This is a genomic window from Mariniflexile gromovii, from assembly GCF_017814435.1.
In the GTDB taxonomy this organism is placed as follows: domain Bacteria; phylum Bacteroidota; class Bacteroidia; order Flavobacteriales; family Flavobacteriaceae; genus Mariniflexile; species Mariniflexile gromovii.
Genome location: NZ_JAGJCB010000005.1, coordinates 173,015 through 230,685 on the forward strand (window position 1 = coordinate 173,015; position 57,671 = coordinate 230,685).

The 57,671-nt window shown below is 34.5% G+C and carries 59 protein-coding genes (2 of these 59 running past the window's edge); 33 read left to right on the plus strand and 26 right to left on the minus strand.

Features of this window, described 5'->3' with window-relative positions; translation table 11 throughout:
• Positions 1-479, plus strand: partial view of a hybrid sensor histidine kinase/response regulator gene (locus J8H85_RS07810; RefSeq protein WP_209654252.1) — the 3' portion only. The gene continues 1,948 nt to the left of window position 1, outside the view; only the last 479 of its 2,427 coding nucleotides appear in the window; its start codon lies off the left edge, out of view; its stop codon occupies positions 477-479.
• Here J8H85_RS07810 and J8H85_RS07815 read toward each other — a convergent pair.
• From J8H85_RS07815 to J8H85_RS07830, 4 genes are all read right to left on the minus strand, one after another.
• Entirely contained in the window at positions 472-1,812 is a 1,341-nt protein-coding gene (locus J8H85_RS07815) for a sigma-54-dependent transcriptional regulator (RefSeq protein WP_209654255.1), read from the minus strand. The genes J8H85_RS07810 and J8H85_RS07815 overlap by 8 nt on opposite strands.
• A gap of 134 nt (positions 1,813-1,946) precedes the next feature.
• A complete protein-coding gene (locus J8H85_RS07820) occupies positions 1,947-2,273 on the minus strand; it encodes a hypothetical protein (protein ID WP_209654258.1) in 327 nt (108 codons plus the stop codon).
• 36 nt (positions 2,274-2,309) lie between these two features.
• On the minus strand, positions 2,310-2,639 hold the full coding sequence (locus tag J8H85_RS07825) for a hypothetical protein (protein ID WP_209654259.1): 330 nt from the start codon (positions 2,637-2,639) through the stop codon (positions 2,310-2,312).
• 226 nt (positions 2,640-2,865) lie between these two features.
• A complete protein-coding gene (locus J8H85_RS07830; RefSeq protein WP_209654261.1) occupies positions 2,866-3,837 on the minus strand; it encodes a GlxA family transcriptional regulator in 972 nt (323 codons plus the stop codon).
• 215 nt (positions 3,838-4,052) lie between these two features.
• Here J8H85_RS07830 and J8H85_RS07835 point away from each other — a divergent pair, with 215 nt between their 5' ends.
• The 4 genes from J8H85_RS07835 (at position 4,053) to J8H85_RS07850 (ending at position 5,862) form a co-directional block, all read left to right on the plus strand.
• Positions 4,053-4,463: an SRPBCC family protein gene (locus tag J8H85_RS07835; RefSeq protein ID WP_209654263.1), complete on the plus strand. Its 411-nt coding sequence runs from the start codon at positions 4,053-4,055 to the stop codon at positions 4,461-4,463.
• An 18-nt stretch (positions 4,464-4,481) separates the two neighbouring features.
• A complete protein-coding gene (locus J8H85_RS07840) occupies positions 4,482-4,931 on the plus strand; it encodes an SRPBCC family protein (protein ID WP_209654265.1) in 450 nt (149 codons plus the stop codon).
• Positions 4,932-5,014: 83 nt separating this feature from the next.
• Entirely contained in the window at positions 5,015-5,434 is a 420-nt protein-coding gene (locus tag J8H85_RS07845) for a VOC family protein (protein WP_209654267.1), read from the plus strand.
• Between the two features lie 38 nt (positions 5,435-5,472).
• A complete protein-coding gene (locus J8H85_RS07850; RefSeq protein WP_209654269.1) occupies positions 5,473-5,862 on the plus strand; it encodes a DoxX family protein in 390 nt (129 codons plus the stop codon).
• Between the two features lie 81 nt (positions 5,863-5,943).
• Here J8H85_RS07850 and J8H85_RS07855 read toward each other — a convergent pair whose 3' ends face one another.
• Entirely contained in the window at positions 5,944-6,906 is a 963-nt protein-coding gene (locus J8H85_RS07855; RefSeq protein WP_209654397.1) for a helix-turn-helix transcriptional regulator, read from the minus strand.
• A gap of 321 nt (positions 6,907-7,227) precedes the next feature.
• Here J8H85_RS07855 and J8H85_RS07860 point away from each other — a divergent pair, with 321 nt between their 5' ends.
• Positions 7,228-7,725 (plus strand): DinB family protein, encoded by a 498-nt coding sequence (locus J8H85_RS07860; RefSeq protein WP_209654271.1) that lies wholly within the window; start codon positions 7,228-7,230, stop codon positions 7,723-7,725.
• A gap of 309 nt (positions 7,726-8,034) precedes the next feature.
• Here the strand turns inward: J8H85_RS07860 and J8H85_RS07865 are convergent, their stop codons facing one another.
• The 4 genes from J8H85_RS07865 to J8H85_RS07880 form a co-directional block, all read right to left on the minus strand.
• Positions 8,035-8,304: a hypothetical protein gene (locus J8H85_RS07865; protein ID WP_209654273.1), complete on the minus strand. Its 270-nt coding sequence runs from the start codon at positions 8,302-8,304 to the stop codon at positions 8,035-8,037.
• Between the two features lie 184 nt (positions 8,305-8,488).
• Positions 8,489-8,803 carry a rhodanese-like domain-containing protein gene (locus J8H85_RS07870; RefSeq protein ID WP_209654275.1) on the minus strand — a complete coding sequence of 105 codons (315 nt, stop codon included), beginning with the start codon at positions 8,801-8,803 and terminating at the stop codon, positions 8,489-8,491.
• Between the two features lie 108 nt (positions 8,804-8,911).
• Positions 8,912-9,532 carry a thioredoxin family protein gene (locus tag J8H85_RS07875; RefSeq protein WP_209654277.1) on the minus strand — a complete coding sequence of 207 codons (621 nt, stop codon included), beginning with the start codon at positions 9,530-9,532 and terminating at the stop codon, positions 8,912-8,914.
• 12 nt (positions 9,533-9,544) lie between these two features.
• Positions 9,545-10,075 carry a TlpA disulfide reductase family protein gene (locus tag J8H85_RS07880; RefSeq protein ID WP_209654279.1) on the minus strand — a complete coding sequence of 177 codons (531 nt, stop codon included), beginning with the start codon at positions 10,073-10,075 and terminating at the stop codon, positions 9,545-9,547.
• A 323-nt stretch (positions 10,076-10,398) separates the two neighbouring features.
• Here J8H85_RS07880 and J8H85_RS07885 point away from each other — a divergent pair, with 323 nt between their 5' ends.
• The 13 genes from J8H85_RS07885 (at position 10,399) to J8H85_RS07945 (ending at position 26,241) form a co-directional block, all read left to right on the plus strand.
• Complete coding sequence (locus J8H85_RS07885) at positions 10,399-11,802, plus strand: anthranilate synthase component I family protein (protein WP_209654280.1); 1,404 nt, start codon at positions 10,399-10,401, stop codon at positions 11,800-11,802.
• Between the two features lie 135 nt (positions 11,803-11,937).
• Complete coding sequence (locus tag J8H85_RS07890; protein WP_209654282.1) at positions 11,938-12,519, plus strand: anthranilate synthase component II; 582 nt, start codon at positions 11,938-11,940, stop codon at positions 12,517-12,519.
• 54 nt (positions 12,520-12,573) lie between these two features.
• Entirely contained in the window at positions 12,574-13,566 is a 993-nt protein-coding gene (gene trpD, locus J8H85_RS07895) for an anthranilate phosphoribosyltransferase (RefSeq protein WP_209654284.1), read from the plus strand.
• Positions 13,563-14,345 carry an indole-3-glycerol phosphate synthase TrpC gene (gene trpC, locus J8H85_RS07900; protein WP_209654286.1) on the plus strand — a complete coding sequence of 261 codons (783 nt, stop codon included), beginning with the start codon at positions 13,563-13,565 and terminating at the stop codon, positions 14,343-14,345. The genes trpD and trpC overlap by 4 nt, the downstream gene beginning before the upstream one ends.
• 137 nt (positions 14,346-14,482) lie before the next feature.
• Positions 14,483-15,166, plus strand: coding sequence for a phosphoribosylanthranilate isomerase (locus J8H85_RS07905; RefSeq protein ID WP_209654288.1), 684 nt, complete (start codon positions 14,483-14,485; stop codon positions 15,164-15,166).
• A gap of 42 nt (positions 15,167-15,208) precedes the next feature.
• Positions 15,209-16,390 carry a tryptophan synthase subunit beta gene (trpB, locus tag J8H85_RS07910; RefSeq protein ID WP_209654290.1) on the plus strand — a complete coding sequence of 394 codons (1,182 nt, stop codon included), beginning with the start codon at positions 15,209-15,211 and terminating at the stop codon, positions 16,388-16,390.
• Positions 16,391-16,534: 144 nt separating this feature from the next.
• The gene (gene trpA, locus J8H85_RS07915) at positions 16,535-17,299 is read left to right on the plus strand and encodes a tryptophan synthase subunit alpha (protein WP_209654292.1); all 765 of its coding nucleotides are present in this window, start codon (positions 16,535-16,537) and stop codon (positions 17,297-17,299) included.
• Between the two features lie 4 nt (positions 17,300-17,303).
• Complete coding sequence (locus tag J8H85_RS07920; protein WP_209654294.1) at positions 17,304-18,584, plus strand: NAD(P)/FAD-dependent oxidoreductase; 1,281 nt, start codon at positions 17,304-17,306, stop codon at positions 18,582-18,584.
• Positions 18,585-18,709: 125 nt separating this feature from the next.
• Positions 18,710-19,783, plus strand: coding sequence for a T9SS type A sorting domain-containing protein (locus J8H85_RS07925; RefSeq protein ID WP_209654296.1), 1,074 nt, complete (start codon positions 18,710-18,712; stop codon positions 19,781-19,783).
• Positions 19,784-20,025: 242 nt separating this feature from the next.
• Positions 20,026-22,566 carry a chondroitinase-B domain-containing protein gene (locus tag J8H85_RS07930; protein ID WP_245243757.1) on the plus strand — a complete coding sequence of 847 codons (2,541 nt, stop codon included), beginning with the start codon at positions 20,026-20,028 and terminating at the stop codon, positions 22,564-22,566.
• 224 nt (positions 22,567-22,790) lie between these two features.
• Complete coding sequence (locus J8H85_RS07935) at positions 22,791-25,310, plus strand: chondroitinase-B domain-containing protein (RefSeq protein WP_209654300.1); 2,520 nt, start codon at positions 22,791-22,793, stop codon at positions 25,308-25,310.
• Positions 25,311-25,384: 74 nt separating this feature from the next.
• Positions 25,385-25,834, plus strand: coding sequence for a tRNA (cytidine(34)-2'-O)-methyltransferase (locus J8H85_RS07940; RefSeq protein ID WP_209654302.1), 450 nt, complete (start codon positions 25,385-25,387; stop codon positions 25,832-25,834).
• An 89-nt stretch (positions 25,835-25,923) separates the two neighbouring features.
• On the plus strand, positions 25,924-26,241 hold the full coding sequence (locus J8H85_RS07945; RefSeq protein ID WP_209654308.1) for an EF-hand domain-containing protein: 318 nt from the start codon (positions 25,924-25,926) through the stop codon (positions 26,239-26,241).
• A 37-nt stretch (positions 26,242-26,278) separates the two neighbouring features.
• Here J8H85_RS07945 and J8H85_RS07950 read toward each other — a convergent pair whose 3' ends face one another.
• From J8H85_RS07950 to J8H85_RS19045, 7 genes are all read right to left on the minus strand, one after another.
• On the minus strand, positions 26,279-26,521 hold the full coding sequence (locus J8H85_RS07950; protein WP_209654310.1) for a VF530 family protein: 243 nt from the start codon (positions 26,519-26,521) through the stop codon (positions 26,279-26,281).
• Between the two features lie 150 nt (positions 26,522-26,671).
• The gene (locus J8H85_RS07955) at positions 26,672-26,890 is read right to left on the minus strand and encodes a DUF6500 family protein (RefSeq protein ID WP_209654312.1); all 219 of its coding nucleotides are present in this window, start codon (positions 26,888-26,890) and stop codon (positions 26,672-26,674) included.
• Positions 26,891-26,895: 5 nt separating this feature from the next.
• Positions 26,896-28,185, minus strand: a complete 1,290-nt coding sequence (locus J8H85_RS07960; protein ID WP_209654314.1) for a DEAD/DEAH box helicase — start codon at positions 28,183-28,185, stop codon at positions 26,896-26,898.
• 402 nt (positions 28,186-28,587) lie between these two features.
• Complete coding sequence (locus tag J8H85_RS07965) at positions 28,588-30,813, minus strand: TonB-dependent receptor (protein ID WP_209654316.1); 2,226 nt, start codon at positions 30,811-30,813, stop codon at positions 28,588-28,590.
• 9 nt (positions 30,814-30,822) lie between these two features.
• Positions 30,823-32,112, minus strand: a complete 1,290-nt coding sequence (locus J8H85_RS07970) for a tetratricopeptide repeat protein (RefSeq protein WP_245243758.1) — start codon at positions 32,110-32,112, stop codon at positions 30,823-30,825.
• 183 nt (positions 32,113-32,295) lie between these two features.
• Complete coding sequence (locus J8H85_RS19040) at positions 32,296-32,859, minus strand: DUF4331 family protein (RefSeq protein WP_209654318.1); 564 nt, start codon at positions 32,857-32,859, stop codon at positions 32,296-32,298.
• A 26-nt stretch (positions 32,860-32,885) separates the two neighbouring features.
• A complete protein-coding gene (locus J8H85_RS19045; protein ID WP_209654320.1) occupies positions 32,886-33,536 on the minus strand; it encodes a DUF4331 family protein in 651 nt (216 codons plus the stop codon).
• 153 nt (positions 33,537-33,689) lie between these two features.
• Here J8H85_RS19045 and J8H85_RS07985 point away from each other — a divergent pair, with 153 nt between their 5' ends.
• Complete coding sequence (locus tag J8H85_RS07985) at positions 33,690-34,862, plus strand: LETM1-related biofilm-associated protein (RefSeq protein ID WP_209654322.1); 1,173 nt, start codon at positions 33,690-33,692, stop codon at positions 34,860-34,862.
• Here J8H85_RS07985 and J8H85_RS07990 read toward each other — a convergent pair whose 3' ends face one another.
• Entirely contained in the window at positions 34,863-35,816 is a 954-nt protein-coding gene (locus tag J8H85_RS07990) for a Fic family protein (RefSeq protein WP_209654324.1), read from the minus strand.
• Positions 35,817-35,949: 133 nt separating this feature from the next.
• Between J8H85_RS07990 and lpxD the strand changes: the two genes are divergently transcribed.
• The 10 genes from lpxD to J8H85_RS08040 all read left to right on the plus strand — a co-directional run bounded on the left by lpxD (position 35,950) and on the right by J8H85_RS08040 (position 45,195).
• A complete protein-coding gene (gene lpxD / locus J8H85_RS07995) occupies positions 35,950-36,945 on the plus strand; it encodes a UDP-3-O-(3-hydroxymyristoyl)glucosamine N-acyltransferase (protein ID WP_209654326.1) in 996 nt (331 codons plus the stop codon).
• A gap of 182 nt (positions 36,946-37,127) precedes the next feature.
• Positions 37,128-38,651, plus strand: a complete 1,524-nt coding sequence (locus J8H85_RS08000; protein WP_209654328.1) for a carbon-nitrogen hydrolase family protein — start codon at positions 37,128-37,130, stop codon at positions 38,649-38,651.
• 185 nt (positions 38,652-38,836) lie between these two features.
• Positions 38,837-39,655, plus strand: coding sequence for a hypothetical protein (locus tag J8H85_RS08005; protein ID WP_209654330.1), 819 nt, complete (start codon positions 38,837-38,839; stop codon positions 39,653-39,655).
• A 183-nt stretch (positions 39,656-39,838) separates the two neighbouring features.
• Entirely contained in the window at positions 39,839-40,204 is a 366-nt protein-coding gene (locus J8H85_RS08010; protein ID WP_209654332.1) for a DUF2200 domain-containing protein, read from the plus strand.
• Positions 40,205-40,300: 96 nt separating this feature from the next.
• Positions 40,301-40,864, plus strand: coding sequence for a TetR/AcrR family transcriptional regulator (locus tag J8H85_RS08015; RefSeq protein ID WP_209654334.1), 564 nt, complete (start codon positions 40,301-40,303; stop codon positions 40,862-40,864).
• Positions 40,865-40,931: 67 nt separating this feature from the next.
• Positions 40,932-41,480 carry a carboxymuconolactone decarboxylase family protein gene (locus tag J8H85_RS08020; RefSeq protein WP_209654336.1) on the plus strand — a complete coding sequence of 183 codons (549 nt, stop codon included), beginning with the start codon at positions 40,932-40,934 and terminating at the stop codon, positions 41,478-41,480.
• Between the two features lie 223 nt (positions 41,481-41,703).
• A complete protein-coding gene (locus tag J8H85_RS08025) occupies positions 41,704-42,492 on the plus strand; it encodes a haloacid dehalogenase type II (RefSeq protein WP_245243760.1) in 789 nt (262 codons plus the stop codon).
• Between the two features lie 45 nt (positions 42,493-42,537).
• Positions 42,538-43,182, plus strand: a complete 645-nt coding sequence (locus J8H85_RS08030) for a DsbA family oxidoreductase (RefSeq protein WP_209654338.1) — start codon at positions 42,538-42,540, stop codon at positions 43,180-43,182.
• A 43-nt stretch (positions 43,183-43,225) separates the two neighbouring features.
• On the plus strand, positions 43,226-43,945 hold the full coding sequence (locus J8H85_RS08035) for a 3-ketoacyl-ACP reductase (RefSeq protein ID WP_209654340.1): 720 nt from the start codon (positions 43,226-43,228) through the stop codon (positions 43,943-43,945).
• Positions 43,946-44,193: 248 nt separating this feature from the next.
• Complete coding sequence (locus J8H85_RS08040; protein WP_209654342.1) at positions 44,194-45,195, plus strand: alpha/beta fold hydrolase; 1,002 nt, start codon at positions 44,194-44,196, stop codon at positions 45,193-45,195.
• A 22-nt stretch (positions 45,196-45,217) separates the two neighbouring features.
• On the opposite strand, the gene J8H85_RS08045 is transcribed toward J8H85_RS08040, so the two are convergent.
• The 5 genes from J8H85_RS08045 to J8H85_RS08065 all read right to left on the minus strand — a co-directional run bounded on the left by J8H85_RS08045 (position 45,218) and on the right by J8H85_RS08065 (position 49,352).
• Positions 45,218-45,973: a LytR/AlgR family response regulator transcription factor gene (locus tag J8H85_RS08045; RefSeq protein WP_209654343.1), complete on the minus strand. Its 756-nt coding sequence runs from the start codon at positions 45,971-45,973 to the stop codon at positions 45,218-45,220.
• 105 nt (positions 45,974-46,078) lie between these two features.
• Entirely contained in the window at positions 46,079-46,390 is a 312-nt protein-coding gene (locus J8H85_RS08050; RefSeq protein ID WP_209654345.1) for a 2TM domain-containing protein, read from the minus strand.
• A complete protein-coding gene (locus tag J8H85_RS08055) occupies positions 46,390-47,727 on the minus strand; it encodes a 2TM domain-containing protein (RefSeq protein WP_209654347.1) in 1,338 nt (445 codons plus the stop codon). The genes J8H85_RS08050 and J8H85_RS08055 overlap by 1 nt, the downstream gene beginning before the upstream one ends.
• Positions 47,728-47,755: 28 nt before the next feature.
• Positions 47,756-48,379, minus strand: coding sequence for a hypothetical protein (locus J8H85_RS08060; RefSeq protein ID WP_209654349.1), 624 nt, complete (start codon positions 48,377-48,379; stop codon positions 47,756-47,758).
• 238 nt (positions 48,380-48,617) lie between these two features.
• Positions 48,618-49,352, minus strand: coding sequence for an energy transducer TonB (locus J8H85_RS08065; RefSeq protein WP_209654351.1), 735 nt, complete (start codon positions 49,350-49,352; stop codon positions 48,618-48,620).
• Between the two features lie 164 nt (positions 49,353-49,516).
• Between J8H85_RS08065 and bla the strand changes: the two genes are divergently transcribed.
• Entirely contained in the window at positions 49,517-50,329 is an 813-nt protein-coding gene (bla, locus tag J8H85_RS08070) for a subclass B1 metallo-beta-lactamase (protein ID WP_379936936.1), read from the plus strand.
• 17 nt (positions 50,330-50,346) lie between these two features.
• Here bla and J8H85_RS08075 read toward each other — a convergent pair whose 3' ends face one another.
• On the minus strand, positions 50,347-52,500 hold the full coding sequence (locus J8H85_RS08075) for a TonB-dependent receptor (protein ID WP_209654354.1): 2,154 nt from the start codon (positions 52,498-52,500) through the stop codon (positions 50,347-50,349).
• A 220-nt stretch (positions 52,501-52,720) separates the two neighbouring features.
• On the minus strand, positions 52,721-53,803 hold the full coding sequence (locus J8H85_RS08080) for a DUF6340 family protein (RefSeq protein ID WP_209654356.1): 1,083 nt from the start codon (positions 53,801-53,803) through the stop codon (positions 52,721-52,723).
• Between the two features lie 473 nt (positions 53,804-54,276).
• On the opposite strand from J8H85_RS08080, the gene J8H85_RS08085 reads away from it, so the two are divergent.
• A complete protein-coding gene (locus tag J8H85_RS08085; RefSeq protein ID WP_209654358.1) occupies positions 54,277-54,771 on the plus strand; it encodes an RNA polymerase sigma factor in 495 nt (164 codons plus the stop codon).
• Between the two features lie 4 nt (positions 54,772-54,775).
• Positions 54,776-55,417: a hypothetical protein gene (locus tag J8H85_RS08090; RefSeq protein ID WP_209654359.1), complete on the plus strand. Its 642-nt coding sequence runs from the start codon at positions 54,776-54,778 to the stop codon at positions 55,415-55,417.
• A gap of 257 nt (positions 55,418-55,674) precedes the next feature.
• Here J8H85_RS08090 and J8H85_RS08095 read toward each other — a convergent pair whose 3' ends face one another.
• Together J8H85_RS08095 and J8H85_RS08100 are read right to left on the minus strand one after the other, a co-directional pair.
• Complete coding sequence (locus J8H85_RS08095; protein ID WP_209654360.1) at positions 55,675-56,262, minus strand: pseudouridine synthase; 588 nt, start codon at positions 56,260-56,262, stop codon at positions 55,675-55,677.
• Positions 56,263-56,452: 190 nt separating this feature from the next.
• Positions 56,453-57,671: the 3' portion of a type IA DNA topoisomerase gene (locus J8H85_RS08100; RefSeq protein WP_209654361.1), read on the minus strand. It continues 1,091 nt past the right edge of the window; only the last 1,219 of its 2,310 coding nucleotides appear in the window; its start codon lies off the right edge, out of view; its stop codon occupies positions 56,453-56,455.

Genomic DNA, 57,671 nt, shown 5'->3' on the forward strand with positions numbered 1-57,671 from the left:
GATCAAATTTATCTGTAAAAGACTATATGAACAGTGGTTTTTCCGAAGTACTCATCAAACCATTTAACAGTAACAAACTGGATAGCATATTGCAGCGTTTTTTTGAGGCTGATTTGTATAACGGCACCAATAAAACCATAACCAAAGAAGCAACAAAACTGAACGAATTTAGTGTTAACACCCTGAGTTCCTTTTTAAATGACGACCCCGTTGCCATAAAAAAGACGTTGCAAATTTTTTTAGAAGACACCAAAAAGAACCTTTTGGAATTAAAGCAAGCCAAAAAAAATAATGACATTAATGCTTTTAACCATATTAGCCACAGAATGCTGAGCATGTTCAAGCAATTGGAAGTTACCAAAATTGTTCCTTTTCTAGAAATGTTTGAAATAAGTATAAGAATTGATGATTGGCTTTTTATGCATTTTGAAAACAAATTAAGCCACTTTTTAGAAACGTTGGAAACCCATCTTAATTAAGACTGTATTCCTTCATTTTATTGTAAAGTGTTTTTCTAGTGATGTTCAACAATTTAGCAGCTTGCGTTTTATTATTATCAACTTTTTGTAAAACCGTTATAATAAGTTCCTTTTCATTCTCTTTAGTGGAAAATTTGTTGGATGGTATGTTGCTTTTCTTGGAATGTACCAATTCATCCGGCAACACATGAACTTCAATAACATCAGAAGGCGTTAGCAAAGTGGCCCTTTTAATAACATTGGACAGTTCCCTTAAATTCCCTGGCCATTGGTAGTTTTGAAAAAGGGTTAAAACTTCTTTTGAAAATCCAGCAACAGCTTTATTTAATTGCTCATTCGCCTTATTTAAAAAGAAATCGGCATACAGAATCAAATCATCATGTCGGTCTTTTAAATTGGGGACTTTAATGGAGAACTCATTCAATCGATGGTATAAATCTTCTCTAAAATCGCCTTTTTCAACCGCTTTTAATAAATCTTCATTGGTAGCGGTAATCAATCGGATATCTACTGAAATTTCATCACTACTTCCAATGGGTTTTACTTTCCGTTCTTGCAATGCGCGCAGTAACTGAATTTGATTTTCATACGATAAGTTACCTACTTCATCTAAAAAAAGAGTTCCACCATTTGCCGATTCAAAATGTCCAATTTTATCATCGGTAGCCCCAGTGAACGATCCTTTTTTATGCCCAAAAAATTCGCTGGAAGCAATTTCCTTGGGAATAGCACCACAATCTACCGCCACAAATGGTTTATTGCTTCGGGAACTTTTTAAATGAATGTTTTTTGCAACAACTTCTTTACCTGTACCGCTTTCGCCCGTTATTAAAACCGACATATTGGTAGGTGCTACCAAATGGATATACTCGTTTAAAGTTTTTGAAGCAGCACTAATACCTGTAACAAAATCTGAACTGGCTTTAGTACTGGTTTTTATATTTTCAACTTCAGGAATAACATGGTCCGTTTTTTTTACTTCCAAAGCATTGCCAATAACCTCCAAAACTTCGCTGGGGTTAAAAGGTTTTGAAATATAATCGAACGCTCCTTGTTTCATAGCTTGTACAGCGTTAGAAACTTCGGCATAACTAGTCATTAATACCACAGGGATTAGGCTATTGGTTTTCTTTATTTGTTTTAAAAATTCGATACCATCACCATCGGGAAGCCTTAAATCTGTAAAAACCAAATCATAATTTTTCTTTTTTAATAAAGTAGAAGCATTGTTTATGGTATAACTAACGTCAACTGCATAGTCATGGCGTTCCAAAAAATGTTTTAACATTTCAGAAAACGCAACGTCATCTTCTATCAGTAGGATATGTTTCATAATTGAATAGATTCTTACAAAAATATTAAGATAAGCGGAGATATGTATTAAAAAAAAACATAAAAAAAGGGACGTTTTAATAAAAAAACGTCCCTTTTCCAAAAAAATTGAGTTTGGATATATGATTTTATCTGTTACTCCATTTCTTTTTTCGTGCCTATTGCACTTTCCTCTAACCAATTCCCTTCTTTATCGGCATAAACTGTACTTGTACTTTCTTCGATAGTAATTTCTAGTTTATATTGCTCTTTGCTATTTACATAAGCCTTACTTATGGTAGCAGATGCAAAATCTTTCTCTACGGCACTTTTTACTGCTGCTGGTAATTTGTCAACTGCTATTTCCTTGAATTCCTCATTCATTACAACACTAATACCCTCAGTTGGTAAAATGTTATTTGATAATGCAAACGTTGAAATTCCACTTGCTAAAATTGCTACGGTTAAAATTAATTTTTTCATGTTTTTTAGGGTTTTTAATTAATATTTATGTGTTTATTATTCGCTTTTTGGTGTCTCATTAGTTGAAGAAACTTCCTCTAACCAATTTCCATCCTTATCTGCATAAACGGTACTTGTAGCCCCATCAATAGTAAGCTCTAATTTGTATTGCTCGCTACTGTTCACATAAGCTTTGCTAATGGTGGCTGAAGGGAAATCTTTCTCAACAGCTGTTGGAATGGCTGCTGGCAATTTATCTAATGTAATTTCTTTGAACTCATCGTTCAATACATTTTCGATACCATTTGTTGGTGAAATAGGGTTAGACATTGCAAATGTTGACATTCCTCCTGCTAAAATTGCTACTGTTAAAATTAACTTTTTCATAATTTTGATTTTATTTATTATTATTAATATTCAATTACGATTAGTATAAAGAAATAAATATGCCATGGATAATGGCATACTTTAAAAAACACATAACAACCTGTTTTTTAAATAATTACTTAAATTGAAGTTTTAAAACAATAAACTTTAGATGGGTAAATAGTGGGTAATTGAGAAGTAAGTTGGGTAAAAATTACACCATTGGGTTTAATAAAAAGGTTACTTATTAAATTCCTTTACTGTACTTGTTTCTATATTCAATAGGTGTTAAACCTGTTAATTTTTTAAAAACATTTCGAAAAGCTTTGGTATCGGTATAGCCAACATCAAACATCACCTCGGTAATATTCTTTCGGGAACTTTCAAAACTTCGTTTAGCAGCTTCTACTTTTACACGTTGGTGATATTCTATAATAGTGTTATCGGTAGCTTTTTTAAAACGGCGCTCAAAACTTCTGCGGCTCACACCTACCAACTGTGTCATATCTTCAACAGTAATCTTGTCTTGATAATGTTCTTCAATGTATTCCTGTACTTTTTTCACCTCTAAGTCATTATGGTCTTTTTGCCCGGTGAACATCATAAATGCTGCTTGACTTTCCCTATCTATATCAATGGCAAAATATTTTGAGGCTAATATGGCCGTATCTCTATTGGTGTACTTTTCTAATAAATATAGCAACAAATTCCAATAGGAGTTTGCGCCACCACTGGAATAAACGCCATTTTCTTCTGTTAAAATACTTCCATCCATCACTTCAACTTCGGGGAATGTTTCCTTAAATTCGTTGTAAAACGCCCAATGGGTAGAGCATTTTTTTCCATTTAAAATACCCGTAGAAGCTAATAAAAAAGCACCAACACATAAGGAAGCAACCTCTGCCCCATTTTTGTAATGTTTTAAAATCCAAGGAATGGCATTTTTATTTAAATCAACTGCTTTTTTCATATCTCCAAAAAGCGCAGGAATTATAATAAGGTCCGTTTCTTCAACATCATCCAATAATAAATTGGTATGCACCGAAAACATCCCGTTATTAAATTTTACTTCTTTATGTTGCCCAACAAGGTTCACTTCAAATAGAGCCGATTGCCCATTTGCTTGCAAAAACTGGTTCGCAGTCGAAAACATGTATTGAGGGTCTGCTACAGCTTCAATTACAGCAGATTCTGGCACTAAGATGCATACTTTTTTCATGTGTTTATATTTATCCCTTTTTTATGGCCATCCCCTAACTATCAAAAAGTCATTCCGGTTATTATTCCTTTGGGTAGAAACTTGATTATGGATGTTTTATAATTCAAATATAATTAAATAATGCGTCGTATTCAACCCCTTCAATAGCCGTTATTACACCACTTGCATTCAATTTATTTTTTTGAAATTTGTAATATAACTTTAAAGCAAAAATCATGGAACAGATTAAGGTACAAGCCACTGTAAAAGCATCTGCAAAAAAAGTATGGGATGTATGGACCAACCCCAAACACATTATAAAATGGAATACCGCTTCAGATGATTGGCATACCACAAAAGCAGAAAACGATTTAAGGGTTGGCGGAAAGTTTCTTTCTAGAATGGAGGCAAAAGATGGGAGTTTTGGTTTTGATTTTACTGGAACTTATGATGAAATAATTCCACAAAACAGAATTGCCTACACTATGGATGATGGACGAAAAGCCACAACTAACTTCAAGGAAAACAATGGAAATGTAGAAATTATTACCGTTTTTGATGCTGAAAGCCAAAACCCAATTGAAATGCAACGAGATGGTTGGCAAGCTATTATGAATAATTTTAAAAATTATACGGAAACCAATTAATTTCAAAAAACAAAAATCATGGAAAATAACAGTGTATCCCTTCATAGGGTATTGAAAGTTTCACCTGAAAAAGTTTTTCGGGCATTCTCTAATCCTACAGCTTATGCAAGTTGGATTCCTCCTTATGGTTTTTTAGCCACCATTCACGAAATGGATTTTAAAATTGGAGGCTATTACAAAATGTCGTTTACAAATTTCACCACTGGAAACGGGCATTCCTTCGGTGGAAAATTTCTAGACATCAAACCCAACAAGTTTATTAAGCTTACTGATAAATTTGACGATCCTAATTTTCCCGGAGAAATGACAACAACCATATGGTTTGAAAAAGTTTCTTGCGGAACAGATCTTAAAATTTTGCAAGAGAACATCCCTTCTGTAATACCTGCTGAAATGTGTTATTTAGGTTGGCAAGAATCATTGGAAAAACTGATGAAATTGGTTGAACCTGAAATTCCGGATGCCTAATTATTTCATAACAAACCTTAATATCACCATTTCAAAATTAGATGCTTAGCGACTGAAAATTTAAATTTTAAGGCAGAAAGCGAATGAGGACACAAATCAACTCCTATTTAACCTTTAATGGTAACTGTAAAGAAGCCATGACATTTTACAAAGAATGCCTTGGTGGAAAACTTGTTTTACAAACAGTGGGAGATTCTCCGCTATCTGAAAAAATGCCTAAACAAATGAAAAATTCTATACTGCATGCAACACTTACAAAGCATTCGCTTGTGTTAATGGGTACCGACATGGCACCATCAAAAGGTTTAATTAAAGGCAATACCATCTCACTTTCAATACAATGCAATAGTTTGGAACAGATAGAAACTTATTTTGAAAAACTTTCGCAAGGAGGAAAAGTAGAACATCCTTTAGAGCACAATTTTTGGGGTACTTTGGTTGGAAACTTAACCGATAAATTTGGAAACCAATGGTTGCTCAGTTATAATAAAAACACATTTTAAGCATCAATATTCATTAATATTTTTAAAAATTACAAAACATGAAAACGACTAAAAAAAACAAAATCATTTTTTGGATCGCTACCATCATTATTTTTTTATTTGAAGGTGTTATGCCTGCTTTAACTTCACAAACCGAACTAGCAAAAGAAGGCATAAACCACTTGGGCTACCCGCAATATTTTGGTCATGTTTTGGTCATATTTAAAGTTTTAGGCGTGTTGGTGTTGGTTATACCACAAATACCTAAACGTTTAAAAGAATGGGCTTATGCTGGCTTTGTATTCGATTTTTTATTTGCTTGTATAAGCCATTGGGCTGTTGATGGATTTGGGTTTCAAACTATTTTCCCGTTAATCATATTGGCAATTTTAATGGTTTCTTATGTTTACTACCATAAATTAAATTCCGTAAACCTTATGAACAGTTAATTGCACGAAGTATAATCAATTTCTATCTTGAAAATTGGAAGCATAATTTTACGGTAATTAGCTGAATATAAACATTTTATTTTAACCTAAAATTTTAGATTCAGCAGTTTTCAAGATATCTATAACCCGATGTTTTAAACTTTCGGGTTCTATAATTTTTGCATAATCGCAAAACATAAGGTACCATCTAGAAAACCCGTTTTCTATGTCGGTTGTCATAAAAGTCATTTCTACATATTTGCCTTTTGTTGTTTCAGAGATAAAACCGTAATGTTTTCTTCCGCTATTTATGTAACGAGCCACACTTTTATCAACTAAAATTACCACTTTTGTTTTTTGGATAGCTTCATTTTTTTGTCGGTGTTCATCTATAGTTCCGTGTTTTAAAGTAAAAGGAAGCTGCGTTTTATTTATAAGCATCATTCTATCAGTTCTAAATTGTCTATAATCATTTCTTATATGGCAATATCCCAAAACATACCAAAATCCATTTTCATGAAACACACCAACAGGTTCTATATTCCTTTCTGAAGGTATTTCATTATTTAAAGCATGGTATTTTAAAAATACTTGCTTCTTTTCAGCAATACTTTCAAAAAGAATCTGCAAAGCATTTGGTAAATTTTTATTGAAAAGTTCTTGTGAAGGATCTACCATTATTTGCGATTCCAATGCCGAAATCCAATCTTTTTCACGTCCTCGCAACACCGATTTAATCTTAAACATCGCAGATTCATGATAACTCCCCAAAGATTTATCAACAAATTTTTGCATAAACTTTTCAGCAGCTACAAAACTTCCTGCTTCTTCGCGTGTAAACATTACAGGCGGCAATCTGTAGCCCTCCATAATAGAATACCCAACGCCCGCTTCACTAATTATGGGTATACCCGATGCTTCTAAGGTTCTTACATCTCTATATATGGTTCTTAAACTTACCTGAAATCTATCAGCTAATTCCTGTGCTTTAACAATGCGCTTAGATTGTAATTGCACAAAAATGGCAACAATGCGGTCAAAACGTTTTACAGAATCCAAACTCATAATGGCATAACATATTTCCCAAAGATAGGACTTCAAATGAAAGTATAAACCAAAAGGAGACTTCATTTTATCCATAACAATTCAATATTCATATTATAATCTTATGCAAAGTAATGCATGGATTGTGACAACCCTTTGTCAACAACAAATGTGTTTTTAAACAAATTGATTTATTTACAAAAACAAACTAAATTATATGTAACTGATATTCAAATATTTAATATTAAAATTGAAAATTATTTTTTACTACTGACAAAAGGCTGTCACACCTGGTTACTAATTTTGGTTTAGAAATATAAATTAATTTAAAATCAAACAATTATGGAAACTACAATGAAAGAAAACGTAAAATTACACGAGGTTATCACCCCAACAGATTTAATAAACCATTGGCAAGGGCACCGAGGTTTAACCCGCCGAACCATTGAAGCTTTTCCTGATGATGCTTTTTTTAATCATACCATTGGTGGCATGCGTCCTTTCTCTGAAATGGTGATGGAACTTTTAGGTATTGCAGGACCTGGCATTAAAGAAATAGCTACAGGAATATCAGCGCCTCTAAACGAGCATTTTGAACATGGCAACAAAAAAGAAAAAATTCTTGAGCTATGGGATGAAGCAACGAATGAAATAAACACTTATTGGGTTCAAATTAAACCAGAGCAATTTCAAAAAAATATTAAAATTTTTGGTCAATACGAGGGTACAGTATATTCATCTATATTCTATTTTATTGATAATGAAATTCACCACCGCGCACAAGGCTATGTGTATTTACGCTCGTTAGGTATTGAACCACCTGCATTTTATGAACGCTAATTAAAAACAAACCATAATGAAAACGGTTTTAGTATTTAAAACTTCCATTTCTAAAAAAAGCCACATTAAAACGATACGACCTTTTTTAAATAATTTGATTAGTAAAAATGGTTACTGGAATTTTGATTTGGAGGATTGTGACAACATCCTCCGAATTGAAACCCAAACAATAAAAAGTGATTCTGTTTGTAATATTTTAAATAATCAGGGCTTTTTATGTGAAGAGATATATTGATTTAATCACATTGAAAAACAAAAAAGTCCATGTAAACAAATATTTACATGGACTTTTTTTATACAAAATTTAGTTTAGCTCACTTGTTGTCTATTCTTCATTTTATCTAAAAGCATCAACTCACGTTGAATTTCTTCCTTTCGCTCATTAAATTTCCTAACGCGCTCATCAATAAGTTCTTGATTTTTTCTGCGGTTTTCAAGTCTAATTGCTTCTTTTTCAACATCAGCCTCTTTATTTTTTCTAGCTTTTATTTTTTCCATAAAAACAGAAAAATAAGCATAACCATACATGCTTAAAAAAAGTAAAGCTATAATTCCTAATATGATATAACCGTTTTGCATAATAAATTTGGATTAATTAATTCTTGCAGTCTTAAAATTAAGGTAAGGGCCTTAACTTTCCATAAAGTTATAAAAAACAGTTTGATACTTAAAATAAAAAAGATGAAGTACCCAAAAATAAGATAAAAACGTAAATTATAACAATACGGATATTAATTAAACACTAAAACGGTTTCTTTAGATATTATAAATCTACCAAATCGCCTTCCCACTCCAAAATGCCGCCTTCTAAGTTATAAGCGTTTGCAAAACCTAATTGATCCATAATAGCACAAGCTTGACCGCTTCTATTCCCGGAACGACAGTACACATAGTAGTTTTTATCTTTGTCTAAAGCTTCAATTTCATCTATAAATCCTTGACCTTTAAATATATCTATATGGATGGCGTTTGGTATAATGCCATCAGCTACCTCAGCATCTGTTCTTACATCCAAAACTACTGCGTTTGCATCCTCAGCTAGTTGAGATGCCCATTCTTCTTGTGATAAATCTTCCATTTGTTTAATCTATTTGTGTTCTACAAAATTAATGATCTAAACTTTATAGACGAAAAAAAATCTAAAGTATTACACTTTAGATTTTTTAATGTTTTATTTAATTCCTAATTAAACTTTAATGCTACAACCTATTGCTTTTGTTTCAGTTTGTTCCACTTCTTTACCTTGTAATAAGGCATCAACTGCTTTTTCAACATATTTTGTTGTTACAGATTCTGCGCTTTTATAATTATCATCAATAGCACCTATATACTTAACCACATTGCCTTTTTTGGTTTTTTGAAGTACAAACATGTGAGGTGTTTTAGTGGCTCCAAACTTTGGAAATACGGTTTGCTCTTTATCTATTAAATAAGGAAACGTAAAGCCTTTTTCAGTGGCACGTTTTTTCATGGCATCTAAATTATCATCTGGTTTTATAGATACATTATTTGGCATAATGGCAATTACAGGATACCCTTTTGCTGCATATTTTTTATCTAAGGCTATAATTCTGTCTTCATAAGCTACCGCATAGGGGCACGTATTACAAGTGAATGTTACTATAAATCCTTTTGCATTTTTGTAATCGGCCAAGGACACCATTTTACCGTCTATATTTTTAAGCGAAAAATCTTCAGCCACATCGCCTATTTTATAACCATCTATTATATTGGTTTTAGTTAGGGTAAATGCACTTAACCACAATACTATAACAGCAGCCGAAATTAATTTGATTGTTTTGTTCATAATGATTTATTTTTAAAATTGATTTAGTTCGTTTTCAAGTTCTTGGTATGTAAATGATTTTTCAAAAAATTTACGTTCGTTATTTTTATAAATTACAGTGGCCGGTAAAGATCCAGACCATGTTTCATCTACTTTAGGTATCCAGGTATTCATATCAACATCATCTAAAGCAATGACCTTTGATTTTAGCTTTTTATCTTTTATGAAAGGTTTCAACTTCGATTCATATAAATGCGGAAAATCTAAACTTACCAGCAACACGTCTACATTTTTATCAGCATACTCCAAATTCAATTTTTCAAAATAGGGCAATTCCTTCACACAAGGAGCGCACCAAGTTGCCCAAAAATTTATAACATGTATTTTATCATCTTTCTTATTTAAAAACTTTTCAAAACCTGCAAAATCATAAATTTCTAAATCTGTATTAACTATATTTTGTTTTCCAACAACATTATCTTTGGTTGCTATATCTGTTTTTTTTTCTTTATTGTTACAGCTTCCAAAAACAAGTAATATTATAAGTAAGGCTTTAAATTTCATATCTATTTTTAGACTAAAAAATGTTGGATTGGTTTAATAAAATATCATTTTAGTTATAAAAATAATTAATACTTCAAGATTATTACTTCGTTTAACATTATTTTATGCAAAAATTAACTTGAAGTGTTGTGTAATTCTATTTTGATTTCTATATTTGAACCAATTAAAAACAACTATGAATACAATTTTAAATAATACTTGGTGGTGGAGCTTACAAAACTTACGTTTCGTGAAGTAAACCCTAGTATATTTAAAACTTAAAATATCCAAAAGGCTTGTCGTTCACGACAAGCCTTTTTTTTAAATCTATTTTGATAATTATAATGAACAAATTCAATCTATACACCCACTACAAAAAAATTCTGGCAGATACCATCACACCTGTTAGTATTTACCTAAAAATAAGAGACAAATACCCCAACAGTATTTTGTTGGAAAGTAGTGATTACCATGCCAACGATAACAGTTTTTCATACATCTGTTTTAACCCTATTGCAACTATTAAGGTTGAAAACGAAACCATCTTCCAAACGTTTCCAGATGGCAGTGAAACCGTAAATCCTATAACAAAAACTACCGATGTTTCGGAAGAAATCAATCAATTCACAAAACGTTTTAAAGTAAATTCTGATGAAGAATTCAAATTTATAAACAACGGTATTTTTGGCTATATAGCTTATGATGCGGTTAAATATTTTGAAGATGTTGACATTTCCAAAAAAGAAAACTCCATAACCATTCCTGAAGTTAATTATGCGGTTTATCAAAACATCATCGCTATTAACCATCAAAAAAATGAAGCTTATATTTTTGCACATTGTTTTGATAATGAACCGAATATTGAAGAAATAGACCATTTAATTAAAGTTAAAAACTTTGCTTCTTATAACTTTGCATCTCATGGGGAAATCTCATCCAATTTATCTGACGATGAATATAAGCACCATGTAGAATTGGCAAAAAAACATTGTGGTCGTGGTGATGTTTTTCAACTGGTTTTATCAAAAAGTTTTACACAAGAATTTAAAGGTGATGAATTTAATGTGTATCGTGCGTTACGAAGCATCAACCCATCTCCATACTTGTTTTATTTTGATTATGGCAACTTTAAAATATTTGGAAGTTCGCCCGAAGCCCAACTTATTGTAAGCGATGGAAAAGCCGAAATCCACCCCATTGCCGGTACTTTCAAACGTACAGGAAATGATATTCAAGACGCTGAATTAGCACAACAATTAAAGGTAGACGACAAAGAAAACGCCGAACACGTGATGCTTGTGGATTTGGCAAGAAATGATTTAAGCAGACATGGCAGCCATGTTTCGGTAGACACCTACCGCGAAGTTCAGTTTTTCTCGCACGTTATTCATTTGGTAAGCAAGGTAACGGGGCAAAAACACAAAGAAACCTCAACCATACAAGTTGTTGCCGATACCTTTCCTGCTGGGACATTAAGTGGCGCACCAAAACATCGTGCCATGCAACTTATTGAGCAATATGAAAAAACAAACCGCTCGTTTTACGGTGGCGCTATCGGTTTTATGGATTTTGAAGGCAACTTCAATCATGCCATCATGATTAGAACCTTCCTTAGTAAAAACCACGAATTACATTGGCGAGCAGGTGCGGGTATTGTATCAAAATCAATTCCTGAAAACGAGTTACAGGAAGTGTATAATAAATTAGGAGCCCTAACAAAAGCTATTGAATTAGCAGAAACAATTTGATTCCTGTGAAAACAGGAATCTCATGAAGTGAAATTAAAAACATAAATTTTGAACGTTTTCATCCCTACAAAAAAGGGGATATTACCAAAAAAGATTAATTAAATACAGATTCCTGCCTTTGCAGGAATAAAAACTATGAAAGTATTAGTTATAGATAATTACGACAGTTTCACATACAATCTGGTGCATTATTTAGAAGATTTAAACTGTGATGTTACGGTTGTGAGAAACGACAAATTAACCTTGGATGATGTGGAACCTTTTGATAAAATAGTTTTATCACCGGGTCCAGGCATCCCCGATGAAGCCGGTTTATTAAAACCCATTATAGAACGTTTTGCACCAACAAAAAGCATTTTGGGTGTTTGCTTAGGGCAACAAGCCATTGGCGAAGTTTTTGGAGGCTCGCTTATTAATTTAGACGACGTTTACCATGGTGTGGCAACAAAAGTGAACATTACGGTTGATGATGAATCTTTGTTTGCAGGTATGGATAAAGAAATTGAAGTAGGGCGCTACCATTCATGGGTTGTGAATGCAAACCTTCCTGATTGCTTAGAAGCTACCTCTATAGATGCCAATGGCCAAATCATGTCACTACGCCATAAAGTTTATGATGTTAAAGGTGTACAATATCACCCAGAATCGGTTTTAACTCCAAACGGTAAGCAAATACTTAAAAACTGGATAAATTCCCCAAACCCCAAAGGGGCTTAAAAAGAATATAATTAATAAAAATCCCCTCTCTTTAGGAGAGGGTTAGGGAGAGGAATGAAAAACATATTAAACAGACTTATAAACCACGAAAACATCTCTAGTGAAGAAGCTAAAAGGGTTTTGGTAAATATCTCCAAAGGAGAATACAACCAAAGTCAAATTGCAGCTTTTTTAACTGTTTACATGATGCGTAGTATAACACTTAACGAGTTACAAGGGTTTCGTGATGCCCTTTTAGAACTATGCATCCCTATTGATTTGAAAGATTTTAATGCCATTGATTTATGTGGAACGGGTGGTGATGGTAAAGACACTTTTAACATTTCCACATTGGCATCGTTCGTAACTGCAGGAGCTGGTGTTAACGTTGCTAAACATGGAAACTACGGAGTTTCTTCAGCATGCGGTTCTTCAAACGTTATGGAATATTTAGGCATTAAATTTTCTAATGATGAAGATTTTTTAAAACGTTCTATTGATAAAGCAGGCATTTGTGTGTTACACGCCCCATTGTTTCATCCCGCTATGAAGAACGTGGCGCCTATTCGACGGGAGTTAGGGGTCAAAACATTTTTCAACATGTTAGGTCCTATGGTAAATCCGTCGTTTCCTAAAAATCAAATGGTTGGAGTTTTTAATTTAGAATTGCTTCGTCTATACGGATATTTATATCAAAATACGGACAAAAATTATTCCATAGTACATGCGTTGGATGGTTATGATGAAATATCTTTGACAGGAAAAACAAAAGTGATTTCAAACCATGCTGAAAGGATGTTTTCTCCAGAAGATTTAGGTGTTTCAGAAATAACACAAGAATCTATTTTTGGTGGAAATACTGTTGAATCATCTGCCAAAATTTTCATGGATGTCATCCAAGGAAAAGGAACAGATGCCCAGAATAATGTAGTATGTGCCAATGCAGGTTTAGCCATTGCTACCACAAACAACATAGAACACAAACTAGGGTTTGAATTAGCTAAAGAATCATTACTTTCTGGCAAAGGATTAAAAGCATTGCAAACCATTCAAGAATTGAGTAAATGAACATTTTAGATAAAATTGTAGCCGATAAACGCATTGAAGTCGATTTAAGAAAATCGCTTATTCCTGTTAAACAATTGGAGCAATCGGTTTTGTTTGAAAGACAAACCATTTCATTAGCAACCAAATTAAAAAATAGCCAAACAGGCATCATTGCAGAACATAAACGAAGATCCCCTTCTAAATCGGTCATAAATCAAAACTTAAATGTGTTTGATGTGGCAAAAGGCTATGAAGATGCTGGCGTTTGCGGGATGTCCGTTTTAACCGACGGTAAATATTTTGGTGGTTCTTTAGACGATTTGTTAACCGCTCGAGCCAGTTGCAACCTACCACTTTTACGTAAAGAATTCATCATAGACGAATACCAGTTATTAGAAGCCAAAGCCTATGGTGCCGACGTTATTTTACTTATTGCGGCTATTTTGAGCAAAGATGAAATTAAGCAGTTTTCAGAATTTGCAAAAAGCTTAAATTTGGATGTGTTGTTGGAAGTTCATAACGAAGAAGAATTGCATAAATCCATCATGCCAAGTTTAGATATGTTGGGTGTAAATAACCGAAATTTGAAAACCTTCGACGTTAGTTTAGAAACCAGTAAACGTTTAAGTACACTGATACCAAATGATTTTGTTAAAGTATCCGAAAGTGGCATTAGTAACGTGGAGGCCATTAAAGAATTGCAACCTTATGGATACAAAGGTTTTTTAATTGGTGAAAACTTCATGAAGACAGATAATGCTGGTGAAAGTGCTAAAGAATTTATTAAAGGCCTCCTCTAACTCCTCCGAAGGAGGAGAACACTCAAATGGCAAACAGTACGAATAAAAAATAAATGAACAAAGATAAACGAAATACTCCGCAATCCATTCCCTCCCCTTTGGGGAGGGTTAGGGTGGGGCTTCTTAAAGTCTGCGGTATGAAATACCAAGAAAACATAGAACAAGTTGCAGCTTTGCAACCTGACTATCTTGGATTTATATTTTATGAAAAATCTGCACGACATTTTGATTCAAAAAACATTCCTGAAATACCAAAATCCATAAAAAAAACAGGTGTGTTTGTTAATGAGGAATTGGACATTGTTATAGACAAAATAAAATCTCATAATTTACAAGCAGTTCAACTTCATGGTGAAGAATCACCGGAATATTGTAACGCTATAAAATGTCATTTCGAACAGCGTGAGAAATCACATAATGAGAATCTGAAACAAGTTCAGATTGACAAAAAATTAAACTCTGTCATATCGAACGCAGTCGAGATAATCAAAGTATTTTCCATAAAAGACGAATTCAATTTTGATGTATTAAAACCTTATGAAAACGTGTGCAATTATTTTCTTTTTGACACCAAAGGAAAATTACCCGGAGGCAACGGTTATACATTCGATTGGAATGTACTAAACAACTACCCATCAACCAAACCCTTTTTTTTAAGCGGTGGTATTGGTTTGGAAGAAGTAGACAATTTACAAGAATTTATTCAAAGTCCTGCTTCAAAATTCTGTTACGCTATTGATGTGAACAGTAAATTTGAAATAGAACCTGGATTAAAAAATATAGAGTTATTAAAATATTTTAAAGAAAAGCTCAAAAAATAGGTCAACTTGAAACTTTGAACTTTTCAACTTTAAACTTATAAAATGAATTACAACGTAAACGAAAAAGGCTATTACGGCGAATTTGGTGGTGCTTACATCCCCGAAATGCTGTACCCAAATGTAGAAGAATTACGCCAAAACTATTTAAAAATAATGGCTGAACCTAGCTTTAAAAAAGAGTTCGACCAACTTTTAAAAGATTATGTGGGGCGTCCTTCTCCACTCTATTTTGCAAAACGTCTTTCAGAAAAATACAACACCAAAATTTACTTAAAGCGCGAAGATTTAAACCATACCGGAGCACATAAGATAAACAATACCATTGGTCAAATTTTAATGGCAAAGCGTTTGGGTAAAACCCGTATTATTGCCGAAACTGGTGCTGGTCAACACGGTGTTGCAACCGCTACGGTTTGTGCTTTAATGGGATTAGAATGTATAGTGTACATGGGCGAAATTGATATTGCACGCCAGGCACCCAATGTGGCGCGTATGAAAATGTTAGGCGCTACCGTTGTACCTGCGTTATCTGGTAGTCGTACTTTAAAAGATGCCACCAACGAAGCCATTCGCGATTGGATTAACAACCCCGTAAACACACATTACATCATTGGTTCTGCTATTGGTCCACATCCGTATCCAGACATGGTAACACGTTTTCAATCGGTTATTTCCGAAGAAATTAAATGGCAATTAAAAGAACATGAGGGCACAGAAAACCCCAATTATGTAGTAGCGTGCATTGGCGGAGGTAGCAATGCTGCTGGAACCTATTACCATTATTTACATGAACCAGACGTAAAAATTATAGCTGTTGAGGCCGCCGGTTTGGGTGTCGATTCTGGAGAAAGTGCTGCAACTTCGGTATTAGGAAAAGAAGGCATCATTCACGGGTGCAAAACATTGTTAATGCAAACTAAAGACGGACAAATTACCGAGCCTTATTCTATTTCGGCAGGGTTGGATTATCCAGGAGTTGGCCCCATGCACGCACATTTATGCAAAACAGGACGTGCCGAATTTATGGCAATTACCGATGACGAGGCAATGAAAGCCGGTTTGGAACTATGTAAATTAGAAGGCATCATTCCAGCTATTGAAAGCTCCCATGCCTTGGCTATTTTTGAACAGAAAATATTCAAACCAACCGATGTTGTGGTGGTAAGTTTATCTGGGCGTGGCGATAAAGATTTACAGAACTATATAGAGTATTTTAAAATATAAATTTATGGCGTTACCACAAGGGTCGGGCTTTTCGCTATATCTTTTTTGCTTTTAATGGCAAAAAAGGATGCCGCTACAATCCCTAACGCAAAACAAGACCTCACAGGTTTTAAAAACCTGTGAGGTCTTATAAAAGATTTCAAAATGAACAGAATCAACAAAAAACTACAAGAAGATAAAAAGTTATTATCTATATATTTCACAGCTGGTTACCCAAGTTTAACTGACACCGTTACCATCATTCAAAACCTTGAAAAAAGTGGTGTGGATATGATTGAAATTGGCCTACCCTTCAGCGATCCGTTAGCCGACGGACCAACCATTCAAGCAAGTTCTACACAAGCTTTAAAAAACGGTATGACTACCGAAGTACTTTTCAATCAGCTAAAAGACATCAGAAAAACAGTTTCCATCCCCTTAATCATCATGGGCTATTTCAACCCGATGCTTCAATATGGCGTAGAAGCTTTCTGTAAAAAATGTCAAGAAATTGGTATTGATGGTTTAATCATACCCGATTTACCTGTGGATGTATATAACGAAACATACAAAGCTACCTTTGAAAAATACGGACTCATAAACATCTTTTTAATTACACCGCAAACCTCTGTAGAACGCATCCGTTTTATTGATTCTATTTCAAACGGATTTATTTATATGGTAAGTAGTGCCAGTGTTACAGGCTCACAATCTGGATTTGGAGATGAACAAACTTCCTATTTCAAACGTATTGCAGACATGAATTTAAAAAACCCACAAGTTATCGGTTTTGGTATTTCAGACAATACAACCTTTACTCAAGCTACTCAGTATGCTAAAGGTGCTATTATTGGTAGTGCATTCATTAAACATCTATCAACAAAACCTGTGAGTTCTATAAACGATTTTGTAAACTTTATAGTAAAATAAAAACATGGCTCAAGTACAAAAAGTAGTAATTGTAGGTGCTGGATTTGCCGGTTTAAAACTAGCTCAAGAGTTAATAAACCATCCTAATTACGAAGTATATTTAATTGACAAACATAACTTTCATCAGTTTCAACCACTTATGTACCAAGTAGCAACCGCACGTTTAGAACCAGCAAGTATTTCTTTTCCGCTTCGAAAAGTATTTCAAAAAGCTAAAAATGTGCGTATTCGAATAACAAAAGTCAAAAAAATAAACTTTGATAGTAAATTTGTTTCAACGGCTATTGGTAATTTTGAATACGACCATTTAGTTATCGCTATTGGGTGTACCACTAACTATTTTGGAAGCGAAAATTTAAGGAATTATGCCTACCCAATGAAAACCATTCCAGAGGCTATTCAACTAAGAAACCGCATTTTACAAACTTTTGAAGACGCATTAAACACCACTAATTCAGAGAAACTTCAGTCATTATTAAATTTTGTAATTGTTGGTGGTGGTCCTACAGGAGTGGAATTATCAGGTGCTTTAGCTGAAATGAAACGCCATATTTTACCTAAAGATTATCCTGATAAGGATTTTTCTAAACTCACTATTTACTTACTAGAAGGAACGGCACATACACTTAGCCCGATGAGTGAAGGTTCGCAAAAAATGTCTCAAAAATACCTTGAAGATTTAGGAGTTATAGTTAAAACAAACACCATGGTAAAGGACTATGATGGTAGCACGGTTACATTAAATAACGGTGAAAAAATAGCATCTAAAAACGTTATTTGGGCTGCTGGTGTAACTGGTAATATTATAGAAGGATTTCCTAGTGAATGTATTACCCGCGGTAACCGTCTTATTGTAAACCGTTTTAATGAAGTAAAGCATTTAAAGAATGTGTATGCTATAGGTGATATTGCTTATATGGAGACTCCAAAAAATCCTCACGGGCACGCACAAGTGGCAAGCGTAGCACAGCAACAAGCTGTTTTATTAGCAAAAAATCTAAAAAATTCAGTATTAAATAAGCCTAAAAAAGAATTTGAATATACCGACAAAGGTTCGATGGCCACTATTGGAAAACGTAAGGCAGTAGTGGATTTACCTAAATTCAGTTTTCAAGGTCGTTTGGCTTGGTTTACTTGGATGTTTATCCATTTAATGCTTATTTTGAGTGTTAAAAACAAACTCTTAATTTTCATGAACTGGCTAATTAGTTATTTTAATAACGATAGTACACTGCGTATTATAATGAAACCCGTTGCAAAAAAGGTTAAACGTGTATTGGACTAAACACTAAAACAAGCATTTTCTTGTAGTTATTAGATGCATTCTATGTTCAGGACTAAAAATATTTAAAATAATTCGTTATAATTTCATATATTTGGTTAACCAAACTGGTTAACCAAATATATTTTATGAAAAAATCGATATTTATCTGCTCTTTTATTTTACTTTTTCATATAGGAAATGTAACGTCTCAAACGGTTCTAAATGCAAATGGACCAGGGAACACTTACGAGTTAATAAACTCTGTTTTAGCTCCCGGATACGATGTTATTGAAGCACCTGATTGCGCTCATACAGCATTTGGAAGACATATTGATGAGATTTTTGATGCCGATTTAAACACAAATGTATTTCGTTTTAACATACATGTTACGCCAGACAATGATAGATGTACAAGTGCTACCGATCGTCAGCGTAATGAAATTAAAGTTTATGACAAATCACCTAATAATTTAAAAGCAGTTGAAGGCGAAACTTTCGTTTATAAATGGAAATTTAAATTGGATGCTGGTTTTCAATCTTCTTCAAGCTTTACGCATATTCATCAACTAAAATCGGTTGGTGGTCTTTATGAAGATATGCCTATGTACACTTTAACAACCTATAAAGGCACTCCCGATAGACTAGCACTTCGTTATGCAGAAACCAATTCTCAAACAACAATAAAACAAACCGATTTAACGCCATTTAAAGGTGTTTGGGTAGACGTGACAGAAACCATAAAATATGGAACTTCTGGAACCTATTCCATAGAAATAAAAAAAGTAAGTGATGGCACTTCGCTTTTTAACTACTCCAACAATGCTATTATTAACTGGCAAACGGGGGCCGATTTTGTAAGACCTAAATGGGGTATCTACAGAAGTTTATTGAATTCTGTTAATTTACGGGACGAAAGCGTTTTATTTGCAAATTTCAGTATTGAAGAAAACCCTACCTTGTCTACATCCCACAATGAGCTAAATAGGCCTAAAATCAAAATCATTCCAAATCCTACAAACAATAATAAATTAGTTACTATTAATTATAGTCCAAACAGTGTTGATACTATTCATATATATGACAATTTAGGAAGGTTAATTAGTTCCTTAAAACCACACACTAACACTGTAGATGTTACAAATTTTAAAGCAGGTATTTACTTTTTCGTGTTAAAAAAAGATACCATCACTATTTCAACAGAAAAATTGATAATTCAATAAACCTACTTAACGAGTTTAACAAACATTTTATCGAAAATCCTTTATACATTTCGTAATATACTATTTATCAACAGGTAACATTAACTAAATAAAAGTTGTAATGTTTAAAAAAATATTTACATTTGAAAAAACTAAACTGGTAAACCAGTTTGGTTGTCCAATTAAACCAAATATTTTTTATAATGAAAAAAACTACTCAAAATCATCGCACTTTATTTAAAGGGTTTTTATTTAAAACTTGCATGTTCACATTCATACTCTTTTGTAATTATAATGTGTTTTCCCAAACCACTCACAATGTTAATAACCCTTCTCAACTAACCGCAGCATTTTCTGCTACACTTGCCCCAGGAGACACTGTTATTTTTGCAAATGGAACCTATTCTAACAGTGCCACCATGAAAATTAATGGTGTGGGTACTGAAGCAAATCCTATTACATATAAAGCGGTTACACCTGGTGGAGTAATATTCACAAATGGTCAAACAATGGATATTGGTGGAGAGTGGTGTATTATTGAAGGTTTTCACTGGAATGGTGGCAATGGTGCCAGTAATTTTATTGAATTTAGAGATGGTTCTAATTATGCTAACAATAGCGTTCTTAAAAATTGTGTAGTTCAGAATTTAGCTGGTGCTAGTACTTCAACAACAAGTGTAAAACACAATTGGGTAGTAATGTACGGTACTTATAACACTGTAATTAACTGCTCGTTTATGAACAAAACTACTTCGGGAAATATGATTCTTGCAGAGTACCAATTTAATGCTTCCCCTGATGGTACAGGTACCCCAAATACACGTTGTAACGAAGTTGGTCATAAAATTCTAAATAATTATTTTTATAATTATTCGAAAATAGACCCTGCTTTATCCAATTCTGGAGATAGTGAAGCGATTCGTATAGGTACTAGTGAGTATCAAAACGTAAATAGTAATGCCATCGTTCAGAATAATTATTTTGTTGCCGCTGATGGTGAAAATGAAATTATAACCAACAAAAGTAAAGGCAATAGCTATATTAACAACACTTTTAGAAGATGTAGAGGCTCATTAGTACTACGCCATGGTTCGCATACCACAGTGAACGGCAATTACTTTTTAGGTGAAAATGTTGAAGGTACTGGTGGTATTCGAATTGTTGATAGTAATCAAATAATTAGGAACAACTACATTCAAGATTGTATTACAGTTAATGATAATGCCATATGGAATAATGGTATCACCTTTTTAGGAGGAAACGATAGTAGTGCTGTGCTTTGTACTTCTACAAGCATGACTAACGGTTATCAAAAAGTTCAAAATATAGACGTATCCAATAACACGATTGTTAACACGAATGCGCCATTGTTTTTTAATATTAATACAGGGGTAACCAAACCATTGGGAACAGTTTTAGATAACTTAATTTATTTTTCGGGTTCTAACCCAAATACAACACCTGTTATTACTGGCAATACAACATCTCCAATAGCAATGGGTACCTCACTAACTTATGCAGGTAACGAATTTACAGGCACCACTGTAGGCCAAACAACTTATCCTGGTTTTACTGAAAACACTGGAATTACAGCCACTGCTTCGGGTGAAATTTTCACTTTCACAGGTGCATCAAACAAAGGTGCTGATATGGGTGCATATACTCCAGCAACGGATGCCATGGTTGGTTTTGAAATTGGAGCCTGTTTTTTAAATAATACAGGGAGTCCTATATCGGGTGATTGTAATGTTATAATACCTGAATCATTAATTGTTGGTGGCTTAACACCATTTACATATGCTGCGGAAAGCAAAAATGTTTCTGTTACAGCCAATGTAAGCTGGTCTGCTGTGTCTAACGATACTTGGATAACTATTGATACACCTTCTGGTACTGGTGATGCCACAGTTTCTGTAACGGTAACTGAAAACACAGATACGGTTGAAAGAAATGGAACTGTAACATTTACTCAAACTTCAGGAACTAGTAATATTGAAAGAACATTGAATGTTACTCAAGCTGCCCCACCACCACCAGACACAAGAGATGGCAAAACTAAAATAAACCCTAATGCTGCTGATGTACAGGTAGCTGGTTTTTGCCATGAAGAAACCGAAGCCAATGGGCACTCAGGAAAATTTAATGATGCCATTAATAGTTTAGACAAAAACTTGACTTCCCTATGGGCTGGAAGTGCTGCATTAGGTACTTGTGTGGACAACAGGGTATTTATAATTTATGATTTAAAAGGCGCATTTGATTTGGAGTTGGTTGATATTGCAACATCAAATAACAAAACTTACAAATTACAAATTTGGGTATCTTCAACCGGAACTGAAGATGCCGATTTTACAAATCCATTCCCTGAAGGAGACCTTTTAAGTAATGCCGATACGTCGTTTAAAGCCTTTGTTTTACCTAGCCCTGCTTTAGGAACGAAATATGTTAAAATAATTGGTAATGGTCAAGTTGAAAATACCTCTTCTAGATACACTAGTATACATGAAATCGAATTTTATGGAGATGCAAGTACACTTTCAGTAGATAAGAATCTAGTAGAAAATGCTTTTCAGATGTATCCAAACCCAGCAAAAAATGAATTGAATATCATTTCAAAAAATGCATCTATTAAAGCACTATCTATGTACAGTCTTGATGGTAGAAAAGTTTTTGAAACTTCAACAAAAGATAATACCAAAGAGCTAAAAATTGATGTATCATTTTTGGCAAACGGAACGTATTTAATTAATTTATCTGATAAAGCTAATTCAAGTAGTTCAAAAATATTTGTGGTATCACATTAAAACATTAAACCCTTAAATTAATAGCAAAAATGTCTTGTCTGAAACCTTTCGGCAGGACATTTTAATTTTGGATTAAACCCAAGATTATGCTATAAAACCGTAAATGCTAATAATCTAAATATTGAGCAGTTTATCGATTTTTATTAAATAATTGAAAGTGAAAATATTAAATTGGATAACCAAATTGGATAACCAATTATTCAACAACTAAATTTAATAACGACATGAAAAAAATCACTACTTTTCTTCTATTACTGCTTTCCGTTTCGGTAATAGGGCAAACCACGTATTACATTAACGACCCCAAAGATTTAATGGATCAAGTGTATGTACCAGGAGATGAAATTGTACTAGCAAATGGTATTTACGATACCGATGGTCGCGTAAAATTTAATGGCAATGGTACAGCAGACAACCCCATTGTTTTTAGGGCAGAAACTCCAGGAGGTGTTGTTTTTTCAGGAGGATTACAAATGCGAATTGGTGGAGATTACTGTGTGGTTGATGGTTTCTATTGGAAAGGTGGTTATGGATCTAGCAGTGTTATAGAATTTAGGGATAGTTACGATTATGCCAACCATAGCACCATCCAAAATTGTGCAATGGATGGGTTAACCGTTGATCCTGACGATTTTGAAGTAGGTGTTAGCGAAAAACACAATTGGATTACACTGTATGGAACTTACAATACCGTAATAAACTGTTCATTTATGAACAAACCTTCATCTGGGAATATGGTTCTGGCAGAACTTGCTTATAATTTTCAGGACGATCCTTGTGCTGTAGTTGGTCATACCATCAGTAATAATTATTTCTATAAATATGATAAAATTGATGCAGCATTAACAAATTCGGGAGATAGTGAAACGATACGTATAGGTACCAGTTCATTTCAAAATGTAGACAGCAGTTGTACCGTTAACAACAATTATTTTGTTGAAGCTGATGGTGAAAATGAAATCATCACAAATAAAAGTAAAAACAACAGCTATATTAATAATACATTTAGAAGATGTAGAGGTTCTTTAGTACTTCGTCATGGTTCTCATGCAACCGTTGATGGGAATTACTTTTTAGGTGAAGATGTTGACGGAACCGGAGGCGTTAGAATTGTAGATAGCGACCACAATATTACAAACAATTATATTCAAGATTGTATTACGGTTGGCAATAACGCCATATGGAACAATGGCATCACATTTTTAGGCGGTAGCGCTAATAATGCGGTTCCTTGTACTTCCACTAGTGTTTCAAATTCGTATCAAAAGGCTCTGAACAACAACATTTCCAATAACACTATTGTAAACACCAATGCTCCTTTGTTTTTCAATGTTAACACAGGTACAACCAATGTAACTGGTACAGTTTCTAATAACTTAATTTATTTTGCAAATGGTGATGCGAATATAACACCTGTTATATCGGGCAATACAGCTACATCATATAACGATTTTGGTACGGCATTAACTTATACTGGAAATGTTTACACTGGCACTACTTTGGGTGTATCAAATGGTGGTTTTGCTGAAAACAATGGAATTACCGCTACCCCAGAGGGCGAAATTTATACTTTTTCAGGGGCTTCTGGTAAAGGTGCCAATATGGGAGCTTACGCTCCAACAACAGATGTAATGGTTGGTCATGGTATAGGTGCCTGTTTTTTAAATAATTTAGGTGTTAAAATAACCGATGGTAATTGTACCATCATAATTCCTGAATCTTTAACGGTTAGCAGTTTATCAACACTTACCCATGATGCAGCTAGTTACGACGTAACTGTTACTGCTAATGTAAGTTGGACTGCAGCATCAAACGATGCGTGGATATCTATTGATACAAATTCAGGTACGGGAGATGCTACAGTTTCAATTACAGTTACTGAAAACACAGGTACAGAAAGCAGAAGTGGTACTGTAACTTTCACACAAGTTGGAGGTGATGGTGATGGGACTACCAAAACATTAAACGTTACTCAGGATGCGCCTCCTCCACCAGACCCACGCGATGGCTTAAACTTAATAAACAAACTTGCATCAGACGTAGATGTAGCTTATGTTTCCAATGAAGAAGTAACTTCTACAAAAAACAATATCGCCATACATAGCTTAGATAAAAATTTTGGGACACAATGGGCAAGTAATGGTACCCTAGATCCGGGTGGAAGCGGACATTCCATCATCATTTATGATTTAAAAGGTGGTTTTGATTTGGATTTGGTTGATATTGCTACTACCAATGGAAAAACATATTTCTTGGAAATTTTGGTGTCTTCAACAGGTACAGCCAACGAAGATTTTACCAATGCATTTCCAGCTAGCGGAGACCTTATAAGCAACACAGATGCTTCATTCAAAGCTTTTGTTTTACCTACACAGGCCAAAGGCACCAAATACGTTAAATTAATTGGAAAAGGGCAAGCTAGTAGTACGTTTACTACCATTCATGAAATAGAATTTTATGGAAATGCTAGTACACTTTCAATAGATGACAAGCAATTAATAAATCAAATTAAAGCATATCCAAACCCTGTTAGCGATATACTAACAATAAGCCAAATTAAAACCCCAGTAAAAACACTAGAAGTTTTTACTTTAGATGGTAGAAAAGTTTTGGAAAAACCTATTAAATCCTTTGATTCTGAAATTAAAGTAGATGTTTCTTCTTTTTCTAATGGTGCTTATATTTTAAATATTATTGGTAATGATTCTTCAAGAATTTCTAAAATGATTATTGTTTCACATTAATCATAGAGGTTTATAATTAAAAGTTTCTTTTTATTAAATATGTATCTTCGCATAAAATAAAAAGAAACTTTTTTATGCCCTTAAACATCGTACTTATAGAACCCGAAATACCCAACAACACTGGTAATATTGGGCGTTTGGCACTAGCTTCTGGTTCTACTCTACACTTGGTAAAACCTTTTGGTTTTGAAATAGATGATACCCGTTTAAAACGCGCCGGTTTAGACTATTGGAAACACGTATCCATTATTTATTACGATAATATAGACGAATTCTTCAACAAAAATAAAGATGCTAATATGGTTTTTCTTTCCAGTCATGGCACTAAAAATCATTGGGACATTCCTTTTGAAGACAATCAGTTTTTAGTATTCGGAAAAGAATCGGTAGGACTCCCAAAATCGATTATTGAAAAACATGCCGATAGACTTTTTAAAATCCCGCTATATAGCGAACATGTTAGAAGTTTAAACCTTGCAAATGCTGTTGCCATTGTTGTTTATGAAGGCTTAAAACATTTATAATTAAAGTTTTTACAAAAATATTTAACACATTAAACCTTTTTCTAATTTTAGAGTCAAAGTGCATAATAACAATCTAAAACTTTAAAATAATGAAAACAACAATTTTAAAATTCGCTTTATTCTCATTTGCTTTATTAGCTTTTTCTCAAGTAAACGCTCAAGACAGACAAAAACCAGATCCAGAAAAAATGTTTACTGCTTTAGACACAAACAAAGATGGTACGGTTTCTTTAGATGAAATGAAAGCACGCAAAACAAAAAGAGAAGTTACTCCTGAAGCTCAAGAAAAAAGATTTGCTGCTATGGATGCCGATGCGAATGGCGCTATAACTCTAGAAGAGTTTAAAACTGCTATGGCCAAAGTAAAAGGTAGAGGTCAAGGTGAAGGCAAGAAAAAACAGGAATAGTTAGTTGTTTTATCTCATATTTAAAAGGTTCAAGTAATTAACTTGAACCTTTTTTCTTTTCGTTTTGTTTCAACATATTCAAATACATGGCTTCCACCTTTGTTCTTGCCCAAGGGGTCCTTCTTAAAAATTTTAAACTTGACTTAACCGTAGGGTTGCTTGTAAAACAATTAATTTTAACGGTATGCCCCATATACTCCCAACCATAATGCGCTACCAAATCGTTAATAATTTGTTCTAGCTTTATGCCGTGCAAGGGGTTATTTGGTTGTTGTTCCATAATGGGATTCTATTTTAGGTATCTAAAATAAGTGTTATTTTCTATAATAAACAAAAGCATAGACGTGTCAGGTCGAGCGCAGTCGAGACCTTCTTAAACCTCTCGACTGCGCTCGAGGTGACAACGTATTATTTAATCAACAAAAAAGTTCTATGCGACTATTTTTACTAAATCTCTAATTTTTACCGCCTTTTCAAAATGGTCTAACTTATGGATTTTTATCCACCATGTAGCAACTTCCATAAGCAACTCGGGGTTATCATTTTTATTCGCAAAAAATGCATAAAAAGACACGCCTACTTTGTCGCCTTTAGTTTGTATTTTCTCGTCACAAACCTTTATTATTTTAGCTTTTAAACTGGGCGTCATACCTATTAATTACGTCTGTCGTTTCGTCTTCTTTCGTTGTTGCGTTTTGGGCGCCTGCTACTATCATTCTTCTGGGTATTGTTACTTGCAGAACGTTCGTTATTTCTAGAACGGTCTCTTCCCCCACGTTGTTGGCGTTTTTCAGGTTCGGTGGAAGCATTCGGGTCGGGTTCAAAGCCTTCTACTATTTCAACAGGAATTTTTATTCCTACCAATTTTTCAATATCTCTTAAATAAGTAGTTTCATCAGCACTTACCAACGAAAGTGCTTCACCACTGGCTCCTGCTCTACCTGTTCTACCAATTCTGTGTACATAATCTTCAGCAATATTGGGCAATTCAAAATTAATAACATGTGGTAATAAGGGAATATCCAAACCACGTGCTGCAATATCAGTCGCTACCAACACACTCACACTGCCGTTTTTAAAACCACCTAATGCTTTGGTTCGTGCGCCCTGGCTTTTGTTACCATGTATAGCAGCCGCTTTAATGCCTGCTTTCCCCATTTTTTCACACAGCTTATTAGCCCCATGTTTGGTACGGGTAAATACCAATACTTGTTTCCAGTTTCCGTCTGAAATCAACTTAATAATCAAATTGGTTTTTAAACCTTTGGCTACTCTATATACTTTTTGGGTAATGGCATCAACCGTGGTGTTTTCAGGCGTTGCCTCAACTTGCACGGGATGATTTAAAATACCATGTGCCAATTTTTTAATATCAGGTGAAAAGGTTGCTGAAAACATTAAGTTTTGGCGCTTTTCTGGCATTATTTTAATGATACGTTCTATATCGCGTAAAAACCCCATATCTAGCATACGGTCGGCTTCATCCAAAACCAAAATCTCCACACGCTTCAATGATATGTGGTTTTGATTGATTAAATCCAACAAACGCCCTGGGGTGGCTACCAATACATCAATACCTTGGCGCATGGTGGCTACTTGTGGGTTTTGGTTAACGCCGCCAAAAATAACGGCACTTTTCAAGTTTAGAAATTCACTATATTCCCTAACATTCGCATATACTTGAGCCGCCAATTCTCTTGTGGGGGTTAGTATCAACGCTCGAATGGGACGATACTTTTCTTTTGGGTTTTCAGATAAAATATGTAACAACGGTAATGTAAAACCTGCTGTTTTGCCCGTACCCGTTTGGGCACTTGCCAATACATCTTTTCCTTGTAATATGGGTGGAATGGCTTTTTGCTGTATGGGACTTGGGGTAGTGTATCCCTTTTTGCTAATAGCTTTTAGCAAGGCTTGGGATAAGCCTAATGAGTTAAATTGCATATAAATTGTTTGGTAAACCCTTAATGGGCATTTTGAGATGACAATCTATAATATAAACATCACCTCTAATTTTTATTAAGCCTCAAAGGTACTGTTTATTTAGGTATCTGATGGTAGACTTTAAATATAAGATTTTAAAACAGTTAATTCAAAGATATTAGATCTTATTGATTATTTCAGAAAAACCAAAGTTCAGGAACATAAATGTAAGCAGAATAGATACGAATCGCCCTTAAATAAAAAAGCGCCTGATTATATTTCTATAACCAGAACGCTATTCCTAACAAAAAAACCAAAAAACTCAATCAAATTGAATTTTTTAAAAACAACCTTTCTTATTCATATATGTTTAGGTTCTTTAAATGAATCCCTCATTTTAAAAAGTATCCCTCTTTTCGTATTTTAAAATTTATAGGCTATCGTGCCTTTTATAAAAAATGGCGTTCCTGGTGTAAAATGAATTTCTTCAACAGGTTGTGCTTCATTTTGAAGTCTTGATTCGGTGGCGAATTGGGTTTCATTCCATTCAGTATCAAATAAATTTTCAATAACCAAACCTAAAGTGATGTTGTTAAAACTGTAATTAACATTAAAATCGGTAACGAAATAGCCGTGGGCTACAATAATATTATCTTCGTTTGCTGGTCTATCATCTATATATCTGTAACGCATACCTCCAGAAAAACCATTCAAATTATTAACCGAAATACCACCTGCCATGGTAAAATCTGGTGCCAAGGGAATGTAATTTTCACCGTTTGGGTCTTCCGTACTACGTGCATATGTATAGGTTGCATCGGTATCAAAATACAACCAATTGTTTAATTGGTAACGCAAGCCTAAATCTGCTCCATATCTTGCCGTTTTTCCGCTAGGTTCTACAATACCTGCATCACCTACATAAACAAACTCTTGTTCCAAAAACAAATACCATAAGGCTGAATTCACAATAAGTTTAGGCAATGGTTTCCAAATTGACCCTAAATCGACTCCATAAGAACGCGGTAATACCTCCTTCCCTTGTTGGCTCACTACCACACGTGTATCGTTGGAATGAAAACCCATCCCAGATTTTAAATACAACTGTAAATTGGAAGCGGCATCATAATAAAAATTAAGTTTTGGGCTTAACATGGTTTTAGTTTCAGCTTGTGATATATAGTTGGTTTGCAACTTATCATGGTACAGAAACTTAAAATAATCTAAGCGTAATGCAGGTGCAATTTTGAATTTACCAAAATTGAACTGCACATTGGTAAAAGCGCTTAAGTTAGTTTGGTTTAAATCGCCCAACTGAATTTGTTCTAAAGTGTTACTTTTGTTAAGCGTATGCGATAATTCAATATCATTAATAATATCATGTCTTAAACTAATACCTGAGGTTGTTGTAACTTCTGTAGCCCCCAAATTGCTTTCGTTTGTAATGGCTGTATTGAAACCCAAAATATGACGGTTCTCTTTCTGCTTAATTTGGTCGCCATTAGTAGGGTCTTCTAAAAAGAAGGTGAAATTCGAATACAGTTCAAAGCCATAATGCGAGTAGAACGCATTGGTTTTTAATGTTGAATGATCTGAAATATGCTTATTGAATTCTACATTGAAATTAGTACGTTGGGTAGTACCGCCTTCGGTATCATCAATGGCTCCAAAACGGGTGATGTTTCCATTATCAACTTCACGCTGTGGAATTTGACCCGAAGCATCCCAACGACTTGTAAAATGTGATAGGGTTAATGAAAGTTTATCGTTAATAGGCGAAAAGGTAACGTATTTTCCAAATAAATTAAGACGATTAAAATTTTGTGGCGACTCGTAAGGCCCATCATTAGCCAAATATTCAGTAGCTAAATAGGCATTTTGATTTTTTGTGTTTTCCAATAAATTAAACAAACCAAGTGTACGCAAACTATTAAATTGACCAATGGATAACGCTACCGAACTTTCTTTTAAATAATCTTTAGTTGAAAAATCTACATAACCCGCGGTGGCAAAATCACCACGTTCGGCATAATAAGATCCTTTACCAAAATCTATTTTATTAACCGTTTCTGGTATTACAAAATGTAAATCGCTATACCCTTGTCCGTGTGCATGAGACACCATATTGATAGGCATCCCATCAACCGAAAGTGAAATATCGGTACCATGGTCGATATCAAAACCTCTTAAAAATATTTGTTCTGCTTTACCGCCACCTGCATGCTGACCGATGATTAAACCAGGAACTTTACGCAATATTTCTTGAGAAGAATTTACAGGATTCGTATTTAAGTCCAATCTGGTAATGGTGCTAACAGGGTTTAAAGTTTCGGTAATAACCAATTCATCTAACTGAAATGACTTTTCTTCTAAAACAATGTTAAGCTTCTCGTTAAAATTTGATTCATTTAAAGCAATGGTTCTATTTTTAAAACCTAATAACCCGATGCGCAATGAATCGCCCCCCTTATTATCGGCTAATACAAACACACCATTTTCAGACGAATGTGCATGACTTTTTGAATTTAAATTATATATATAAGCTGCTTCCAAAGGTTGGTTTGCACTGTTAGTTACCACACCTTTTATTTGTTGAGCGTTTGAAACGGTTACAAATATGAAAGAAAGAATAAGAAGATACGATTTCATGGTTTGGTTTTAAATTTTATTGATGTCTTGTTCTGCCAATGGACCAAGTTCAAAAGTACTTTCTAACAATTCTTTTTTTAAATGTTCTGCTTGCTTTATCTTACCATTGGCTTTATAAACCTCTGCTAAATGGTATAAAACTTTAGGTTCTGAAGTTTTACCGGACACATGTTGCTCCATAACTTGTAAAGCTTCTTTTTCAAGTCCCATTTTATAATATACCCACGCCAACAAATCGTAAGATAGTGGTGTTGGTCTGTTATTAATTTCGGTTTTTGCTAAAGTCAAAGCTTCATCTAAATTTTCAGAAGCATCGGCATATAATACCACATTGTATGCATTATACATATCGCCATATAATTCATTTTTAACGGCTGTTTTGTACATGCCCAACTGTATTTTATGCGTGGTTTCATCTCCTTTATACTTAGCTATTTCAGCTTTAAGTAAATGATAATCTGGATCATGGTAAATGTTTGTAACGCTATTTAAAATGCGCAAAGCTTCATCTGGATTTTTCTCGTGGGCATACACGATCCAAGCAATACCTTTTTTTGCATAAGCATCGTTAGGATATAACTCTAATGCTTTTAAGAAATGATTGTAAGAGGCTTCAATATTGCCATGATGCCCATAAAAATCGGCTAAATTGGTATATATCCATTGTTTTGATTGTGGTGAGTTTGAAAACTCTGCCTTCTCTTTGGCTTTTTCTAAAAACCTGATGGCAGCATCTAAATTACCGCGATGGTCGCTCCATTTGGCTACACGTATTAGATAATCAAAATCTCTATCATCACTAAATTTATCTAAATAGCTTTTTGCCACGTCGTAATTACTCAATTCCAAATGCACATCAAAAAGCATTTTTTGAGTGCCTTCTAATCGATCTCCATGAAGTTCGGCTTTACTCAAAAGCTCTAAAGCTTGTTTAAATTTATGTTGTGAAATATAATTGGCAGCCAAACCTTTTAGGTAACCAGATGTATTATAATTTGTGATTTTATTCAAATCCAAATAAGCATTTTCTGCATTTTTTAAGTATTCAATGTTACCTGTTATAGCGAATAAATGCCCGTAAGCACTGGCTATTTTTGCTAAATATGGAAATTGATTGGGTTGGTTTTTCAACTTTTGTTGCCAAAAGGTTAATTCGTTATTGGCGCTTTGTAACGCTGAAGTATCTGAAGATTCCAAGTAACCGTTATACTGTTCACTATTCGTTATTTTTTTTGAAGATGTTGTACAACTTAACACGGATGCAAGTACACAAAACATCATTATAAATTGTAATTTCATGAGTATCTATTTATTGATTTTTATTGGTCACATGGTTCATCCATATTATATTTATTTTGATTATCAAATATTAGATATGGATGGTTCATGATCTTTGTTTTTTAGGTTTTTGTTATTGTTAGGTAAAAATTCTGGAACAAGGAGAGGTAGGTTTTTACTTGTTCCAGAATTCCATTTATACTTCTACCAAGGAGAAGCTAAGTAAGGAAATGAGGACAAAAAGGGTTTATCGTTGGCGCTTACGTTATCATCTGTTAGTGTTGGGTTTTCGGTAAAGTCTTCACCACCAAAAATCAATAACAGTTCTACAGTAATAACATCATCACCTAAAGCACGACCAGAAAGTGTGTTGGCAGCAACTCCATCGTAAAAAGTGGTTTTACCATCCAACGAGACATTTAAAACATCGGTAGCCAAAAGACCTGTAAATGCGGCAGCATCTTGACCTAAAGCATTTTTTCCACCATTAGCATAAGCAGGGCTTAAGGCCAATAAATTGGTTTGAAACATACTTTGGAAAGCGGCATTTTGAGCCGAAGGAATGGTTACGTTGAACATGTCTTTTTTATCAGAAGATGTAAATACCGTGTTTACTGCGGGCCTACCCATTTGGTCTTCTTGCATATAGGTTCCAGAAAAATCTGGTTTCATACTCATGTTATCGTCATCTTTATCAGAACAGTTAAACGCTAGTAATGAAACTGCAAACGCTACTGTTAGTACTTGTAATCTTTTTATATTTTTCATAATTCTAATATTTAAAATGGTTATGTTTATTTTCTTTTTGATTCTACCCAAGTGTTAATTTTTCCTGAGCCACCAATCATAGATTTTGGTACTTCCACTACAATTGATAATACATTGGTTCCTGCAAAAGTATCAGCACCTGGATTGTTAAAACCTGTTGCTGTACCCCCTATAATGGCAGAATATTGTGCAAAATCAAAAAAGAATGGGTCATCTCTTGGGCCTGCAAAAAAGGTCATACCGCCATTGCTACTTGTTTTAGCACTACTACCATACGTTGTAATATCTACCACACCGCCAACACTTGCCGAAGAAAGAATGGTACTGTTAAGTCCTGTTTGTGATGGTGCCATAGGGCCGAAGAAATACATTTTACCATTTCTAGGGATGGCTTGTATTACAAGGTCTTCAACATTATCGCCCGTGTTATCGATGTTGAATTCAATTAACACATCTTCTTCAAACATTGCACTACTGGTTGCTGTTGGGCTTAACAAGCCTTGTAAGTTTGCAACAAATACTAAGTTGTTGGTATTTTCACCTTGAAAGGCATAAAAATCGGTGATATCACTGGTACCACCTTTTACTGCAGGCGCGTCAATATGATCGGCTGCAATTACGAAGAAACTAGCTATCGCTATAACTCCAATTCCTAAAACTACTTTTAAATTTTTCATGTTTTTTGAGATTTTAATTATTAGTTATTTATTTGACTCTCACACATACCTACGGAAAAACTTAAAGAGCGGTTTTGTTAAAATTTTGTTAACGAAAATATTTGCTTATAATATTCCTAAAACATTACTTTTGCAATAACAAATAATGGCGCTATGAACCCATCAGCTAACGGCTGGATAAAAAAATTGCTTAAAGAAGTAGCAAAGAATAATTCTTTTTTAAACGTTGAAAGTGAAACATTCTACAACGCTTTAAGAGATTGTGGCTTTATTTATGGAAGTAATTTTGATGTTGTTTGTAATGTTATCAATAACAAAGACTTTACAGACGAAGAGCTCTCTAAAATTAATTTGTGTTTAGCGTTACTTTATACCCATAAAAATACGGGAGCAGAAACACCTTTTATTGAAAGTGCCATTAACTTTTACACCGAAATAAACGAACTTAAAACCTCGTTCTTTTTAGGATTGCTTGGTGAAAAGAAATCTAACGAACAATTAGAAAAAATAATACATAAGCGTATTCAAATTGATGACAACTTCATCACCAAAAATTTTAATTACTTTATTATTAACGCTTTACTATATGTAGATGTATTGGCGTATGAAGAATTTTTAAAGCATAAAACTATATCTATAGATTATATTAAAAATTTGGAATCTTCTATTGAAGCAGTTTCTTTAGGTGCTCTAAATTCAAAAGCATCAAAAAATCAATACGACGATAGTTTAATAAAATTGTTCGAATCCTCTTTACGTTTCCACAACAGCACACCTATTGTTTATGAAGAAGCCATCAAAAACATTAAAAGCATTCTGGAAAAATATTATATTCTAGACTTGGCATGTATGGCAACGTGGAGCGACAAAACCATTGATAAAAAAGAACAACAATTTTTAATTAAATTAAGTACCGATTTACAAGTGGATGCCTTACATATAAAGCAATCTATGAAAACGGTAAACACCTTTTACAATGTTCATAGAGACGAAATTGCTTTATTGAGTTCCAGCAACATGGCGCAGAGTTTTTACAACAACTCCAGTAAAATGGTAAAAAAACTGATTACCAGAAACAGCAAACGCCTGTACCAAGAGTTAAAAGACAGCAAAGAGCTTATGGTATTGTTAACCAAGTCTACCCAACGCGATTTAACGCCTATTGAACAGAAAAAAGTACAAGAACAATTGTTGGATATTTTTAAATCCATACCTAGTTTAGCTATCTTTTTATTACCAGGTGGCGCCTTACTATTGCCTTTGGTTGTTAAGTTTATCCCCAAACTGCTCCCATCAGCTTTTGATGAGAACAGAATTGAGGAATAATTAACGGATGCGCTTTCTGTTTAAAATATAGTCATCAATGGCCTTTTTGGTTGTAAACCAGTTCCTACCTTCTTTGTGGGCGTCAATTTTACCTTGTCTAGCAAGCAAACTCACATATTCTTGCCCATAAAATACATCTGGTTCTTCAACAATATCGGCTATACTTTTATAATCAAGATCACTATTAGGTAAAGTACTTAAATAAATATTCAAAGTACGCTCAACAGCTTGACACATTAATAGCATAAGCTTATCATAGTTGCCATTATTTGCCTGATTTAAAGCTTCATAATATTTTTTTCGATCGTTTTTCAATATGATTGCTGGCGGAAAACCTGCTTTCATTAAAATTAAATTCATGGCTAAACGAACCGTTCTTCCGTTTCCATCAAAAAAAGGATGTATCCAAACCATTTTATGATGAAAAAACGCAGCCAATTCAACAATATTTAATTGTTGTGGATTGGAATTTACATACTCCACCAAATCATCAAATAAATCGGGTACTTTATTAGCATTAGGCGGAATAAAATTAGCCCCAGAAATCCTTACACCACCATTCCGTAGTCTACCTGCAAAATCATCTTCAATAGATCGCAAAACCAAACCATGAAGCGATAAAACATCTTGACCATTAAATACATAATCTGGATTAATTAAAGTGTACAAATAGTTGATGGCATGTTCATGGTTTTTAGCCTCAAAATGTTCCCTTAAAGATTTCCCCTTAATAGTTATCCCTTCTTGCAGTACTAATTGTGTTTCCCTAAGATTTAAAGTATTGCCTTCTATACTATTAGAATTATACGTCCACTCTATGGTGAGTGCTTCTTTAATTTTTTGTAAGGCTACATTAGGCAATGGTCTAGCCGCATTTAAGCTTTTTAGTTTATCAAATAAACGCTCAAATGTTGGGTTTAACGTTTCTCTATATGTTACATCTATATTCCACACCCCACAAATATACAAATTTATCGGATAACTTTTATTTTTACATTATCCGATATTAATATTTTTTTTATTATTAGAAAATTTATCTATTCCAACTTTTTTCCATTAGTTTTACAGAAACTAACCTAGTAGATAAATGGCAACTTACAGCATATCAGAAATCAACTCTATTTTAAAAGGGGAACTTGTTGGTAACACCACGGAAAAGATAATAGGACCCGAACAATTACAAAACGCCAAAAGCAATCAAATCTCGTTTATAGGAAGCCCAAAATATTTAAAATATTGGGCCGATTCAAAGGCCTGTGCTGTTGTGGTAAATGATAATTTAAAAATAGAGCCTATTGATAATCGGGCAATAATTAAGGTTAAAAATGCCGATTTAGCCATGGCTAAAATATTGGAACTTTTCAATCCGCCGCCGCCCGTATTTGATACCGACATCCACCCTACTGCTGTAATACATGACACCGCAAAAATTGGGGCTGGTTGTAAAATTGGTGCCAATTGCTACGTTGGTAAAGATGTTGAATTAGGGGATGCTGTTGTTTTATACCCCAATGTATGCGTGTTTGATGAAACCACCATTGGTAACAATACGGTAGTATGGTCTGGAACGGTTATTCGCGAACGCTGTATTATTGGTAACAACTGTATTTTCCATACCAATGCAAGTATTGGTGCAGATGGTTTTGGTTACAGACCTAGTGATGATGGCCGTGGCTTGGTAAAAATACCGCAAATTGGGAACGTTATCATTGGGCATTATGTTGAAATTGGTGCCAACTCCTGCGTAGATAGGGCCAAATTCAGCTCGACTATTATTGGCGATGGTTGTAAAATTGACAACCTGGTACAAATAGCGCATAACAGCATTATGGGGCGCTCTTGCATTATGGCCGGACATAGCGGGCTTGCAGGTTCGGTAACGTTGGGCGATGGTGTTATTATTGGTGGAAGTGCTTCTATTAAAGACCATACCACCATTCATTCTGGCGCTACGGTTGGAGCTGGTTCTGGTGTTGTAGGCGATGTAGAAGCTGGAAAAACCGTTTTAGGATATCCGGCGCAAGATGCCAGAGATATGCTGAAACAATGGGTGGCCATGCGTCAGTTTATGAAAAAACAGTAAACCTGTTTTTATCCTTGTAATTTTATTAAATTTACTCGGTTTTGCGTTAGGGATTGAAGCGGAAAGCCCACAGTGAGAGCCTGCGCTGAGCGGAGCCGAAGTGAACGAGGACTTGTAGTGCAAAGCCCGACCCTTTTCGGGGAACGCCCAAATTATTAATATTAAAAGTATTTCATTTATACATGATACGTAACATTGAAAACATAGAATTACAGTATTTAACTTTAAAAGATTACCAACAACTTAAAGAGGTCATGATTGAGGCCTATGCGAGCATGCCGGGGTCTTACTGGAGAAAATACCATATAAAGTCTTTGATTGAAAAATTCCCGGAAGGGCAAGTCGTTATTAAAGTAAATGGGCAATTGGCAGGTTGCGCCCTCTCTATTATTTTAGATTACAACCAATTTGACGACCACCATACCTATGAAGATATTACGGGCAATTTCACATTCAGCACACATACCGATAGAGGCGATGTACTATATGGCATAGATGTGTTTATTAAAAAGGAATACAGAGGTTTACGCCTTGGCAGACGTTTATACGATTACCGAAAAGAATTGACCGAAAAATTAAACCTAAGAGGCATTGCGTTTGGTGGAAGAATACCTAACTACCATAAGTACGCTGAACAAATGAGCCCTAAAGAATATATTGATAAGGTTAGAAGAAAGGAAATTCACGATCCGGTTTTGAACTTTCAAATATCGAACGATTTCCACCCATCCAAAATACTAAAAGGCTATTTGGAAGGCGATACGGCATCGGGAGAATTTGCTGTACTTTTAGAATGGGACAACATTTACTACGAAAAGAAAACCAACAAAGCCATTACCAAGAAAAAAGTGGTGCGCCTTGGTTTGATACAGTGGCAAATGCGTTTGTATAAAGACATGGAAGAACTGATGCAGCAAGCGGAGTTTTTTATAGATTCAGTGTCGGCATATCGTTCAGACTTTGCCTTATTCCCAGAGTTTTTTAATGCCCCTTTAATGGCAGACCACAACCACATGCCCGAAAGTCAGGCCATACGGGAATTAGCGGCACACACGCCTACTATTGTACAAAAGTTTTCGGAATTTGCTATTTCGTACAACATCAATATTATTACGGGCAGTATGCCTGAATTAAGAGGCGATTTATTATACAATGTAGGTTATTTATGTAAACGTGATGGATCTACCGAACGCTACGAAAAACTACACGTTACCCCCGATGAAGCTAAAGTTTGGGGCATGCAAGGTGGTAGCGAGTTAAAAACCTTTGATACCGATTGCGGAAAAATTGGTATTTTAATTTGTTACGATGCTGAGTTTCCTGAATTGAGCAGAATACTTGCCGATGAAGGTATGGACATCCTATTTGTACCATTTTTAACCGATACCCAAAACGGCTATTCCAGAGTACGCCACTGCGCCCAAGCACGTGCCATTGAAAACGAATGTTATGTAGCCATTGCGGGCAGTGTTGGCAACTTGCCCAAAGTACATAATATGGATATACAATTTGCGCAATCTATGGTGTTTACTCCTTGCGATTTTGCGTTTCCTGCAAACGGTATTAAAGCAGAGGCGACTACCAATACCGAAATGATTTTAATTGCCGATGTAGATATTGATATGCTTCGCGAATTAAACCAGTTTGGCAGCGTTAGAAACTTGCGTGACAGACGTAAAGATTTGTTTGAGCTGCGGAAGAAATAAACTAACTTTAAAATTATATATTCAAAATCCTGATAAATTTTATTGGGATTTTTTTTATTATTTGAAATTCACTATTGACTTTGTAGAAGATTTCAACTAAATTCGTTTAGCCTAGATATGAAATGTTAAAACCGATTTCATATTATCTAGTTGGCAATAATTAGCGATACTCTTTAAAACAATAAATGAATAAGAAAGAAGACTCTACTTTAAAAACCTTAAAAGACTATTTGCCTTTAATCTATGTTCTTTTGGTTTGTTTTGGCTATTTTAACAAAAGCCTTTACTACGATAAGTTCGGAATTGACATTTTACATCACTTAAATATTCCTGAATTGATTCTAATGTTTATACCAGTAGGTTCAGCCTTGGTTACAGCCTTTCTTTTTCTAATAATTATTATTGCGCCAATGGTTGTATTCGGACCAAGTAATGAAGATTTAGAATTAGAGGCTAAAAAAGACAGATTCAATATTTACTTGAAACTAGATAAAATAAAGAATTCAAAAACCAAAAAAATCTCAAAAAAATTATATTGGGTAATTGCCATAATAACTAGCACCTATCTAAATTTTGTTCCAATTTTATTATTCTTTTATTTCGCAGTTTTTAAGAATTTTGAAAATACATTATACATTTCTAAGATTGCTGTTATCTTAATGATAATATGGGCTTTTATCTTTGTTTTAAAATTTAGATTTCAAAATTCAAAATCCAAATTCAACCCTAGGATTCAAATATTTGTTTATTTTATTATGACAATAATCGGCTTTATTGTTTATTCAGACATCAATTTAAATAAAGCTGATAGTATTTTAAATGGTAAATCAGAATATTATGTGAAGTTTGAAATTAATAATCAACTGATAGAAACAAACAGTAAACTTCTATTTATTGGACAAACCAATAATTACGTTTTTTTAAGAAAAATTGATTCTAGAGAAAACCATATTTATAATAAAAAAGATATTAGTGAATTCATCATTAAAAAGAATGAAAAATAACTATTGCCAACAAATGTATAAAAAATAATTGTTCAATTTTGGCCTTAACCAAAGGTCGTTGCTAGTTTACTACATCTGATTTTACTTCGGAATATTCTCGTACGTAAACCCGGAACTATTCTTATAATAGACCGTTAAACAAACCTACCTCAACCTCTAATAAAAGTTTATCATTTTTAAAACATGAAACCAACACCAGAACACAACAACCGTATGGCGACCATGACATTTACTTCGGTCTACCCACATTACGTGACCAAAATTGAGAAGAAAGGCAGAACAGAAGACGAATTGCAGAAAGTTATAGAATGGCTAACCGGTTTTAATAAAAACCAAGTACAAACATTTATAGACGAAAAAGCAACCTTTAAAACCTTTTTTGAGAAAGCCAATTTAAACCCAAACGCCCATTTAATTAAAGGCGTTATTTGTGGTTACCGTATAGAAGACATTGAAAACACCTTAACCAAACAAGTAAGGTATTTGGATAAATTGGTTGATGAGTTGGCAAAAGGTCGTAAAATGGAAAAAATTTTAAGAGTTGCGTAAATCCACAATGCACCCAGCTAAAAAATACAAACGAAACGTTAAAGTTTTTTTTGTTTCTAACCAATTGTTTAGTTTTGTCCTGTAATTAGTTTTAAAATGCCCAGAACAAAGCAATATAATGAACCCGAAGTCATAGAAAAAGCCATGAATTTATTCTGGCGAAACGGTTATGAAACAACTTCTATGCAAATGCTTGAAAAAGAAATGGGCATTAATAAGTTCTCAATCTATTCTAGCTTTGGAAGCAAGAAAGGTGTGTTTCTTGAAAGCTTAAAATGTTATAAGCAAAAATTAAACAGGCTTTTAAACAAATTAAAAACCGCTGAAAATGGGGCGCTAGGGATTAAGCAATATTTTTACGATTTTATAGACTTCACCAAAGAAACCGAATATGGCAAAGGTTGTTTGGTTACCAACACAGCTAACGAAATTGGAGAAGACGCAGACGAGCAAATAAAAGCTTCTTTAATAGCTTTTACAGAAGAAGTGAAACAACTTTTTATCAAAATTTTAAAACAAGACACAACTAAAGACATAGCAACCATTGAACAACAAGCCGATTTTTTAATTATATCTATGTTCGGTTTATCTTCCGCTACACGCATATTTAATAAAAAACAACTTGATAATTATATTGAAAATATATTCAAAAACACCTAACATTTTTTTTAATCAATAACTAACCAATCGTTTAGTTATTTAACATAAATCAGTAAAATTTAAAATTATGACAACTTTAAAAGTTCACAACATCGAAACGGCACCAGAAGGTAGCAAATCATTATTAGAGCAATCTCTTAAACAAAACGGGATGATTCCTGGTTTACACGGTGTATTAGCGGGAGCCCCTGGCCTATTAGAAGCCTACCAAACCATACACAAACTGTTCACCCAATCATCATTTAACAACGAAGAATTAACGGTGGTTTGGCAAACCATTAACGTAGAACACGAGTGCCACTACTGCGTGCCTGCCCATACAGCTATAGCCAATATGATGAAAGTTGATAACAGCATTACAGAAGCTTTACGTAATGAAACACCGCTGGAGAACCCGAAACTGGAAGCTTTACGCAAAATGACCTTAACTATTGTTCGCAATCGTGGACACGTTACACAAGAGGACTTAAATACATTTTACGCAGCTGGTTATGAAGAAAGACAAGTTTTGGATATCATTTTAGGTGTATCTCAAAAAGTGATAAGTAATTATACCAATCATATTGCAAATACACCTGTAGACGCACCTTTCCAAAAGTTTGCTTGGAAAAAATAAAATAGACTTATGTCCAAGTACGCATTAATAGCAGTAACTCTTTTATTGCGTACTTACAGGTTTTAAAAGCATATGTGATATTTTTTCTATGCGTTTGCGATCTTTAAATAGCCAAACTATGAGTATTTTGAGCTATTTACCGCTTAACCATTTAATAAATTAATCCTCTTAAGCTAATAACAAACTAAAAATTTGTATTTATTAAAGAAAAGCACCTTTTAAAATGAAAAACAATAGAAGAAACTTCATAAAAAACATAGGAATTATGGGAACAACAGGAATGATAATTCCAAATTTAACCTTTGGCAATGTGGCAGAAGACAGTATAGATAAAGTAAGACCTAAAGTATTATTCTTTGATGTAAACGAAACTCTTCTAGATCTCACTCAAATGAAAGAACAAGTTGGAGAAGCATTAGAGGGACGAAAAGATTTATTATCATTATGGTTTACAACCATGTTGCAATACTCATTAGTAACCACAGCAAGTGGACAATACGAACATTTTGGAAATATTGGAGCAGCTGCATTACAAATGGTGGCCGCAAATAATGGTATTACAATCTCAGAAAATGAAGCACGAAATACCATCGTAAACGCGTTACGGGGTTTACCTGCCCATCCTGAAGTAAAAACGGCTTTAAAGCAATTAAAAAAAGACGGCTATAAACTTGTATCATTCACCAATTCATCAAACGAAGGTGTTAAAAAACAATTTGAAAGCGCTGGTTTAACCGAATATTTTGATGAAAGATTAAGTGTTGAAGATATTGGTAAATTCAAACCATTTTCAGACACCTACGCTTGGGCAGCACGTAAAATGGATGTAAAACCAAAAGAATGCATGTTAATAGCGGCCCACGGTTGGGATGTTGCAGGAGCACTTTGGGCGGGCTGGAGAGCAGCATTTATTAGCCGCCCTGGACAACAAACTTTTCCTCTAGCTCCCAAAACAGAAATTATAGAAACTGACTTAAAGAAAGTAGCAAATATTCTTGTCACTTATAAATAAGTATAATATATTAATTTTTAAAAAACGTAAAAGTTAAATTGTAAAATGAAAGAAAAATTAAAAATTGATATCGTTTCAGACGTTGTATGTCCTTGGTGTACCATTGGATTCAAACGTTTAGAAAAAGCCATAAAAGAATTAGGTATTGAAGATCAAGTAGAAATTGCATGGCAACCCTTTGAGTTAAACCCTCAAATGCCCACTGAAGGCCAAGATTTACATGAACATATTGCCGAAAAATATGGAGCGACTTTAGAACAACAAAAAGAATCGCAACAACGCATGATTGAAGCCGGAGAAGAACTTGGCTTTACATTCGATTATTTTGAAGGCATGCGCATGTCCAATACATTTGAAGCCCATATTTTATTGGAATATGCCAAAGATTTTGGCAAACAAACCGATTTAAAAATGCGTTTAACTACAGCATTCTTTAGCGAAAGAAAAGACGTTTCTAAGCGAGATGTTTTAAAACAAGCTTTATTGGATGTAGGTTTAAATGCAGAAGAAGCAATAGCTAAATTAGATAACGAAGAAGCACGATACGAAATAAGAAGCAAAGAAAACTATTGGAAAAACTTAGGCGTAAATTCGGTTCCTACAGTGGTTTTTAATAGAAAAAGTGCTGTTACAGGGGCGCAACCTGTTGATGTGTTTAAGCAGGTTTTAACAGAGCTTTTAGAGGCTTAATAGTTAATAAAATATAGTCACCAATTTAAAAAACATACTTAATATGATAAATTTAAAAAACAAAAAAGCAATAATTACCGGCGGCGGAAAAGGACTTGGAAAAGCAACGGCCATAGCATTTGCAAATGAAGGGATTGATGTTGCAATAACAGGTAGAAATGAAACCGATTTAAAAGAGACTGTTTTTGAATTAGAAGCTTTGGGCGTAAAAGCCATCTATTCTGTTTTTGATGTGAGTAACCATGAAGACGTTCAAACTGGAATTAAAAACATAATGAACACCTTCGGTTCTATAGATATTTTAGTAAATAACGCAGGCATTGCTGCTTTTGGTTCTTTCAATGATATGGAAGTAAAGCAATGGAACCAAATTATACAAACCAATGTTATGGGTATGTATTACGTAACAAAAGAAGTTTTACCATATTTAATTAGCCAAAATGAAGGTGATATTATTAATGTTGCCTCTACCGCTGGATTGAACGGAAATGCAAACACATCGGCATATTCCGCTTCAAAATTCGCTGTTATTGGCATGTCTGAATCTTTAATGAAGGAAGTTCGTAAAAATAACATTCGTGTGTGTACCTTAACTCCAAGCACCATTGTATCAGACATGTCCATCAATTTAGGCATCGCCAATAAAGATTCTGAAGACAGCGTTTTACAACCTGAAGATTTTGCCGAATTAATTGTTGCGGGCTTAAAATTACCAAGAAGAGCAATGCTTAAGAGTGCCTCTTTATGGTCTACAAATCCATAATCTATATTAAAAATTTAATGTCCGTAATCAATCATAAATTACTGTCTCCTCGAGCATTGCTGAAAACAAAACATGTTTTGGTCGAAGGTAGCTCGCAAAGCGAATCGAGAGGTTATTAAACTTAATAACTTCAAAGTGAGGTCTCGACTGCGCTCGACCTGACATGGAGAGTTTTATTATTATTGATTACGGATAAGCAAATTAAAAATAATAGTTTACTAATTAACAAATTACAAACTAATACTATAATGATTAAGAACCTATTCCTATTAATTACAATTTTGTGCGGTTATCAATATATAAATGCACAAAATAACGATTCACAGTGGTTAGACGTAGAATTATCTAACTATAAATACCCATACACGGTTTCTACTTTGCCAATAAGCATACAAGAACAAGATTTAAAAATGGCTTATATGGATGTAAAACCCCATAATTATAATGGAAAAAACATTGTTTTAATTCACGGTAAAAATTTTAATGGAGCCTATTGGAAAACTACCATTCAAGCATTAACTAATGAAGGGTTCCGAGTTATTGTACCCGATCAAATAGGTTTTGGGAAATCGTCTAAACCACAGCATTTCCATTACACTTTTCAACAGCTTGCTCAAAACACCAAAGCATTACTGGATTCTTTAAATATTAAAAAAACGGCTATTTTAGGACATTCCATGGGTGGCATGTTGGCAACTCGTTTTGCACTAATGTATCCCGAAACCACCGAAAAACTTATTTTAGAAAACCCCATAGGTTTAGAAGACTGGAAATTAAAGGTGCCTTACAAACCTGTTGAATGGTGGTACCTAAATGAATTAAAAAAGGACTACGAGAGTATAAAAAAGTATCAACTTGTGAATTATTATGATAACAAATGGAAACCTGAATATGATGAATGGGTGAATTTATTAGCTGGCTGGACGCTAAATTCAGATTACAAAAGAATTGCTTGGAATGCAGCCCTAACCTATGATATGATTTTTACCCAACCAGTGGTTTATGAGTTTAAGAACATTTCATCTCCTACGTTATTAATTATAGGCACTAGAGATAGAACGGCATTGGGCAAACCCTTAGTTTCAGATGAAGTAAGAAAAACAATGGGTTTATATAATGAATTGGGTAAGAAAACACAAAAGAGCATTCCTAATTCACAATTGGTTGAATTAGAAAATATTGGGCATTTGCCTCATATTGAAAACTTTAACAACTTTATTAATCCATTAATTCAATTCTTAAAAAAATAAAAATCAATCGACACAGAATATTTTACTCCAACCACGCTTTAAAATCTTTAACGCGCTCTCGGGCTACAATAACGTCGTCGTCGTTATACGAGTGCAGTTTTATTTGCAACCTCGAATTGGTGTAGCTCACCATATCTTTTATACTGTTGATATTCACAAAAAATTTACGGTTTATCCGAAAAAAGGTTTGTGGTTCCAATTCATTTTCCAGAAGCTCTAGAGTGGTATCCAATAGATAGTTTCTACCTTCGGTGGTATGCAAATAAGTGCCTTTATTTTCGCTGTAAAAACATTCAACCTCATCAATATTTATGAGTTTTAAATGTTGACCCACTTTTACCGAAAAGCGTTTTTTGTATTCGCGATCTATGGGGTTTATTAGGAGTTTTTTAATGTCGTTAAAATCTAAAGTAACGGCTTGTTTTTGCTGTAAACGTTCTTGGTATTTTTTTAGGGCTTTGGCTAAATCGTCTTCGTCAATAGGTTTTAACAAATAGTCGATGCTGTTTAGTTTGAAGGCTTGCAGCGCATATTCATCATAAGCGGTGGTAAATATAACTGCCGATTTAATTTCGATGGCTTCAAATATTTCGAATGACAATCCGTCGCTTAATTGAATGTCCAAAAAAATTAAATCGGGATGTTCATTATTTTGAAACCAATGGATAGATTCTTCAACGGAATGCAACATGGTTTGGGCTTCTATATTTAAGGATGCTAGCATGCGTTGTAGGCGACGTGCTGATGGTTTTTCATCTTCTATGATGATTACTTTCATATTTTTTGGATTGGTTATTTCATAAAGGTTCGCTGAGTTTTTCTCGCAAAGGCGCTAAGTCGCAAAGGTTTTTCTGATAGCTGCGACTGCGACTGAAAACTAATATTACTGCCAAGGTTTTTTATCTTTTTCCATGAGTTCTTTTATTTTTCGTTCTTCCCAGTCTTTGCCCAATATAAAACTAGGGGTAAAAACGGAAAGCCCGTGCGCCAACAAACCAATGCCCCAAAAGACTAATGTGATGAAATTTTGCCATTGAAAATAGCTTTCGCCTTCGCCTAAATTTTGAATGTTTATAATAACAATCATGATGTTGATTACCACATACACTAGAGCATGTCTATAAAATCCCGTGATTTGTTTTACGCGTTTTGCTGCGCGCTGATATCGGTCTTTTTCTATATAATTCTTGTCCATTATTTCCAGGTTTTATTGTTTGACGATTCTTCTTTTTCCAAAATTTCTTGAATTTTGCGTTCTTCCCATGATTTTCCGTATCCGAAAACCCCAAAGGCATGAAATGTTAAGCCCATGCCCCACCCCAACATAGGAAACCAGAACCATTGGAAACCCCAATAGGTTTTGTAGTTTATAAATATTAAAAATGGGATGACCAAGCAATATGATATTAGGTTGGAATAAAAGGCCTTAATGGCTTCCACACGCTTTTTAGCTTTGTAATAAGCGTCTTGCTCGTTGTAATTATGATTGATTTCCATATTATAAATTTGTTTTGTAAGCATTGGTATGGCTACTGTAAACCTGTTTGCTTCTTTGTTAATGTTTATTTTTTTTGTGGTTAGCAGATCGTAACGTTGCATGATGTTATTTAAACCTACACCGCTGCTCTTTTTTACTATTTGCTTGGGTTGCAGGTTATTTTCCACTACCAAACTATCGCCGTCTTCATAAATTTTTATGTGCAATGGTTTGTTGCTTGTTACCGTATTGTGCTTTACGGCATTTTCCAATAGTAATTGCAATGATAGTGGCACTACTTTACTTTCTGGATTGTTTGCGCTATCGGGAATATCGAAAATTATACTGTCTTCAAATCGCATTTTTAAAAGCGACATGTAGGTTTTGGCGAATTCCAATTCTTCATCCACCAATACCAATTCCTTGTTTTTTTGCTCTAAAACATAGCGATATACTTTAGACAATGACGTGGTAAACTTTTGAGCATTTTCGGGATTTTCTTCAATTAAACTGGTCAATACATTTAAACTGTTGAAAAGAAAATGCGGATCTAATTGATTCTTTAACGCATCAAACTTCGCACTTGCCGTACCCGCAATAACCTTTTGTTCTTTTATTTTGTTTTGCTGATACTTGTTATAAAAATATACAAAGTGAAAAATAATAACAATGGTTAAGGTAATCCATAACCCGAATTGGTAATACTGAATTTTCTCGTTGGCTATGAAATTTTGAAACGATCCTCCATAAAACACCATGGACGTGAACCCTCTCAGAAAAAACAAACCCATTAATGTTAAAACGGTAGAACCTAAAATACCTACAACGATGCGCTTAATTTTTTCTTCATTTTTCCATTGAAGGCTTTCCATATAATTGAAAAAGTACATGTTACCAAACCCTAGAACAAAACTATATAGTTGGTATAGCGAAAAATTAACCAGAAAATCATTTACACTTTCAAAATGAAAGCCACGAGACAGAGCATTCCCTATCCCAAAAACAGCGCAACCAATGGCAAAACTTAAAATAATTGATTTTCTTAATTTCCTCATGACTTTGTTTTAAACTACAGACTATTTGCTATTTTTTACAAGATTCCAATAGCATTTCCGCACGGTCTTTTCCCCAATTTGGGCTAAATGGTGTTTCTGGTTTAAAGTTAGCAAAAAGTTCTAGAGCGTGTTCTAAATCCTTACAGAATGGCTTGGTGTCTTGTCCAAAATATTTGGCACCACCCATGTTCCATTCTGCTTTGCAATACACAACACGTGGGTTATCAGGCGCTATCATTTCAGCTTTTGTGTATAACTCAACTACTTTGCCAGATAAAGTCATGCCATACGTTGCACCATCAAAAGCCACCCATGCAGTGTGCAATAAGGCTTGCAATACTAAAATTTCAGGGTTGTTTTTTGAAATAGCCGTGGCATCATTAATAAAATCTTGTGCTTTTTTAAGTTGTGCCGTTAGCTTTTCTTCATTAGGCTCTCCAAAACTGTTTATAATATTTACTTGTGCTGCGTAATAAGGTGGCAACCAATTTTCCGGTTCTGCTTTTGCAATGCGTTCAAATAAATTTGATGCTTCAGTGGGGTTGTTTTGCCCCCATAGTTCAAAGGCTTTTTGCATGCCTTGTTCATAATTAGTTTGTGCTGTTGTTACTATTGACACTAAAAATGTTGCTAGGATGATAAGATGTTTCATTGGTTTTTGTTTTATTATTATGATTCAAATATCTCACACCTTTCCGTATTTTTAAAATAGGACTTACCCAACTGTATTTTTTTTAGGATGGATTGTAAATGGAATAAAAAATCCAAATTCCAAATTTCAAAATCCAAATCCCAAATTTCAATAAATAGGGCTATTTCTGAAAACAAAAAAACCAAAAGACCTGATATCTTTTGGTTTTTCAACATGATTGTTAAACTTCACTAAAACACTAACCATCAAATTTAAAGAAAATAGGAACTGCATATGCAACTCTTACAGGTTTTCCGCGTTGTTTACCAGGTTGCATTTTGGGTAAGAGCCCAATAATACGCTCTGCCTCTTTTTCTAAAATTTTATCCGGACCTCTTGAACGTATTCCAGTAGTATTGCCTTTAGAATCGATGGTAAATATAACCGATACACGTCCTTGAAGCCCAAGTTGCAATGCTGTTTCTGGGTAATTAAAATTCTTAATCACATGCTCTTGCATTTTTCGTTGAAAACAATCTTTAGTTTCGCTTTTTGATAATCCTTCGCAACCAGGAAACACGGGCACATCTTCAATGACGGCAAAAGCGACTTCAACCTCTTCTTCCACAACGGCTACCTTAACATCACCTACACCAACAACGTTTTTGTTATCTGAAATAGCTTCACGCTGGTTGGTTTCTGTACTTTCCATTACGGTTTCTTCAATTTCTTCAACATCTTCAACTATTTGAACGTTATCATTAAAAACCACAGGTGGTGGCGGTGGCGGTGGCGCATTGTAATTTACAATTGGAATTTCTTCTTCAGTGCGCGCTTCCATAGTTAAAACGTCTAACTCAACCTCACTTTTTTCATACGTTTTATATTCTAATGCTTGCCAAGAAAAAAACAACATGAGGTTTAAACCAATAGCAAAATACAGACTACTGTTTCTGCTAATTTCTAATTCTGGATTCTTTTTATTGGGTAACATGGCTAAATGTTTTTATTCCCTTAAAATTATTGGAAACCAGAATGAATTACTATGATTTTTATCATGTTACGCTGCTTTAAAATTCATTTCACATACAAAAAAGAATTATTTTAGTTGAAGTTTTTAGGTCACTCATATCATAAAACTTATCAGTCAAATTAAGAATAAAATTTATTATGAAATTATCATTTGCATTATGTCTATTTTTAGGATTTACTTTTTGTTTCTGCAAAGAATCTTCGCCAAAACATAATCAGAAAACCCAAGAAATCAATAATATAGTTATCAATAGATATTTAACAGATAGCTTGATTGTTTATCAAACCGAAAATTTATTAATTAAAAAGCTTTCTAATCATATTTATCAGCATATTTCATACCTAAAAACAGACAATTTTGGAAAAGTTGCTTGCAATGGTATGCTGGTTTTAAATAAAAGAAAAGGAATTGTTTTTGATACACCAACGGACAACGAAAGTTCATTAGAATTAATAAATTTTGTAACTAATGAACTCAACTTCAAAATAATAGCTCTAATTCCAACTCATTTTCATGATGACTGCGTTGGTGGGATTGCACAATTTGAAGCAAATCATATTCAAACCTATGCTTCTAACCAGACTATAAAATTTTTAAAAATGAATACCAAAAAATTCTCTAAACCTATAAAAGGGTTTGATAGTATTCTTATATTAAATATTGGAAACAAAAAGGTTTATGCAGAATACTTTGGAGAAGGACACACCAAAGATAATGTTATAGGATATGTTCCTGAAGAGAACACCTTGTTTGGTGGATGCTTGATTAAGGAGATTGGTGCTAGCAAAGGATATTTAGGAGATGCCAATACTGAAAAATGGCCTGAGACCGTTGAAAAAATAAAGCTTAAATTTCCGAATGCCAATATTGTTATTCCAGGACATGGTAAGTGGGGAAATACCGAATTATTGGATTATACGATAAAACTATTTAAATAGCATTTAACCCAGTTATCCTACAAATTATCCAACTGGTTGCTCTTTTTATCTTCACTAATCGTCCAAAAGAAACCTACAAAAAAGAATTGATCGGTGGCGGGCTGTAAGGCGCGTCGGTTAAAGTTTCCGTTTACATCGGGTGTGTTGGCATATTGATAACCATTAATATTTTTAAAACCCAACACATTGTTGACCGATGCATATAGAATTTTTTGCGGACTGATTAAATAGGCCCAATTAACACTCAAACTGTTGTATGCTTTTGTTTTTTCATTTAAAAAACCTGCTTCATTGGGGTTTGTATACGTTCTGCCAGATGCATAGGCATAACTTAAACCTACTTGACTACGCCAATCGTTAATCCAATATTTCCCAACAACCGATACATTATGCGTATTCGCAAAATTGGGCTGTACTGTGGTTGGGTAGTTTTTATAATCGCGTTGGGTATCCAATAGCGAATAACTTACCCAATAATCGATATTTTTAATGCTTTTGCTATCGCGCCAGAAAAAATCGATACCCTTTGCAAACCCAGAACCGTTGTTGTTGTAGTTACTGTTGAAGTCTGCAAAATCGGTGTCATACTTTACCAAATCACCATAATTTTTATAATATGCTTCAGCCCTAAACAATTTTCTGTCGCCATTGTATTGATAGTTTACAATATAATGCGATGTGTTTTGCGCTTTTAAGTCTTGATTGAATTTTAAAATATCACGCGATGGGTTTTGATAAAAATTCCCGTAAGCCAACGATATTTGACTTTTACCAGACGTTTTATATGCCAAAGACAACCTTGGAGCGATGGTAGTTTCCTTAAACAACTGGCCATATTCTGCACGCAAACCTGTTTTAAAAGCCAAATTTTTTGAAATAAAGATATCGGCCTCAGCAAAAGCAGCTACTAAGTTATTATCAAAACCGTATGCTGCGTTGTTTATAGAGGCATCACTGTAGTTTTCTTTAAAATTGGCAGCGAAGTATTCCGCACCAAAATAAAGCTTAAAACGATTGCTTATTCGATTTTTGAATTTCAGCTTAGCATGTACTGAGTTTTCAGTATCATCAACAGCACTATCCATAATATTTAAATCGTTGATGCCATGCGTATAGCTTAGCCCTCCAAAATACGACCAAGTAGCATTCAATGCCGCTTCATACGACGTATTCAGGTAAAAATTCTTATTGTTCATTTTGAAATAAACACCATCCGGATTATTGATGTCTTCCTGCGTCAGTTCAAAATTGGTAGCGTCAAACGCGCCATATAATTTAAACAAGCCTGTATTTGTTTTTTTTCTGAATACGGTTTCGCCCGAAACCGCTTCATAAGGTTTTATCCAATTATTTCTATTGGGAAAAATAGCGTTATAAGGTGCCAAATTAATATAAGATGCATTAAAACTTAACGAACTTTTTTTCCATTTTTGGGTGTTTCCTAAAGTACCCCCCAAACTCATAATACCAATATCTGTTTTTTCTTGGTCGGGTTCATCAATGGTATTCAAAAGCAGAACACTTGAGAGCGCTTGCCCAAATTCCGCAGAATACCCACCTGTTGAAAAGGTAATGCCATCAAACAAAAATGGTGAGTAGCGCCCCCGTGTTGGAGCATTATTTGTAGTAGGCGTATAAGGTGTAAACACCCGAATACCATCAATAAAAATCTGGGTTTCTTCGGCATCACCACCACGTACAAATAAGCGGCCATCTTCGGCAACCGTTGTAGTACCTGGTAGGGTTTGTAATGCTCCAACAAAATCGCCCAAAGCACTGGCGGTGGTAACCACATCTAACGGTTTTAAAACATTCACTTTACTGTTATCACCCGCTTGAAATGTGCCTGCCGAAAGCACCACGGCATCCAATGTATTCACATCTTCACGAAGTTTTACTTGCAAGTTTTTCATAAAAGATACATCACCCAACATGGTAAACGTTTCAAAAGACATGAACGAAACCTTTAAAGTTTGAGTTCCTGTTTTTGTTGTTTTAAATGAAAAGCTTCCATGATCATCACTCGTACTGCCATCATAGGTACCTTCCAAATAAATATTAGCACCTGTAATGGGCACGCCTTTTATATCGGTCACTTTTCCGTTAATAAGGGTTTGTGCTGTTAAATTCAGACTCAATAAAACGGCAATACTTGTCATTAATTTTTGCATGGCTTTGGTTGTTCAATTTGTATACTGCAAATTTGAAACAAAGGAAATAGTACTGAAATTTTTACTAACCGAACTGTAAAATATGAATGATGAATTGTTTATAATGGGAAAGCATTATAAAAACGCCTACGGATTAGCAAAAAAAACACCCTTATTGAAAACCTAACGGCGAGTTTCCAATAAGGGTGTTTATTAAAGATTTCTGTGTTAAGCAGAAATCTTATATCTCAAATTTCTGTCTTCTAAGCAAAACTTTAGCGTAATCACGACTTAACTTGTCCCCATAATCTTTATAGGCGCGTTGTGCCCATTCCAAAGCCATTTCTGTATCTCCAAGAACTTCATAAGATACCGCAATATTTAAAGCTGCTCTACCAGCCGATTCTCTATTGCCATTTTCCACAATACCTTTCCACACATCCATAGCATCTTGCCACTTGGCCACTTCAGCAGAACGCCACCCTACTTCAAATCGATCTTTGTCACGACCTTTTCCTTTTTTATACATATCGCGTTTTACCCTATAGTAACTTGGCAAAAACCGATTGATATAATCCAATCCAGCAGCATAGGCAGTTTCTGATAGTGCATTTACAGGTGGTAAGCTATTAACTAAATTAAAAGTCATAAAATAAGTTTGCTGAAATTGATCTGAAATCGTTTTTGTCACAGGATCATAAAGTCTCCAATAACTCCTAACATCAACACGTGCCTGAACCGGTAAACGGGTACTTGGTTTGCCTGTAGTAATTACTGAAGAAACCTGCTCTACAACGGCAGATCGTATTAAATCTGAATTTGAATCAAAATTTTCCAGAACCAATAGAACATCTGCATCGGCTGCCTTGCATATAGCAGCAACATTATCCCAATTTAACCTATCTGGTGTTTGACGTGTTCCTGTACCATAAATACGTAAAGTATCAGGCACAACAATTCTAATGTGGCTTTTATTTTGCAGACCATCAAAAACACCTTTTATTGCTTCATCCGATGCCAATTTATCAGACCCAGCAATTTCGCCAGTAGTTATCGCCTCAATTGTTTCTGCCCGTTTATCTTCCTGTTTGGTTAAAGAACGATTAACAACAACAATATCATCAACACCATCAGGCAATAAAACTTCAGGTTTTTGAGGATAATTTAGATATACATAACCCGAGCTTCCACAAGAAGCTAGGCTTAATGTTATAATTACATAACATACAAGTAGATTTTTTTCATAATATTTAGATTTGGTTTGGTTTGGTAAAAACAATAAACATGCCATTTTTTTTATTTGCATTTTTAGTGCCGCATCCATTTACTTATTTTAAAAATTAAACAAGAAAACAGTTGATAAAAGTAACTATTTTTTCTAGTATAAAAACATTCTGAAAACATAAAAGAGCAACCCAAATAATCTTCTAAAATATTCATTTTTCAGAGAGTAAATTTGCTAATTATTTTTTTTTATATATTAGCGTTTAGATATGACTTGTTTAAACCAAACCACAGCCAAAAACCCACTATAGATTTTACTTATAGTTATATCTTAAAAAATTAAAAATCAGTATTTTATATGGTTTATATAAAGCTTAAATTAAAATATAAAAAACAATACTAAAAATTATTGTTTTTTAAAAAACCATCTTACTGCTTCGTTGAAATCCATCAAAAAAACCATCATTTAAACACCTAGTAATTACTCCAAAAAAACAACCTTAAAATTTATTTCACTTCTTTTTGTAACAAAAAAAACAATAAAGCTACAAACACAATAACTAACCCATCGATTTGAATAAAGAACTAGAACATAGTTTTGTTGAATTGCTAGAAGCGCATCAAAATATCATACATAAGGTATGCCGTTTGTATACCAATAATTATGATGCGCATAACGATTTATTTCAGGAAATAACCATTCAGCTTTGGAGAGCATATCCAAAGTTTCGTGGCGATGCTAAATTTAGCACCTGGATGTATCGTGTAGGGTTAAACACCGCTATTACGCTTTATAGAAAATCGAAACGTACCATAAATACGCAAGATTTTGAAGGCGTTGCGTTTAAAATGACCGCAGATACTTATGACGACACCGAGGAACAACAACTCAAAATATTATACAAAGCCGTACACCAATTAAACGACATTGAAAAAGCGCTTATATTTTTATACTTGGAAGACAAAGATTATAGAGAAATTAGCGAAACCATGGGAATTAGTGAAGTGAATGCCCGAGTGAAAATGAACAGAATTAAAACAAAACTTAAAACCATACTAAACCCCTAAGGCTATGGACGAATTAGAGTTACTAAAAAAAGACTGGAACAAGGATACCGATAAGTATCCCAAGCTTACATACAACGAAATTTACAAGATGATCTTAAAAAAATCATCCTCTATTGTAAAATGGATCTTCATTATAAGCGTATTGGAATTTATTTTCTGGACCGCCCTTTCCCTATCCTTAAAAGATTCCGAAAGCATGAAACGCTTCGAGCAGTACAACGCCGAAGCAGTTTTCATCCCCCTAATGGTAATAGGCTATATTGTTTTAGCGTACTTTTTCTACCTGTTCTTTAAAAACTACAAGACCATTTCAGCTACCGATAGCACCAAAGTTTTAATGGAAAACATCCTAAAAACCAGAAAAACGGTTAAGTATTATGTGGCATTTAATTTAGTATATCTGGTAGCTTCAACCGTAGTGGTGTTGTTTTTGGAATTGGACAGAGACCAATTGGTCATAAACAAAGCGCAACTGGCCGCCGCCGATGGCGAAATACTTAAATTCTACGCTGTTTTTATCATCGCAACCGTATTGGTTTTGGCAGCAGCCATAGGTATCTTACTCTTGTTCTACTGGCTCATATACGGTATTTTACTAAAAAGGCTCAACCAAAACTATAAAGAATTAAAAAAACTGGAAGTTTAAATTAATTGGGCGTTCCCCTATCGGGTCGGGTTTTCCACTATATCTTTTGTTTTTTTATCATTCCTGCAAAGGCAGGAATCCACTATACAAGTAAGTAGTATCTATTAAAGTAATTTCCAGTAACCAAAAAAAACAAAAGGATGCCGTTTCAACCCCTAACGCAGCCACCCAAGGCCTAGTTATAGAACCAACCTCCAGCAAACCCCAAACCCCAAACCCTGAAGCTCTGAAACTTTGCAACTCTGAAACTCTGCACCTCACAAAAACCCAAAAACCTCAACCACATCGCCAACCTGCATCGTGTTCAAATGAATATCCCCCACCCGAACACGCACCAAACGCAAGGTAGGAAACCCCACGGCCGATGTCATTTTTCGCACCTGCCTAAACTTCCCTTCGTTTAAGGTTATCGAGATCCACGATGTTGGTCCGTGTCTAGCATCCCGTATTTTTTTGGAGCGTTCTGGCAAGTTTGGCGCTGCATCCAGCTTAAAGACTTTACATGGTTTGGTTTGGTATTTCCTCCCATCAAAACCAATCTCCACCCCTTTTGATAATTGTGTAATAGCCTCACTTGTTATAGCACCATTTACCAACGCATAATATTCCTTTTCAACTTTTTGGCTGTTCACAAAATCGCTCATTTTACCATCGGTAGTAAGCAATAACAAACCTTCCGATTTTTCATCCAACCTACCAATAGGCATAATCCCTTCAGGAAAATCGTGCAACAAACCCAAAAACTTTTTAGATTGCTGCTTGCTATCATTACTTCCAAACTGACTTAAAACGCCGTACGGTTTGTAGATGATGAAGTGGCGGTGTATCGATTTTTGTTTTATCATTTAACTTTTTAATTCAAACAGTCATGTAGAAATGAGGCACGATTGAGACATCACACCCGTTAAATCTCTAAAATAATTATGTGATTTCTCTCTACGCTCGAAATGACAAACCTTGTCAGGTCGAGCGCAGTCGAGACCTTTTCTTTAAAAACTACATCCTAATTACTTTGTCGTACCTCCCGTAATGACATTAAATACTTCCTTTCAAAATGCTAAAAACCAATTCCTTAGTTGGTTTCTGTCCGTTTATTTTCTCCCTTACGGTATCAAAAGCTACTTTAAAGTCGCATCCCGATTTATAGTCACTACAACCATAAGCCGTTTTTCCCTTTATTACGGTACCCTTTTCACACTTGGGGCAGGTTAATGGCGCATCAGACTTAACAGGCTCTTGAGACCTGTCTGGTTTATTGTTCTTAGATTCAAATTTAAGCTTGAAATTTTCATCAAAACGCAACAAGCCTTCTACTTTTCCGGTACTTATTTTAAAGTCCTTTAAATTCACCGTAGAACCTTTTTTAAGCAACCTAATGTATTGCTTCTCCGATATTTTTTTATCCGCATAGGTAAAGGGCAACACAAAATCGCAGCCCGCTTTATAATTACCGCAACCGTACGCCGATTTCCCTTTTATAATGGTGGCCTTTTTACATTTGGGGCACACTTCGGCCAAAATACCGGCAGCTTTCTTTTTCTCTGCTTTGGCTTGCCTTTTTTGAACCGTTGCTGCATGCGATATGTTCGCCCGTGTGGTTTCACTGCGCACTTCGTACACCAAAGCATCTACCATGCGCTTCATGTTGTTTATAAACGCACTAGCGGTAAATTCGCCTTTTTCAATATCTTTTAATTGCTTTTCCCAAGAGCCCGTTAGTTCTGCTGATTTCAACAAATCGTTCTGAATGGTATCTATCAACTGAATGCCCGTTTGGGTTGGCAACACTTGTTTTTTATTTCTAACAATGTATTTACGCTTAAAAAGGGTTTCAATAATGTTCGCCCTAGTAGAAGGACGTCCAATACCGTTTTCCTTCATTAAATCGCGCAACTCTTCATCGTCTACTTCTTTACCTGCGGTTTCCATAGCCCGAAGTAAAGAAGCCTCTGTAAACTGATTGGGTGGTTTGGTTTCCTTTTCCAAAAACGAAGGCTCATGTGGTCCCTTTTCGCCCTTTACAAAGGTTGGCAATAAATCGGGTTCTTTTTCTTTAGCGTTTGGGTCTTCAAACACCACACGCCAGCCTTTTTTCAATATTTCTTTTCCTGTGGTCTTGAATGATACATCGGCTGCTTTTCCAATAACGGTGGTGTTGGATACATCACAATCATCGTAAAACACCGCAATAAAACGCTTTACAATGATATCATACACCTGCTGTTGGTTGTAGGGCAAATTACTTTGCATGCCC

Excerpts from the sequence above, each read along its gene's own strand:
- J8H85_RS08030 (WP_209654338.1), top strand. The coding sequence starts at position 42,538 with ATGAAAGAAAAATTAAAAATTGATATCGTTTCAGACGTTGTATGTCCT.
- lpxD (WP_209654326.1), top strand. The coding sequence starts at position 35,950 with ATGGCAACTTACAGCATATCAGAAATCAACTCTATTTTAAAAGGGGAA.
- J8H85_RS08090 (WP_209654359.1), top strand. The coding sequence starts at position 54,776 with ATGGACGAATTAGAGTTACTAAAAAAAGACTGGAACAAGGATACCGAT.
- J8H85_RS19045 (WP_209654320.1), bottom strand. The coding sequence starts at position 33,536 with ATGAAAAATTTAAAAGTAGTTTTAGGAATTGGAGTTATAGCGATAGCT.
- J8H85_RS07820 (WP_209654258.1), bottom strand. The coding sequence starts at position 2,273 with ATGAAAAAATTAATTTTAACCGTAGCAATTTTAGCAAGTGGAATTTCA.
- J8H85_RS08065 (WP_209654351.1), bottom strand. The coding sequence starts at position 49,352 with ATGTTACCCAATAAAAAGAATCCAGAATTAGAAATTAGCAGAAACAGT.
- J8H85_RS07930 (WP_245243757.1), top strand. The coding sequence starts at position 20,026 with ATGTTCACATTCATACTCTTTTGTAATTATAATGTGTTTTCCCAAACC.
- J8H85_RS07940 (WP_209654302.1), top strand. The coding sequence starts at position 25,385 with ATGCCCTTAAACATCGTACTTATAGAACCCGAAATACCCAACAACACT.
- J8H85_RS07845 (WP_209654267.1), top strand. The coding sequence starts at position 5,015 with ATGAGGACACAAATCAACTCCTATTTAACCTTTAATGGTAACTGTAAA.
- J8H85_RS07955 (WP_209654312.1), bottom strand. The coding sequence starts at position 26,890 with ATGACGCCCAGTTTAAAAGCTAAAATAATAAAGGTTTGTGACGAGAAA.
- J8H85_RS07855 (WP_209654397.1), bottom strand. The coding sequence starts at position 6,906 with ATGAGTTTGGATTCTGTAAAACGTTTTGACCGCATTGTTGCCATTTTT.
- J8H85_RS07960 (WP_209654314.1), bottom strand. The coding sequence starts at position 28,185 with ATGCAATTTAACTCATTAGGCTTATCCCAAGCCTTGCTAAAAGCTATT.
- J8H85_RS07825 (WP_209654259.1), bottom strand. The coding sequence starts at position 2,639 with ATGAAAAAGTTAATTTTAACAGTAGCAATTTTAGCAGGAGGAATGTCA.
- trpB (WP_209654290.1), top strand. The coding sequence starts at position 15,209 with ATGAATTACAACGTAAACGAAAAAGGCTATTACGGCGAATTTGGTGGT.
- J8H85_RS07865 (WP_209654273.1), bottom strand. The coding sequence starts at position 8,304 with ATGCAAAACGGTTATATCATATTAGGAATTATAGCTTTACTTTTTTTA.
- J8H85_RS08020 (WP_209654336.1), top strand. The coding sequence starts at position 40,932 with ATGACAACTTTAAAAGTTCACAACATCGAAACGGCACCAGAAGGTAGC.
- J8H85_RS08015 (WP_209654334.1), top strand. The coding sequence starts at position 40,301 with ATGCCCAGAACAAAGCAATATAATGAACCCGAAGTCATAGAAAAAGCC.
- J8H85_RS08050 (WP_209654345.1), bottom strand. The coding sequence starts at position 46,390 with ATGGACAAGAATTATATAGAAAAAGACCGATATCAGCGCGCAGCAAAA.
- J8H85_RS08060 (WP_209654349.1), bottom strand. The coding sequence starts at position 48,379 with ATGAAACATCTTATCATCCTAGCAACATTTTTAGTGTCAATAGTAACA.
- J8H85_RS07870 (WP_209654275.1), bottom strand. The coding sequence starts at position 8,803 with ATGGAAGATTTATCACAAGAAGAATGGGCATCTCAACTAGCTGAGGAT.
- J8H85_RS07880 (WP_209654279.1), bottom strand. The coding sequence starts at position 10,075 with ATGAAATTTAAAGCCTTACTTATAATATTACTTGTTTTTGGAAGCTGT.
- J8H85_RS07925 (WP_209654296.1), top strand. The coding sequence starts at position 18,710 with ATGAAAAAATCGATATTTATCTGCTCTTTTATTTTACTTTTTCATATA.
- J8H85_RS08075 (WP_209654354.1), bottom strand. The coding sequence starts at position 52,500 with ATGCAAAAATTAATGACAAGTATTGCCGTTTTATTGAGTCTGAATTTA.
- J8H85_RS08055 (WP_209654347.1), bottom strand. The coding sequence starts at position 47,727 with ATGAGGAAATTAAGAAAATCAATTATTTTAAGTTTTGCCATTGGTTGC.
- J8H85_RS07950 (WP_209654310.1), bottom strand. The coding sequence starts at position 26,521 with ATGGAACAACAACCAAATAACCCCTTGCACGGCATAAAGCTAGAACAA.
- J8H85_RS07985 (WP_209654322.1), top strand. The coding sequence starts at position 33,690 with ATGAACCCATCAGCTAACGGCTGGATAAAAAAATTGCTTAAAGAAGTA.
- J8H85_RS07905 (WP_209654288.1), top strand. The coding sequence starts at position 14,483 with ATGAAATACCAAGAAAACATAGAACAAGTTGCAGCTTTGCAACCTGAC.
- J8H85_RS08045 (WP_209654343.1), bottom strand. The coding sequence starts at position 45,973 with ATGAAAGTAATCATCATAGAAGATGAAAAACCATCAGCACGTCGCCTA.
- J8H85_RS08035 (WP_209654340.1), top strand. The coding sequence starts at position 43,226 with ATGATAAATTTAAAAAACAAAAAAGCAATAATTACCGGCGGCGGAAAA.
- J8H85_RS07935 (WP_209654300.1), top strand. The coding sequence starts at position 22,791 with ATGAAAAAAATCACTACTTTTCTTCTATTACTGCTTTCCGTTTCGGTA.
- J8H85_RS07890 (WP_209654282.1), top strand. The coding sequence starts at position 11,938 with ATGAAAGTATTAGTTATAGATAATTACGACAGTTTCACATACAATCTG.
- J8H85_RS08025 (WP_245243760.1), top strand. The coding sequence starts at position 41,704 with ATGAAAAACAATAGAAGAAACTTCATAAAAAACATAGGAATTATGGGA.
- J8H85_RS07850 (WP_209654269.1), top strand. The coding sequence starts at position 5,473 with ATGAAAACGACTAAAAAAAACAAAATCATTTTTTGGATCGCTACCATC.
- J8H85_RS08080 (WP_209654356.1), bottom strand. The coding sequence starts at position 53,803 with ATGGATGCGGCACTAAAAATGCAAATAAAAAAAATGGCATGTTTATTG.
- J8H85_RS07970 (WP_245243758.1), bottom strand. The coding sequence starts at position 32,112 with ATGAAATTACAATTTATAATGATGTTTTGTGTACTTGCATCCGTGTTA.
- trpC (WP_209654286.1), top strand. The coding sequence starts at position 13,563 with ATGAACATTTTAGATAAAATTGTAGCCGATAAACGCATTGAAGTCGAT.
- J8H85_RS07860 (WP_209654271.1), top strand. The coding sequence starts at position 7,228 with ATGGAAACTACAATGAAAGAAAACGTAAAATTACACGAGGTTATCACC.
- J8H85_RS08010 (WP_209654332.1), top strand. The coding sequence starts at position 39,839 with ATGAAACCAACACCAGAACACAACAACCGTATGGCGACCATGACATTT.
- J8H85_RS07945 (WP_209654308.1), top strand. The coding sequence starts at position 25,924 with ATGAAAACAACAATTTTAAAATTCGCTTTATTCTCATTTGCTTTATTA.
- J8H85_RS08000 (WP_209654328.1), top strand. The coding sequence starts at position 37,128 with ATGATACGTAACATTGAAAACATAGAATTACAGTATTTAACTTTAAAA.
- J8H85_RS07815 (WP_209654255.1), bottom strand. The coding sequence starts at position 1,812 with ATGAAACATATCCTACTGATAGAAGATGACGTTGCGTTTTCTGAAATG.
- J8H85_RS07885 (WP_209654280.1), top strand. The coding sequence starts at position 10,399 with ATGAACAAATTCAATCTATACACCCACTACAAAAAAATTCTGGCAGAT.
- trpA (WP_209654292.1), top strand. The coding sequence starts at position 16,535 with ATGAACAGAATCAACAAAAAACTACAAGAAGATAAAAAGTTATTATCT.
- J8H85_RS07965 (WP_209654316.1), bottom strand. The coding sequence starts at position 30,813 with ATGAAATCGTATCTTCTTATTCTTTCTTTCATATTTGTAACCGTTTCA.
- J8H85_RS07920 (WP_209654294.1), top strand. The coding sequence starts at position 17,304 with ATGGCTCAAGTACAAAAAGTAGTAATTGTAGGTGCTGGATTTGCCGGT.
- J8H85_RS07835 (WP_209654263.1), top strand. The coding sequence starts at position 4,053 with ATGGAACAGATTAAGGTACAAGCCACTGTAAAAGCATCTGCAAAAAAA.
- J8H85_RS07840 (WP_209654265.1), top strand. The coding sequence starts at position 4,482 with ATGGAAAATAACAGTGTATCCCTTCATAGGGTATTGAAAGTTTCACCT.
- J8H85_RS08040 (WP_209654342.1), top strand. The coding sequence starts at position 44,194 with ATGATTAAGAACCTATTCCTATTAATTACAATTTTGTGCGGTTATCAA.
- J8H85_RS07830 (WP_209654261.1), bottom strand. The coding sequence starts at position 3,837 with ATGAAAAAAGTATGCATCTTAGTGCCAGAATCTGCTGTAATTGAAGCT.
- J8H85_RS08005 (WP_209654330.1), top strand. The coding sequence starts at position 38,837 with ATGAATAAGAAAGAAGACTCTACTTTAAAAACCTTAAAAGACTATTTG.
- J8H85_RS19040 (WP_209654318.1), bottom strand. The coding sequence starts at position 32,859 with ATGAAAAATATAAAAAGATTACAAGTACTAACAGTAGCGTTTGCAGTT.
- J8H85_RS08095 (WP_209654360.1), bottom strand. The coding sequence starts at position 56,262 with ATGATAAAACAAAAATCGATACACCGCCACTTCATCATCTACAAACCG.
- trpD (WP_209654284.1), top strand. The coding sequence starts at position 12,574 with ATGAAAAACATATTAAACAGACTTATAAACCACGAAAACATCTCTAGT.
- J8H85_RS07875 (WP_209654277.1), bottom strand. The coding sequence starts at position 9,532 with ATGAACAAAACAATCAAATTAATTTCGGCTGCTGTTATAGTATTGTGG.